The sequence below is a fragment of the Polyangium jinanense genome (assembly GCF_028435365.1).
Map to the genome: position 1 here is coordinate 115,343 of NZ_JAGTJJ010000018.1, position 57,671 is coordinate 173,013.

General features: G+C 69.4%; 43 protein-coding genes (2 of these 43 running past the window's edge). 22 read left to right on the top strand and 21 right to left on the bottom strand.

What is annotated here, in order from left to right; genetic code table 11:
- Both hisD and KEG57_RS26810 read right to left on the bottom strand, forming a co-directional pair.
- Positions 1-3 carry the start of a histidinol dehydrogenase gene (hisD, locus tag KEG57_RS26805; protein WP_272425333.1) on the bottom strand. It extends 1,305 nt beyond the left edge of the window, so 3 of the gene's 1,308 nt are visible here — the first part of the coding sequence; it begins with the start codon at positions 1-3; its stop codon lies off the left edge, out of view.
- Positions 4-184: 181 nt separating this feature from the next.
- Positions 185-772 carry an SMI1/KNR4 family protein gene (locus KEG57_RS26810; RefSeq protein WP_272425332.1) on the bottom strand — a complete coding sequence of 196 codons (588 nt, stop codon included), beginning with the start codon at positions 770-772 and terminating at the stop codon, positions 185-187.
- Between the two features lie 145 nt (positions 773-917).
- Between KEG57_RS26810 and KEG57_RS26815 the strand changes: the two genes are divergently transcribed.
- The gene (locus KEG57_RS26815; RefSeq protein WP_276074243.1) at positions 918-1,733 is read left to right on the top strand and encodes a uracil phosphoribosyltransferase; all 816 of its coding nucleotides are present in this window, start codon (positions 918-920) and stop codon (positions 1,731-1,733) included.
- A gap of 18 nt (positions 1,734-1,751) precedes the next feature.
- On the opposite strand, the gene KEG57_RS26820 is transcribed toward KEG57_RS26815, so the two are convergent.
- Both KEG57_RS26820 and KEG57_RS26825 read right to left on the bottom strand, forming a co-directional pair.
- Positions 1,752-2,825, bottom strand: coding sequence for an HAD family hydrolase (locus KEG57_RS26820; RefSeq protein ID WP_272425331.1), 1,074 nt, complete (start codon positions 2,823-2,825; stop codon positions 1,752-1,754).
- Positions 2,822-5,539, bottom strand: a complete 2,718-nt coding sequence (locus tag KEG57_RS26825) for a protein kinase domain-containing protein (RefSeq protein ID WP_272425330.1) — start codon at positions 5,537-5,539, stop codon at positions 2,822-2,824. The genes KEG57_RS26820 and KEG57_RS26825 overlap by 4 nt, the downstream gene beginning before the upstream one ends.
- A 109-nt stretch (positions 5,540-5,648) precedes the next feature.
- Between KEG57_RS26825 and KEG57_RS26830 the strand changes: the two genes are divergently transcribed.
- Positions 5,649-7,046, top strand: coding sequence for a cyclic di-GMP-binding domain-containing protein, MshE-related (locus KEG57_RS26830; protein ID WP_272458888.1), 1,398 nt, complete (start codon positions 5,649-5,651; stop codon positions 7,044-7,046).
- A 124-nt stretch (positions 7,047-7,170) separates the two neighbouring features.
- Here KEG57_RS26830 and KEG57_RS26835 read toward each other — a convergent pair whose 3' ends face one another.
- The 4 genes from KEG57_RS26835 to KEG57_RS26850 form a co-directional block, all read right to left on the bottom strand.
- Complete coding sequence (locus KEG57_RS26835; protein ID WP_272425328.1) at positions 7,171-8,343, bottom strand: CaiB/BaiF CoA transferase family protein; 1,173 nt, start codon at positions 8,341-8,343, stop codon at positions 7,171-7,173.
- Positions 8,344-8,450: 107 nt separating this feature from the next.
- Positions 8,451-8,786, bottom strand: coding sequence for an SCP2 sterol-binding domain-containing protein (locus KEG57_RS26840; RefSeq protein WP_272425327.1), 336 nt, complete (start codon positions 8,784-8,786; stop codon positions 8,451-8,453).
- Between the two features lie 128 nt (positions 8,787-8,914).
- Positions 8,915-9,976, bottom strand: a complete 1,062-nt coding sequence (locus KEG57_RS26845; protein ID WP_272425326.1) for an IMP dehydrogenase — start codon at positions 9,974-9,976, stop codon at positions 8,915-8,917.
- A 228-nt stretch (positions 9,977-10,204) separates the two neighbouring features.
- Positions 10,205-12,709: a heavy metal translocating P-type ATPase gene (locus KEG57_RS26850; RefSeq protein WP_272425325.1), complete on the bottom strand. Its 2,505-nt coding sequence runs from the start codon at positions 12,707-12,709 to the stop codon at positions 10,205-10,207.
- 226 nt (positions 12,710-12,935) lie between these two features.
- Between KEG57_RS26850 and rplC the strand changes: the two genes are divergently transcribed.
- The 3 genes from rplC to KEG57_RS26865 are packed head-to-tail and all read left to right on the top strand — an operon-like array spanning position 12,936 to position 14,795.
- Positions 12,936-13,601 carry a 50S ribosomal protein L3 gene (gene rplC / locus KEG57_RS26855; RefSeq protein WP_272425324.1) on the top strand — a complete coding sequence of 222 codons (666 nt, stop codon included), beginning with the start codon at positions 12,936-12,938 and terminating at the stop codon, positions 13,599-13,601.
- Between the two features lie 13 nt (positions 13,602-13,614).
- Entirely contained in the window at positions 13,615-14,226 is a 612-nt protein-coding gene (locus tag KEG57_RS26860; RefSeq protein WP_272425323.1) for an SAM-dependent methyltransferase, read from the top strand.
- The gene (locus KEG57_RS26865) at positions 14,223-14,795 is read left to right on the top strand and encodes a gamma-glutamylcyclotransferase (protein ID WP_272425322.1); all 573 of its coding nucleotides are present in this window, start codon (positions 14,223-14,225) and stop codon (positions 14,793-14,795) included. Before KEG57_RS26860 ends, KEG57_RS26865 begins: the two co-directional genes overlap by 4 nt.
- Here KEG57_RS26865 and KEG57_RS26870 read toward each other — a convergent pair.
- Positions 14,777-15,709 carry a DUF4388 domain-containing protein gene (locus tag KEG57_RS26870; protein ID WP_272425321.1) on the bottom strand — a complete coding sequence of 311 codons (933 nt, stop codon included), beginning with the start codon at positions 15,707-15,709 and terminating at the stop codon, positions 14,777-14,779. The genes KEG57_RS26865 and KEG57_RS26870 overlap by 19 nt on opposite strands.
- A 146-nt stretch (positions 15,710-15,855) precedes the next feature.
- On the opposite strand from KEG57_RS26870, the gene kdd reads away from it, so the two are divergent.
- Complete coding sequence (kdd, locus tag KEG57_RS26875; RefSeq protein WP_272425320.1) at positions 15,856-16,899, top strand: L-erythro-3,5-diaminohexanoate dehydrogenase; 1,044 nt, start codon at positions 15,856-15,858, stop codon at positions 16,897-16,899.
- Positions 16,900-16,928: 29 nt separating this feature from the next.
- A complete protein-coding gene (locus tag KEG57_RS26880) occupies positions 16,929-18,623 on the top strand; it encodes a formate--tetrahydrofolate ligase (RefSeq protein WP_272425319.1) in 1,695 nt (564 codons plus the stop codon).
- On the opposite strand, the gene KEG57_RS55730 is transcribed toward KEG57_RS26880, so the two are convergent.
- From KEG57_RS55730 to KEG57_RS26910, 6 genes are all read right to left on the bottom strand, one after another.
- On the bottom strand, positions 18,607-20,745 hold the full coding sequence (locus KEG57_RS55730) for an ATP-binding protein (RefSeq protein ID WP_272425318.1): 2,139 nt from the start codon (positions 20,743-20,745) through the stop codon (positions 18,607-18,609). The genes KEG57_RS26880 and KEG57_RS55730 overlap by 17 nt on opposite strands.
- Before the next feature lie 223 nt (positions 20,746-20,968).
- Positions 20,969-21,322, bottom strand: coding sequence for a hypothetical protein (locus KEG57_RS26890; RefSeq protein WP_272425317.1), 354 nt, complete (start codon positions 21,320-21,322; stop codon positions 20,969-20,971).
- A complete protein-coding gene (locus tag KEG57_RS55735; RefSeq protein WP_272425316.1) occupies positions 21,319-24,888 on the bottom strand; it encodes a sigma 54-interacting transcriptional regulator in 3,570 nt (1,189 codons plus the stop codon). The genes KEG57_RS26890 and KEG57_RS55735 overlap by 4 nt, the downstream gene beginning before the upstream one ends.
- A gap of 180 nt (positions 24,889-25,068) precedes the next feature.
- A complete protein-coding gene (locus KEG57_RS26900; RefSeq protein WP_272425315.1) occupies positions 25,069-25,908 on the bottom strand; it encodes a DUF2520 domain-containing protein in 840 nt (279 codons plus the stop codon).
- Positions 25,908-26,510, bottom strand: coding sequence for a nicotinate (nicotinamide) nucleotide adenylyltransferase (gene nadD, locus KEG57_RS26905; protein ID WP_272425314.1), 603 nt, complete (start codon positions 26,508-26,510; stop codon positions 25,908-25,910). Before nadD ends, KEG57_RS26900 begins: the two co-directional genes overlap by 1 nt.
- Positions 26,491-27,129: a hypothetical protein gene (locus KEG57_RS26910; protein WP_272425313.1), complete on the bottom strand. Its 639-nt coding sequence runs from the start codon at positions 27,127-27,129 to the stop codon at positions 26,491-26,493. The genes nadD and KEG57_RS26910 overlap by 20 nt, the downstream gene beginning before the upstream one ends.
- A 91-nt stretch (positions 27,130-27,220) precedes the next feature.
- Between KEG57_RS26910 and KEG57_RS26915 the strand changes: the two genes are divergently transcribed.
- Positions 27,221-28,462 carry a 2Fe-2S iron-sulfur cluster-binding protein gene (locus KEG57_RS26915; protein ID WP_272425312.1) on the top strand — a complete coding sequence of 414 codons (1,242 nt, stop codon included), beginning with the start codon at positions 27,221-27,223 and terminating at the stop codon, positions 28,460-28,462.
- Here the strand turns inward: KEG57_RS26915 and KEG57_RS26920 are convergent.
- Entirely contained in the window at positions 28,449-29,129 is a 681-nt protein-coding gene (locus KEG57_RS26920; protein ID WP_272425311.1) for a heme exporter protein CcmB, read from the bottom strand. The two genes, KEG57_RS26915 and KEG57_RS26920, sit on opposite strands and share 14 nt — an antisense overlap.
- Positions 29,130-29,224: 95 nt before the next feature.
- On the opposite strand from KEG57_RS26920, the gene gltX reads away from it, so the two are divergent.
- From gltX to KEG57_RS26940, 4 genes are all read left to right on the top strand, one after another.
- The gene (gene gltX, locus KEG57_RS26925; protein WP_272425310.1) at positions 29,225-30,685 is read left to right on the top strand and encodes a glutamate--tRNA ligase; all 1,461 of its coding nucleotides are present in this window, start codon (positions 29,225-29,227) and stop codon (positions 30,683-30,685) included.
- Positions 30,686-30,691: 6 nt separating this feature from the next.
- Positions 30,692-31,648, top strand: coding sequence for a CPBP family glutamic-type intramembrane protease (locus tag KEG57_RS26930; RefSeq protein ID WP_272425309.1), 957 nt, complete (start codon positions 30,692-30,694; stop codon positions 31,646-31,648).
- Positions 31,649-31,741: 93 nt separating this feature from the next.
- On the top strand, positions 31,742-32,428 hold the full coding sequence (locus KEG57_RS26935; RefSeq protein WP_272425308.1) for a lytic transglycosylase domain-containing protein: 687 nt from the start codon (positions 31,742-31,744) through the stop codon (positions 32,426-32,428).
- A 226-nt stretch (positions 32,429-32,654) separates the two neighbouring features.
- A complete protein-coding gene (locus KEG57_RS26940; RefSeq protein ID WP_272425307.1) occupies positions 32,655-34,037 on the top strand; it encodes a KamA family radical SAM protein in 1,383 nt (460 codons plus the stop codon).
- A 325-nt stretch (positions 34,038-34,362) separates the two neighbouring features.
- Here KEG57_RS26940 and KEG57_RS26945 read toward each other — a convergent pair whose 3' ends face one another.
- Positions 34,363-35,577, bottom strand: a complete 1,215-nt coding sequence (locus KEG57_RS26945; RefSeq protein ID WP_272425306.1) for a helix-turn-helix transcriptional regulator — start codon at positions 35,575-35,577, stop codon at positions 34,363-34,365.
- Between the two features lie 345 nt (positions 35,578-35,922).
- Between KEG57_RS26945 and KEG57_RS26950 the strand changes: the two genes are divergently transcribed.
- From KEG57_RS26950 to KEG57_RS26960, 3 genes are all read left to right on the top strand, one after another.
- On the top strand, positions 35,923-39,858 hold the full coding sequence (locus KEG57_RS26950) for a MopE-related protein (RefSeq protein ID WP_272458889.1): 3,936 nt from the start codon (positions 35,923-35,925) through the stop codon (positions 39,856-39,858).
- Positions 39,859-40,386: 528 nt separating this feature from the next.
- Positions 40,387-44,382, top strand: a complete 3,996-nt coding sequence (locus KEG57_RS26955; protein ID WP_272425304.1) for a MopE-related protein — start codon at positions 40,387-40,389, stop codon at positions 44,380-44,382.
- On the top strand, positions 44,382-47,168 hold the full coding sequence (locus tag KEG57_RS26960) for a MopE-related protein (RefSeq protein WP_272425303.1): 2,787 nt from the start codon (positions 44,382-44,384) through the stop codon (positions 47,166-47,168). The genes KEG57_RS26955 and KEG57_RS26960 overlap by 1 nt, the downstream gene beginning before the upstream one ends.
- Before the next feature lie 93 nt (positions 47,169-47,261).
- On the opposite strand, the gene KEG57_RS26965 is transcribed toward KEG57_RS26960, so the two are convergent.
- Positions 47,262-47,864: a hypothetical protein gene (locus KEG57_RS26965; RefSeq protein WP_272425302.1), complete on the bottom strand. Its 603-nt coding sequence runs from the start codon at positions 47,862-47,864 to the stop codon at positions 47,262-47,264.
- A 353-nt stretch (positions 47,865-48,217) separates the two neighbouring features.
- Between KEG57_RS26965 and KEG57_RS26970 the strand changes: the two genes are divergently transcribed.
- On the top strand, positions 48,218-49,855 hold the full coding sequence (locus KEG57_RS26970) for a hypothetical protein (protein WP_272425301.1): 1,638 nt from the start codon (positions 48,218-48,220) through the stop codon (positions 49,853-49,855).
- Here the strand turns inward: KEG57_RS26970 and KEG57_RS26975 are convergent.
- Positions 49,823-51,130 carry a thymidine phosphorylase gene (locus KEG57_RS26975; RefSeq protein ID WP_272425300.1) on the bottom strand — a complete coding sequence of 436 codons (1,308 nt, stop codon included), beginning with the start codon at positions 51,128-51,130 and terminating at the stop codon, positions 49,823-49,825. The two genes, KEG57_RS26970 and KEG57_RS26975, sit on opposite strands and share 33 nt — an antisense overlap.
- 91 nt (positions 51,131-51,221) lie before the next feature.
- Here KEG57_RS26975 and KEG57_RS26980 point away from each other — a divergent pair, with 91 nt between their 5' ends.
- Both KEG57_RS26980 and KEG57_RS26985 read left to right on the top strand, forming a co-directional pair.
- Positions 51,222-52,181 carry a sensor histidine kinase gene (locus KEG57_RS26980; protein WP_272425299.1) on the top strand — a complete coding sequence of 320 codons (960 nt, stop codon included), beginning with the start codon at positions 51,222-51,224 and terminating at the stop codon, positions 52,179-52,181.
- A 47-nt stretch (positions 52,182-52,228) separates the two neighbouring features.
- Positions 52,229-52,939, top strand: coding sequence for a response regulator transcription factor (locus KEG57_RS26985; RefSeq protein ID WP_272425298.1), 711 nt, complete (start codon positions 52,229-52,231; stop codon positions 52,937-52,939).
- A gap of 51 nt (positions 52,940-52,990) precedes the next feature.
- On the opposite strand, the gene KEG57_RS26990 is transcribed toward KEG57_RS26985, so the two are convergent.
- Both KEG57_RS26990 and KEG57_RS26995 read right to left on the bottom strand, forming a co-directional pair.
- Positions 52,991-53,431, bottom strand: coding sequence for a hypothetical protein (locus tag KEG57_RS26990; protein WP_272425297.1), 441 nt, complete (start codon positions 53,429-53,431; stop codon positions 52,991-52,993).
- 71 nt (positions 53,432-53,502) lie between these two features.
- Positions 53,503-53,973: a DUF3293 domain-containing protein gene (locus KEG57_RS26995; RefSeq protein ID WP_272425296.1), complete on the bottom strand. Its 471-nt coding sequence runs from the start codon at positions 53,971-53,973 to the stop codon at positions 53,503-53,505.
- 139 nt (positions 53,974-54,112) lie between these two features.
- Here KEG57_RS26995 and KEG57_RS27000 point away from each other — a divergent pair, with 139 nt between their 5' ends.
- The 4 genes in view from KEG57_RS27000 to KEG57_RS27015 are tightly spaced (each overlapping or abutting the next) and all read left to right on the top strand, a layout consistent with a single transcriptional unit that may run on beyond the window.
- On the top strand, positions 54,113-55,084 hold the full coding sequence (locus KEG57_RS27000) for an ABC transporter ATP-binding protein (RefSeq protein ID WP_272425295.1): 972 nt from the start codon (positions 54,113-54,115) through the stop codon (positions 55,082-55,084).
- Positions 55,081-55,830: an ABC transporter permease gene (locus KEG57_RS27005; protein WP_272425294.1), complete on the top strand. Its 750-nt coding sequence runs from the start codon at positions 55,081-55,083 to the stop codon at positions 55,828-55,830. Before KEG57_RS27000 ends, KEG57_RS27005 begins: the two co-directional genes overlap by 4 nt.
- On the top strand, positions 55,827-57,500 hold the full coding sequence (locus tag KEG57_RS27010; RefSeq protein WP_272425293.1) for a GldG family protein: 1,674 nt from the start codon (positions 55,827-55,829) through the stop codon (positions 57,498-57,500). The genes KEG57_RS27005 and KEG57_RS27010 overlap by 4 nt, the downstream gene beginning before the upstream one ends.
- Positions 57,497-57,671: the start of a DUF4340 domain-containing protein gene (locus KEG57_RS27015; RefSeq protein WP_272425292.1), read on the top strand. It continues 2,093 nt past the right edge of the window; the window shows 175 of its 2,268 coding nt (coding positions 1-175); the start codon lies at positions 57,497-57,499; its stop codon lies beyond the right edge, outside the window. Before KEG57_RS27010 ends, KEG57_RS27015 begins: the two co-directional genes overlap by 4 nt.

Below are 57,671 nucleotides of genomic sequence, written 5' to 3' on the forward strand. Positions count from 1 at the left end.
CATGCGGCAGCGAGCGCGCTGCGAATCAAGGGGATCGCAGCCGAAGCTCGTGCCGTACCACGTTCTTTTTTCGGCACATAGGCCCGATCGGGGCCTACGCCCGCGGCTTTTTCACCGGACGGAAGGGTCGTTCCCGGAAGAACGACCCCTCGCAGGCACCCAGGACATCGTTCGGAACGATGTTCTAGGTCCAGTGACCCGCGCGCAGCGCAGCCGAGTCGAGCGTCTTGATCTTCGGCGCGAGCGCCTCGCGGAAGATCGCCTCGTCCTCGTCGTCGAGCACTCCGCTCCCGAAGCCGGTCGCGACTTCCATGCTCGTCGCGAGGATCCGCAGGAACTGCTGAAAGCTCGACGCGCAGAGCACGGGCTTGATCGTGTCGGTCCCGAGCATGCACGTGAAGATGGGGCAGTCCCCCTCGGCGTCGAGCTTGCTCGTGTCCAGGAAGTACGGATCACCGAGCAGCGCGCTGCGGCCGATGATCACCCAGTTCTTGCGCCAGTTCGGGATCTCTGCCGCGGGTTTGCCCCCGAGCGTCTGCTCGTCGGCGAGCTTGTGCGACGGGAAGAGCCGCACACGCTCGACGGGGGTCACGCTCTCGACGTCCGTCGGATCGGCGGCCGCGAGGAAGGCGCGATACCGCGCAGGGATCCTGAAGGTCTTGCGTAGCTCATCGATCGCCGCCGGCTCCGCCTTGCCGAAGCTGACCGGGATACCCCGCTTGGCGAAGATTTCCTTGAGCGCCGCAACCGATTCGGCCAGGTCGCTGTCCACCGAACCCATCCTCCGTCTCGCGGGTCTCGTACACGTCCGAACGCCTGGGAAGACCAGAGCTACGTCCGCCGTGCCGAACCCATACGCCGGAACCACCGGCGCGCGTAGGAATACCCCGCACGGGGCCAGGTAGTGTAACAGAAAAATGATGGTCGACACCGCCTACGCCGAGAGCCGGTACCGGGCCGCCGAGATTCCCCACCGCTACGGGCCGGGAGTCCATCTGATCGACGACCCGTTCGCCTGGACCCTTTTGACCCGAGCTTGCTCGCCGGACACCGGACAGCCGGACATGGGACGCCTGGTCCGCATGCTCTATGAAGGGCTCGCCCGCATCGTCCTGGCCACGGAGTTCCCCCGCGCCCGCGTGGACGTCCCCACCCGCATGGCCGTCTCGCACCCGCAGGCCGTCTACCGAGGCACCGCCCTCGCCAGGACCACCAAAGCCGTGACGGTGGGCATCGCGCGGGCCGGGACGATGCCGTCGCAGGTGGTTTTCGACCTGATGAACGAGGTGCTCGACCCGAACCTCGTGCGGCAAGACCACCTGTTCATGAGCCGGCAGACGGACGCCCAGGGCAAGGTCATCGGCGCGACGTGGCACGACGCGAAGATCGGGCGTGACGTGGGCGATCGTTACGTGCTGTTCCCCGATCCGATGGGCGCGACGGGCTCGTCGATGGTCAGCGCGGTCTCGTTTTACAAGAACTCGCTGGAAGGGAAGCCGGCGAAGCTCATCGCGATGCACCTGATCGTGACGCCCGAGTACATCCGGCGCGTGCACGCGGAGCATCCGGATCTCGCGGTGTACGCGTACCGGCTCGATCGCGGGCTCTCGCCGCCGGCCGTGCTGCGCACGGAGCCCGGCACGAGCGAGGAAGAGCGCGGGCTCAACGAGGTGCAGTACATCGTCCCCGGCGCAGGCGGCGTGGGCGAGATCCTGAACAACGCCTGGGTTTGAAGCAGGAGCGCGCCTCGACTACCGCCGCGTCCTCGGGTTGTGGACGGCGACCATCGCGCGGTAGTCGAGCGCCTTCTCCGAACGCGAGACGGGCGGGCGCAGGTCGGGGAGCATGTGCTCGAGGCTCTGCACCATCGCGCCGAGCTCGCTCGCCGACGCAGCGCGGCCCTGCGTGAGCTCGCGGTAGGCCTCGGCGATCGCGGGGATGCCGCGGCCGGAGACGTGGCCGCGGCGCGAGAGGTCGAGGTAGCTCCGGCCGAGCGCAGCGCCGTCGAAGTTGTGAGACGCGACGAGGTCCTGCGCGACACGCAGCACGGCGCGATCCGGGATGCGGCCGTCCTCGTGCAGGACGAAGGCAGCCTGCAGGTAGTTGTAGAACGGGACGACGCGCGCGCCGTAGAGGCGGAAGTCCGACGGCGACGACTGCCGATCGAGGTGAATCAGGATGCGCTCGACGACAGGGCCCTTCTCGACGTAGCCGGCGAAGCGGACCGCATCGAGGATCGTGTCCTCGTACGCGCCGCCCGCGCGCATGATGTCGACGAGCTCGTCGGGCTTGACGTGGCCCTCGCACACGTCGGCATAGAGCGAGTAGACGAACGCGTCGGCCTCGGCGTCGTCGCCGAGCAGGACCTCGCGCACGAGATCACCGTCGTCGTCGCGCACGGAGCCGAGCTCGCAACGGCGACGGAGGAGCGCCGGCAGCTTGTAGCCGAGCTGGCCACGCAGCGCGCGGAAGCGCAGGCGCAGGATGTTCTGGAGGTTCGGCTTGAGCGTGAGCGAGGCCCAGCGCGCGCCGTCGAGGCGGAGCTTCTGCTCGATGCGCGTGCGGAGCTGCTCGGGGCTGCCGGAGAGGATGTGGATCTCCACGCCCGCGCGGCCGAGCTCGCGGAGGAGCGCCGCCGCGCCGGGGACCGTGCGCTTCTGATCGGGGCGCTCGATCGCGGTGCGGACGAGGTCGCGCACCGTGTCGAAGTCGGTACGTAGATAGGTCTTGTCGAGGTCCCAGCGCGCGACGAAGGGACGAGACGCGCCGCGCGGGGCGGAGGTTCCGGGCGCGGGGCCCTCGGGGACCACGCGTCGCTCGTTCACCCCGCGTTCCATTCGGCACGCATGCGCTCGAGGGAGCCCATGAGATCACTCGACCCGAGCGTTCGCGCGAGGTCGAGCGACTGATTCAGAAAAGCGAGCGATTCCTTCGCGCGCCCGCGCTCGTGCGCGACGAAGGCGAGCGCCGCGAGCAGGCGCGCGCGCTCGATGCCACCCGCGGCAAGATCGAGCGCTTCGCGCAAGACGCCGTCGGCGTCGGTCAGCGCGGAGGCGCGGGCGAGTGCCTCGCCGAGCTTGCGGCTGAAGATGATCACGGCCTTCTCGGGCTCGTCGAGCTCGCCGCGGAAGAGCTCGCGGCGCGCGAGGTCGAGGCCGCGGCGGAGCGCGAGGATGGCCCCCGCGCGGTCCCCACGCTCGCCCGCGCGATCGGCAACCTGCTCGAGGAGCATGAGCGCCTCGAAGGTGTCCTGCGCGTGGGAGGCGTGGAGCGCGCGGACCTCGAGCGGCAAGGGCAGCGGCTCGCCGTCGCGGCCCACGAGCGCGCGCGCGTGGAGGTCCCGGCGGACGGCGACGGGCGTCGTGGCGAGCGCGATCTCGCGGAGGAGCGGGTGCGCCGCGCGGAAGCCACCGAGCTCCTGCTCGATCATGCCCGACGCACGGAGGACGGCGAGCAGCGTGCCCGTGTTGCGATCCGAGGGCAAAAGCCGCTCGATGTCCTCCATCTGCGCGTCGTCGCCGAGCACGGAGACGGACTGGAGCACGCGGCGCGCTTCCGGCGGGAGGCGCTCGATGCGCTGGGCCACGAGATCGCCGAGGCGCGCGGGCGGGTTCGTGCCGCCCTCGGAGGAGAAGCGGAGAAACTGATCGAGGTAGAGCGGCGAGATCGAGCGCCCGCCGCCCTGGCCGAGGGTCGCCGCCATGGGCGGACTCACCATCTGCGAGACGAGGTCGAGCGGGAGACCTTCGAGCACACGCGTGGCGCCTGCCCAGCCAGGATCGAAACCGGGCAGGTGCGTCGAGACGACGAGCAGCGGGTGGATCGGCGGCTCGGCGACGACGTCGGCGAAGGCGTTGCGGCTGGCGCCGTCGACGGCGTGTAGATCGTCGATCGCGAGCAGGACGAGGCGCCCTTCGTTGCTCTCGTGCGCGCGCATGATCGCCCAGCGCAGGGCCTCGGCCGCGGTGAAGCGGCGATCGTCCGGCTGCACGATGCCCGCGGGGGGCTTCGACCACATGTTCACGCTCGGCTGCGGCGCGCTGCGGTCCTTCTTGCCGAAGATGGCCATGAGGCCGGCGCGCGCCTCGGGCGTCGCGCCGCGCCACTCGTGCGGCTCTCCACCGCCGGGCGGCAGCGACGCGAGCGCCACGATCGACTCGCGCAGCACGTGGTAGCCGACGTCGGCGCCCCATGGATCGGGGCGCGTGAGCACGACGAAATCGCCCGCCACGGAGGCGAGGTGGATGAACTCCTGGAGCAGGCGCGTCTTGCCCGAGCCGCCCTCGCCGACGATACGCGCGGTCGCGAGCGTGCGATCGACGTCGAAGCGGAAGCTGTCGAGCCACTCGAGATCACGCTCGCGGCCAACGAACGGCAGCGGCAGCTCGGGCAAGCTCGACATGCGCACGCGCGGCGGCGGGCCCGCGGAGACGGGCGGCGCGATGCGTCGGGGCTGGCTCATGGGCGGCTGAAGCGAGATCCGCGCGCCGCACTCGCCGCAGAACTTCTGGTTGCGCGGCGCGATCGTGCCGCACGACCCGCAGGCAACGCCGGGCTCGTCGGCCGAGGGCGGCGCTCCACGATCGAGCATCGTCGCGGCGGCGCGCAGCGCGATCGTGAACTCGTCGGCCGTCTGGTAGCGGCGACAGACTTCTTTCTCCATCGCGCGAAGGGTCACGTCGACGAGCGAAAGCGGGATGTTGCGCGCCGGCGCGACGTCGAGCGGGTTCGGCGGGGGCACCGTGAGGTGCATCAGCACGACCTGCGTGGGCGACTCGGACTCGAACGGCAGTCGCCCCGTGAGGAGCTGAAAGAGCAGCACGCCGCACGTGTAGAGATCGCTGCGCCCGTCGATCGGATCGCCGCGCCCCTGCTCGGGCGACATGTAGTCGGGGGTGCCGCAGACGATGCCGGGGCTCGTGATGTGCGTGCTCGGCACCTCGCGCATCTTCGCGAGGCCGAAATCGACGACCTTCACGAAGTCGCCGCCCGTGCGCATCGGCTCGAGCACCACGTTCTCGGGCTTCAGATCGCGGTGGATGATCCCGAGGTGGTGCGCTTCCGCGAGGCCCGCGAGGACCTGGCACATGACGTCGACGATGCGGCGGAACGGGAGCGGCCCCTCTTCGTAATCGACCCGCGCGAGATCCCGGCCGCGCAGGAACTCCATCACGAGGTAGAGCTGGTTTCCGCTCTTTCCGAAGTCGAAGACGCTGACGATGTTCGGATGGTTCAGCCGACTCGCTGCGCGCGCCTCGGTGATGAAACGGACCGAAGCGCTCTCGTCGCCGAGCAGGTGCGGGTGGATGATCTTGACGGCCACCGTGCGGCCGAGCGCCTTCTGCTCGGCGCGATAGACGCGCCCCATGCCGCCCACGCCGATGAGCTCGAGGATGACGTAGCCGCCGGGCAGCGTCGTGCCGAGCAGCGGATCGTCGGCGCGTGTTTGCAGCTCCGAGATCGGAAAACCGCACACATGACAAAACCGGTGTGCCGGATCGCACGCAGTGGCGCACTGGGGGCAGAGGACATCCGACACGCGCCGCAAGGTACCACGGTCGGGGCCGAGATTGGGCCGGTTCTGTCAAGCGGACGCCGCCCCCCAACAACTGGTAGGTCCGCTCTGCGATCGGCTAACCTGCGGGCCGATGCCAACGCCGCGCCTCCGTCTCGGTCAGCTCCTCGTCGATGCAGGGCTGCTCTCGCAGCAAGACCTCGACGAGGTTCTCGCGCTCCAGAAAACCGACGGGCGACGCCTCGGCACATTGCTGGTGGAGCGAGGGTTCATCAACGAGACCCAGCTCACACAGATCCTCTCGCATCAACTGAGCGTCCCTTGGGTCTCGCTGCTGCACATCGAGTTCTCGCGGCAGCTCTTGAACCTCGTGCCGCACCACGTGGCCGAGCGCTTCTGCGTGGTGCCGATCTACGTGCGCCACGTGCGCGGGCAGGGGCAGACGCTCTACGTCGCGATGGACGATCCCTCGAACGAGGAGGGCCTGCGCGCGTGTGGCGAGCACTCGGGGCTGCCGGTGAAGGCGATGATCGCGCCGCCGAGCGACATCCGGAACGCGATCCGCGTCTACTACGACGTGCAGCCCAGCGCGCCGCCCGCGCCGCTCGCGCAGCTATCGCCCGCCGAGGGCGCGCCCATCGTGGAGCGCGACACGACCCCCGACGGCACGAGGCCCGAAGCCGCGGCCGAGTCGAGCCTCGCCATCGTGGAGACGCCGGCCGTGCCGTTCGCGGCGCCAGCGCCAGCGGAAGGGCCATCGGTCGAGGTCGCGGAAGTCACCGTGAGCTCGTTGGAGGTCCCAGGTTCGGATCCCGATCGCTCGCCGGCAAAGCCGCAGCCGAGCGCAGCGCGCAGCGCGCCGAGGACGCCGCCTCCGCCGACCACGCAGGACGCCGTCACGCTCGCCGAGGCGGCCGCGCTCCCGCCGGCGCGCGGCAAGATGCCCTCGGCGCCCGATGTGCCGCCGCCGCCGACGCTGCCGGATCCGGGCGCGCAGTCGCCGCAGCTCGAAGAGGTCGCCGCGAAGACACGCGTGTCGATCGTGGAGGCGCGGCCCCTGCCGCCGCCGTCGGAGCGGCTGCGGCGGGTGCTCGAACTCACGGATGATTCGCAGCCTCCGACGCTCGACGAGGGCTCCCTGCCGCCGAGCTCGCAGCCGGTGGACACGATCCCCGAGCCGCGAGGCCGCGCACCGCGCATGATCGCGCTGACCTTGCTCGACGGCACGACGATCTCGCTGCCCGCGCCGCGCAAGCAGAAGCAACGCGTGCCGACGCTCGCGCAGCCGTCCGGAGGGCCGTCGGAGGAGGAGCTGCCGCCGTCGACGCTGGGGGCCGAGGACGAGCGCGCCGGGCTCACGGCGCGAGATCTCGTGGCGGCGCTGCGCGCGGTTTGTCACGGCGCGGACGCGAACCAGATCCTGGGGCCGAACCTGCGCTGGGAGGCCATCGCGGCCGCGCTCCTGTCGGTGCTGCTGCGCAAGGGGCTCGTCGCCGACTGGGAGTTCGTCGACGAGCTCAAGAAGATCTGAGGGGGTATTTTGCAGCGTTGCGCCGGGGTTTCACCCCGGGCCCGACCAGGGGCTGTTCGCCCCTGGACCCGAACCAGGGCGCAGCCCTGGACTTTTTATCGACCGCGGTGCGGTCGATGCAAGGTTAGCTGCTCTCGCCTTCGCGGAGGACGCCGGCGCGGGCGAGTTCGTCGATCTCCGCGTCGGAGAAGCCGGCCTCGCGGAAGACCACGCGCGTGTGCTCGCCGGAGCGCGGTGGCGGGGCGAAGGCGACGTCACGCGGCGTGACCGGGAGCCGGATCTGCGGGATGTCTCCACGCGAGCTCGGGATGTCGAAGAAGAGCTCGCGCGCCTTCATGAGCGGATCGTCACGGAGCTCGTTCGGACGCACCACCGGCTCGAGGCAGCAATCATGGCTCGCCGCGATCGCGATCCACTCGTCGCGGGTCTTCTGGGCGAAGGCATTGCGCACCGTGGCCTTGATCTCGGCCTGGTGCGGCCCCGGCAGAAGCGCCTCCATGCGCGGCTCGATCCCAGCCGCGGCGCAGAACGACATCCAGAACTTCGGCTCCAGCGCGCCGAGCGCAAAGGGGTGGCCGTCCTTCGAGACGTACGTGCCATAGGGCGCGATGCCGCCGACGAGCGCGTCGGTGCCGCGGGGCAGCGTCTCGCCCGCAAGCGCGGCGCCGATCGTGGCCGTGGCGAAGCCGAGGATGCCGTCGGTCATCGAGATGTCGAGCACACGCCCCTCACCCGTGCGATCCCGCTCGGCGAGCGCGGCGAGGATCGCGATGACGGACCACATGCCCCCGCTCACGTCGGCGAGCTGGAAGCCGGGCGGCTGCGGCGGGCCATCCTCGGGGCCTTGGGCGCCGAGCAGGCCGCCGCGCGCGAGGTAGTCGATGTCGTGCCCGGCGCGGTGCTTGAGCGGCCCGTCCTGGCCGTAGCCCGTGAGCGCGCAGATGACGAGCTTGGGGAACTTCGCACGGAGCACGTCGTGCCCGAGGCCGAGGCGATCGAGGACGCCGGGGCGGAACTGCTCGAAGAGCACGTCGTACGAGCCGACGAGCCGCTCGAACGCCGCGCGTCCTTCGGGCCGCTTGAGGTCGAGCAACGCGCTGCGTTTGCCGCGGTTCAAGAGCTGGAAGGCCGCGGACTCGCCGGCGACTGCGGGCGGCATGTGCCGGAGGTAATCGCCGCCGGCAAGGTCCTCGATCTTGTCCACGGTGGCGCCGAGATCGGCGAGCACGAGCGTCGCGAAGGGGCCGGGCAAGAGCCGCGAGAGATCCAGGATCCGTTTGCCGACGAGAGGGCGCATGCGTTTTCCTTATGAGGTCAAAAGAAATGAACGGCAGATGAAAAGAAGGCCGGCGGCCCTCGGATGGATCCGAGCACGCGCCGGCCTCTTCCCGGGCTCGGGATCGATCAGAGCTCGAAGAGCTTGTTCAGCTTCATCCCGAGCGCCGGGTTGCCGACCATCTTGAGCTTGCCGGCGAAGTAGAGCTGCATGCCGTTCGCCTGCGGGTTCTCGTAGAGCTTCTGGAAGTCGCTCGACGCGATGGTGACGACCAAGTCGGCGCCGCCGGGGTTGCCCGCCTGGGAGCTCGGGCCCGTGGCCGTCAGGTCGAGGAACCACTCGCCGCCGCCCTCGCCCGTGACGACGAACTGGTACTTGCCGCCGATCGCCTTCGCCCCGTCGGGGTTCTTGGCGATCTTCGCGGGGACTTCTTCGTTGAAGAGCTTCTGAATGTCGACGGCCATGGGTGCCTCCGGGCAGCGATGCGCCGATGTCGCCGGCGCGTTCTAGCGTTGGCCGGGTGTAGCCGCGAGCGACGTGCCGCGTCAAGCGGCGGCGAAGACAATGGTTTGGCGGCAAAATTGCGCTTCGACTACGCGCGCGCCCGAGACGGCTGCTGCGAAGCGCGCGGGGCCCTGTCGAGGGCCGATCGCACGGGCAAGACGAAGAGCCGATCGATCGCGACCCGCGCATCGCGAGGCGGCGGCTCCTCGGGCGGCGCCTGCATCAGGCGCAGATCACGCAGGAGGGTGCGATCGAGGTCGCTCTCCTCGCCGAACTCGTAAGGCAGGATGGAGGGCAAGAGCGCGACGAGCACAGCCTCGCTCCCGCCCTGCCGGATCGACGTTCCTTGGTACACGGCGACGGCCTGACCAAAGGCCTCCTGGAAAACGAAGGGTCGCCACTCGAGGGGCGCGGTGAGGTCGAAGCGGCGCTCGCCCACCACGAGCTCGCGGCCATCGAGCGTGAGCGGCGCGCCCCGCGCATCCGAGAGGACGAGGCGCTCGACGCACGAGGGATCGAGCTCCTCGACGGCGAACACGAGCGCCGCGAAGTCGGAGGGCAAGAGCTCGAGCGGCGCGCCGTCGGGGCCGAGAGCCTCGAGCGCGGCGTCGTCGCCGACCGCGGTGAACGCGCGATCGAAGAGCGCCCCGAGTCCGCGGCGTGCCGTGCCTTCGAACGTCGATCCCACGTAGAAGAGGCCTTCCGGCGAGCTCCACACGGCGACCATCCGATCCCGCTTCGCGCTGGTCACGAGCGTCATGCCGAAGGGTTCGCCGAGGGGCACGACGTTCTGCGGCGGCCCGCTCTCCGGCTGGAAGAAGAGCCCGTGGCCGTCGACGCAGATGCCACGCGACGCGGCCTTGTCGCTCGAACGCCTGCGTGATCCGCGCACGTAAAGCGCGATCGCCGCCGCCACGAGCACGAGCGGCACGGCCACGCGGAGCACGATGTTCTGCGCGACCGCGAGCACGACGAGCGCGACGAGCACGAGCGGCAAGGCTCCGTCCCGGGAGGCGGCCTTCGTCTCGCCTTCGCCCGGGGTGATCGCCGAGAACGAACGCGCGCTTTTTCCAGGTCCGCCCCACCTTCCGTCGGCGTGGTGCGACAAGGGCATCCCGCGCGTGCGCGGCGCACCCTCCCGCGGGGACACGCGCGTCCTCGTCGTATCCCTCGGGCTCGCGGCTCCGTTGCGATTGCGCTCGCTTGCCATCGAACCTCCCGGCGGCAGGCGCGTCGCCCCTCGCAGAGCGTAGCACTCCGATTGCCGTACGGGAGGGGGTTGGCGCAGCCCAAGCGGCGATGCAAGCGCACGCTCTTTCCAGGACGGCCTGGGCTTTCCCGGCTCGGGGCCTGGGAAGCGAGCGACCGACGCTTTGCGTCAGAGGCGCGTGGAGCGCAGACGGAGCGCGTTCGTGATGACCGAAACGCTGCTCAGGCTCATGGCGGCGCTCGCGATCATAGGGCTCAGGAGGAGGCCGAAGAAGGGGTAGAGGACCCCGGCCGCGAGCGGCACGCCGAGGCCGTTGTAGACGAAAGCGAAAAAGAGGTTCTGGCGGATGTTCTTCATCGTCGCCCGCGAGAGGCGCCGCGCCCGCACGATGCCGCGCAGATCGCCGCGCACGAGCGTGACGCCCGCGCTCTCCATCGCGACGTCGGTGCCCGTGCCCATCGCGATCCCGACGGCGGCCCGCGCGAGGGCCGGCGCGTCGTTCACGCCGTCGCCGGCCATGGCCACGACCTTGCCGTTCTTCGTGAGGCGCTCGACGACAGCGCTCTTCTGATCGGGAAGGACCTCGGCTTCGACTTCCGTGATGCCGAGCTCGCGCGCGACGGCCTCGGCCGTCGTGCGGCTGTCGCCCGTGAGCATGACGATCGTGAGGCCCTCTTCGCGCAGCGCGGCGAGCGCCTCTTTCGCCGAGCTCTTGATCGGATCGGCCACGCCCACGAGCCCGAGGACGCGCCCACCGCGCGCCACGAACACCACGGTTTGTCCACGCACGCGCAGTGCCTCGGCGCGCGCGAGAGCCGCGGCGCTCTCGATCGAGAGCTCCTCGAGCAGGCGCGCGTTTCCGAGCGCGGCCGGCTCGCCCTCGACGATGCCCGTCACACCGCGGCCCGTGAGCGATCGGAAGCTCGTGACGGCCGCGAGATCGAGGCCTCGTTCCTTTGCAGCCCCAAGGATCGCCGAGGCAAGCGGGTGCTCGCTGCCGCGCTCGAGGCTCGCCGCGACGCGGAGCACGGTCGCTTCGTCGGCGCCGTCGAGCGGCACGATCGAGGCCACGGCGGGTTTGCCCTCGGTGAGCGTGCCCGTCTTGTCCACGACGAGCGTGTCCACGCGCTCCAGCGCTTCGAGCGCCTCCGCGTTCTTGACGAGCACGCCCGCCGACGCGCCGCGCCCCGTGCCCACCATGATCGACATCGGCGTCGCGAGGCCGAGCGCACAGGGGCAAGCGATGATGAGCACCGCGACCGCGTTGAGCAGCGCGTACGCGAGGCGCGGCTCCGGGCCGACGAGCGCCCACACCACGAACGTGACGGCAGCCGTGAGCACGACGGCCGGAACGAACCACGCGCTCACGACGTCGGCGAGGCGCTGGATCGGCGCGCGCGTCCGCTGCGCCTCGCCCACCATCCGCACGATCTGCGCGAGCAAGGTCCCCTGCCCCACGCGCTCGGCGCGCATCACGAAGCCGCCCGCGCCGTTTACCGTCCCGCCCGTCACGCGATCGCCGACGTCTTTTTCCACCGGGATCGGCTCACCCGTGACCATCGACTCGTCGACGGAGCTCTTGCCTTCGAGCACGACGCCATCGACGGGGACACGTTCGCCCGGTCGCACGCGCAGCCGATCGCCCACGGCGACGACCTCGATCGGCACGTCCTCCTCGACGCCGTCGCCGACCCGCCGCGCGTTTCGCGGGGCGAGGCCGAGCAGCGCGCGGATCGCGCCCGAGGTGCGGCTGCGCGCGCGAAGCTCGAGGACCTGCCCGACCAGAACGAGCGTGACGATCACCGCCGCGGCCTCGAAGTAGACGGGCACCTCGCCGCCGTGCCCGCGGAACGACGCGGGGAACATCGAAGGCGCGATCGTGGCCGCGACGCTGTAGACGTAGGCCGTCCCCGTGCCGATCGCGATCAGCGTGAACATGTTGAAGCGGCGGGTCACGAGCGACGTCCACCCGCGCTCGAAGAACGGCCATCCGCCCCAGAGGACCACGGGCGTCGCGAGCACGAGCTCGATCCAGCGCTGATGCGGCAGCACGTGCGACCAGCGCCACCCGGGCATCAGCATCGGCGCCATCGCGAGGACGAGCAGCGGCAGCGAGAGCGCGGCCGAGATCCAGAGCCGCCGCGTCATGCTCTCGAGCTCGGGGTTCGGCGGCTCCTCTGCGGTCAGGATCGCCATCGGCTCGAGCGCCATGCCGCAGATCGGGCAGGATCCTGGTTTGTCCTGCCGGACCTCGGGATCCATCGGGCAGGTGTAGATCGTGCCCACGGGGAGCACGGCGGCCGGCGCCGGGACCCTTTCCACGACCTTCGGCGCGAGGAACTTCTCCGGATCTGCCGCGAATTTCTCCCGGCAACGCGGGTTGCAGAACCAGTACGTCGTGCCGGTGTGCTCGTGGTGACCGCCCTTGGCCGCCCCGGGCGTCACCATCATCCCGCACACCGGATCCTTCACCTTGGCGGGCGCAGAGGCCTGTTCTTCAACCTTCGGTGCGAGGAACTTCTCCGGATCTGCCGCGAACTTCTCCCGACAACGCGGGTTGCAGAACCAGTACGTCGTGCCGGCGTGCTCGTGCTGGCCGCCCTTGGCCGCCCCGGGCGTCACCATCATCCCGCACACCGGATCCTTCACCTTGGCCGGTGCTTCGTCGTTCACCCCACCCTCCATGTTCTCCCCGGCGGGGTTTGCCAACAAAAAACCTTTCCCTTTGGATCTTCCTGGGTAGACTCCCCGCCCCCCGACTCGCCTGGTGCTCGTTCACCCCGGTTTCTGCGCTTCGAACCGGCCTTCGCCAAGCAGGCGAAAGATGCGACGAGGGACTCGCGACTCTCGCGAACACAGCCGGACAAACCCCAGAAGAAGCGCGGATGGTGGCATCGAGATGAACACGAACCTTGGCATCCTCGGCAAGAAGATCGGGATGACTCAGATCTTCGACGAGAAGGGCGAGGTCCTTCGCTGCAGCGTGGTGCAGGCGGGCGGCGTCGTGATCGGCAAGCGGACGGTGGAGAAGGACGGCTACAGCGCCCTCATCGTCGGCCTCGGCGAGCGCAAGGAGAAGCACACGAAGAAGCCCTTGCTCGGCGCGTACCGCAAGAGCCAGCAGACGCCGAAGCGCATCGTGCGCGAGCTCCGCGTGACGGCCGAGGACGCCGCGAAGTTCGAGATCGGTCAGAAGATCGGCGTCGATCAGGTCTTCCAGGTCGGCCAGATCGTCGACGCGCAGGGCACGTCCCGCGGCCGCGGCTTCACCGGCGTCGTGCGCCGCTGGAACTTCGCCGGCGCCGTGCAGACGCACGGTACGCACGAGTATCGCCGTCACGGCGGCTCGATCGGTACGAACATGACCCCCGGCCGCACGCTGCCCGGCCTCAAGATGCCCGGCCACTACGGCGCGGAGACCGTGAGCGCGCTCAACCTGAAGATCGCGAAGCTCATCCCCGAGGAGGACCTCGTCCTCATCGAGGGCGCGGTCCCGGGCGCGCGGAACGGCATCGTCCTCGTCCGCGGCGCCGTGAAGAAGAAGAACGGCGGCAAGAAGGCCTGATCGCCATCTCCTCGTGAGCGCGAAGGGCAAAAACCCGTACCGGAAGCCTGACACCTTCACCAAAGCGGCGAAGGCGCAAGGGTTTCCGGCGCGGAGTGTCTTCAAGCTCGAGGAGATCGATCGCCGGGTACGTCTCCTGCGACCCGGGCAGCGGGTGCTCGATTTGGGCGCCGCTCCCGGGTCGTGGTCCATGTACGCCGCGCAGAAGATCGGCTCGAAAGGGCATCTGCTCGCCGTGGATCTCTCGGAGATCCGGCAAGCCTTCGGCCCCAACGTGACCGTCGTGCAAGGCGACGCGCTCTCGCTCACGAACGATGCCCTCGCGCAGTTCGCGCCGTACGACGTGGTGCTGAGCGACATGGCGCCCGCGACCACGGGCAGCAAGGCCGCGGACCAGTGGCGGAGCTACGAGCTCTTCGATCGCGCGGTCTCGGTGGCCGAGGCGCTCGGCGCGCCCGGCAGCGCCTTCGTCGGCAAGCTGTTCATGAGCGAAGAGTTCCAGAAGGCGCGCGAAAGGCTGCGCTCGCTCTACGACGAGGTGCGCGTGATCCGGCCCGAAGGCACGCGCAGCGTGAGCTCCGAGGTCTTCCTCGTGGGGCTCGGCCGGAAAAAAGCAGCGCCGTGAGCGTGTGGATCTTCGGCTACGGCTCGCTCCTCTGGCGGCCCGGATTTCCGTACGTCGAGGCGAAGGCCGCGCGGGTCGCAGGTTTGTCGCGACGACTCGAACAAGGCTCGCCCGATCATCGCGGCACGCCCGAACGGCTCGGCCGCGTGGCGACGCTCGTCCCCGCGCCCAACGCGCACGTGGGCGGACTCGTGTACGCGCTCGCGCCCGCGGAGGCGGACGCGATCCTCGCCGCACTCGATGAACGCGAGCAGGGCGGTTACGACCGCGTCGCGGTCCGCGCGGAGCTTCACGGGGAGGCTGCGGCGAACGAGGGAATGACGACGATCGAGGCGATCACCTGGATCGCGCGCCCCGGAAACCCGTGGCACCTCGGGCCTGCACCGTTCGAGACGATGGTCGCCGACGTGCTCGAAGCGCGCGGGCCGAGCGGGACGAACGTGGAGTACGTGCTGCGCCTCGCGGAGACGCTCACGGCGCTCGGCTTCGAGGACGATCACGTCTCCTCGCTGGCCGAGGCGGTGCGCGCCGCGCTCGTGGCTCCTCCGCGTTACTCGACGCGCACGTAACCGGACGAGATCAGCTTCAGGAGCGTGCGCCCCGTGTCGAGATCACTCGCGGGGCTCTTGTCCATGACCACGTGCATCTCCGCGTGGTTCCACACGGCCTGCAGCACGTCGAGCTCCATCGGCGAGAGATCGCGGATGAGCGGCTTCAGCGGGAGCGCGACCGAGAGCTGCGCGTTTTTCCCGGGCAGCTTGTGCTTGATGGCGTTGTGCTCGTCGAGCTGACGGAGCCCTTCCATCAGGAGCTCCTGCACGGACACGTCAACCTGATCCTTCGGCAAGACCTCGTCGGGCGGCTCGAAGTCGAACGTGCCGCTTCCCCACGAGAGGATGCGGTACGCGGCCTTGAGCGGCGGCAAATCCGCGCTGTCGTCGAGCGCCGCGTGGATGATCGTGCCCTTCGAGAGGTGGATCTTGCCGACCTCGTCGTCGGTGCGGATCACGAGCAGGCCCGTCTTCTTCGACGAACCGAGGAGCTGCAGAAGATCGGGCAGCGGGATCTCGTCGATCGCGCCGGACATGCTGCGCGTCGGCGAGCGGCCCGAGGGCGGCAGCTCGCTGCGCTTGGGCAGGCGGATCCCGGGCGACGAGACCTCGGCGACGACGACCTTCAGGATGTTCGTGCCGATGAGGACACGATCCCCTTCCTTGAGTGTCGCGCGCTTGATGCGCTCGCCGTTGACGAAGGTGCCGTTCGTCGAGCCGAGGTCCTCGATCGTGATCGGGTCGCCGACCGCGATGCGCGCGTGCTTGCGCGAGACCATGTCCTCCACGAGGACCATGTCGAGATCGCTCGAGCGCCCGACGATGATCTCCTTCTTGTCCTCCAGGAGGAACTCTCCGCCCTGGTATTTGCCGGAGATGAAGCGCAGCGCGAGCCTCCGCGGCGGCGACACCTTGGGCAGTTGGCTTTCCATGCTCGGCCGAAAGATTCGCGGAGGGCGCAGGATACGCCCGCTTCGTCCTTGAAACTTTAGGGTTTGAGGCCTGCGAGGGTCAAGCGTTCCTCGCGGGATCCCCCCCGCGCCTTCCGCCCGGCGAAAGGCGTGATAAGGGAGCGCTCGTGACAACGCTTGCCGGAGACCCCCTCGGGACCCACCGCGTGCTCGCGCCGAAAGGTGCGCTCCCCCAGCCAGCCGAGCGGCTCGACAACGATCTTTCCAAGGTCTACGCGACCGAGATCGTCGTCGACGTCCAGACGCTCAACGTCGACGCCGCGAGCTTCCGGCAGATGGAAGAGGCCTCCGGCGGAAATCCCGACGGCGTCGCCGCGCTCGTCCTGGAAACCGTAAAGCGACGCGGCAAGCAGCACAATCCGGTCACCGGCTCCGGCGGCATGCTGCTCGGCGTCGTGGAGCGCGTCGGCGATCTCGCGGCAGCGCGCGGCTTCGTCCCGGGCGACCGCGTCGCCACGCTCATCTCGCTCTCGCTCACGCCCCTCTGGCTCGATCGCGTGCTCGCGGTGCGCCCCGCCTCCGCGCAACTCGACGTCGTCGGCAAGGCCGCCGTCTTCCTCACGGCGCCGATCGCGCGCATCCCGACGGATATGCCCGAGCGGCTCGTCCTCGCCTTGCTCGACGTGGCCGGCGCCGCGCCGCAGGTCGCTCGCCTCTGCGGACCTGGCGACAGCGTCGTCGTGCTCGGCGCGGGCGGCAAATCGGGCCTGCTCTGCGCGGCCGAGGCGCGCCGCCGCGTCGGCGATACGGGCAAGGTGATCGGCATCGAGTCCTTCCCCGCGTACGCCGACGATCTGCGCGCGCTCGGGATCTGCGATCACGTCGCGACGCTCGACGCGCGCGATCCGCTCGCCGTACGAGACGCGGTCGCGCCTCTGACCGAAGGCCGCGGCGCGGACCTCGTGCTCTCGTGCGTGAACGTCCCTGGCGTCGAGCTCGCCGCGATCCTCGCGGCCCGCGATCGCGGCAAGGTCTACTACTTCGCGATGAGCACGAGCTTCACGGCCGCCGCCCTCGGCGCCGAGGGGATCGGCCGCGACGTGGACCTCTTCATCGGCAACGGCTACGCCCACGATCACGCCGAGCACACGCTCTCCCTCGTGCGCGGGAGCCGCCCGCTCCACGACCTCATGCAACGCCGTTACACCTGACGCCTGCGCTGCAGGCACCGAGGAGGCCCGTGACCCTTACGCAGAGCGCTTTGCCCATCGGACCCCAGGGGATCCTCGACGTCGCGCGCGAGCTCGGCGTGTCCGAGGATCACGTCGAGCCGTACGGCCGCAACAAGGCGAAGATCGATCTCGCCGCCCTCACGCGCCCCGCTGCGGGCGCAGGCCGCCTCGTGCTCGTCTCCGCCATCAACCCGACGCCCGCGGGCGAAGGCAAGACGACGACGTCGATCGGACTCGCGATGGGCATGCGGCGCCTCGCGAAACGCGCCGTGCTTTGCCTGCGCGAGCCCTCGCTCGGCCCGGTCTTCGGCGTGAAGGGTGGTGGGACGGGCGGCGGACGCGCGACGCTCGTGCCCGCCGACGACATCAACCTGCACTTCACGGGCGACATCCACGCGATCTCCACCGCGCACAACCTCCTGTCCGCGATGGTCGACAACGCGTGTCACTTCAACACGTCCTTCGGTGAAAAAGGCGCGATCGATCCGCGCCAGGTGACGTGGGGCCGCGCGCTCGACATGAACGACCGCGCGCTGCGCAACGTGATCGTCGGCCTCGGCCGCAAGGCCGATGGCGTGCCGCGGCAGGATCGCTTCGACATCACGGCCGCGAGCGAGGTCATGGCGATCGTGGCGCTCGCCGACGGGCCCGAAGATCTCGAGCGGCGTCTCGGTCGCATCGTCATCGGCCAGAGCACGAGCGGCGCGCCGATCACGGCGGACGACGTGGGCGCCGCCGCGGCGATGACCGCGCTCCTGCGCGACGCGATCAAGCCGAACCTCGTGCAAACCGACGAGGGCGGCCCAGCTCTCGTGCACGCCGGCCCCTTCGCGAACATCGCGCACGGATGTTCCTCGGTCCTCGCGACGCGCCTCGGCCTTCTCTCGGGCGACTACGTGATCACGGAGGCGGGCTTCGGCTTCGACCTCGGCGGCGAGAAGTTCCTCGACATCAAATGCCGGACGATGGGCGTCTTCCCGCGCGTGCTCGTCCTCGTGGCCACACTGCGCGCCCTCAAGATGCACGGCGGCGCGCCGGTGAAGCGCGCGGCGGAGCCCGACGCGAGGGCGCTCGAGCTCGGCCTCACGCACCTCGACAAACATCTCGACTCGGCCGCGTTCTTCGGCCTGCCCGTCGTCGTGTCGATCAACGTCTTCCCGAACGACACGCAAGAAGAGCTCGCCCTCGTCGAGGCGGCCATGCTGCGCCGCGGCGTCCGCGCGGTCCGCTGCGAAGGTTTTCTGCGAGGCGGCGAGGGCGCCCTGGAGCTTGCCGAGGCCGTCGCGAGCGCCGCCGACGCGACCGACGCCGCGCCGCCCGCGCCCCGCTTCGTCTACGACCTCGCCGAGCCCCTGCGGGACAAGATCACGAAGATCGCCCGCACGATCTACGGCGCGGACGGCGTCACCTTCACCGCGGCCGCCGAGCGCGACGCCCGCCGCATCGAAGAGCTCGGCCACGGCGGCGTGCCCGTCTGCATGGCAAAAACCCAGCTCTCGCTCTCCGACGATCCCGCGCTCGTTGGACGCCCAACGAACTTCCAGGTCACCGTACGCGAGATCCGCCTGAGCGCCGGCGCGGGCTTCGCCGTCGCGCTCACCGGCGACATGATGACCATGCCGGGCCTGCCACGTGAGCCCTCCGCCTTGCGGGTCAAACTCCTGCCCACCGGCAAGATTCGCGGCCTCATGCAGAACGACTGAGCGGCGTCGGCGTCGAGGACGGCGCCCCGAGCGCGTCCATCGCCGCCGGCAGGATCACCGCGAACGTCGACCCTTTGCCCTCATACGATCGCACCTCGATGCGCCCGCCCGCGCCCTGGGCGATACGCTGGCTGATCGCGAGCCCGAGCCCCGTGCCCTTCTCCTTCGTGGAGAAGAACGGGAGGAAGATGTTCTCCAGCACCTTCTGCGAGATGCCCGGCCCGTTGTCCGCGACCGTGAGCTCGACGAAGGGCTCGTCGGCCATCCCCGTCCCCGAACGTGTGGTCCCGCGGCCGAGCCGCACGCGCGTCGACACCGTGATCTTCCCCCGCCCCTTCATGGCCTGCGCCGCGTTCCGGTAGAGGTTCATGAGCACCTGCCGGAGCTTCTCCGGATCGATCGCGACGCGCGGCAGGCTCGAACCGAGGTTCATCTCCACCGTCAGATCTTGGTTCGCGCGTTCGGTCGAGAGCACCTGCAACGTGCGGCGCACGACGGCGTTCACGTCTGTCGGCACCACCGCGCCTTGGTTCGCGCGCGCGAGATCGAGGACCGAACCGACGACCCGATCGAGCCGCTCGACCTCTTCGAGGATGATGCCGATGAACTCACGCGACTGCGGATCCGGATCGCGGCCATCGGGCCCGGGCTCCGCGAGGAGCTGCGCCGAGCCCTTGATCGCGCCGAGCGGGTTTCGAATTTCGTGCGCGAGCCCCGCCGCCATCTGCCCGAGCACGGCGAGCCGATCCCGCTCCTTCATCTGCTGGTAGACGCGCGAGTTCTCGATGACCACGCCGACCTGCGTCGCGATCGCGTCGAGCAGCGTGATCTCCTCGGGCGAGAACGCGTCTCGCACGCGCTCGTCGACCACCACGAGCAGCCCCACGATCTCGTCGCCCTCGGCCCGGATCCGCAGGACGACCGCGCCGTCCCGCATGCTCCCGAGCACCGCCGCCGCGCTGAGCACCGCCTCCGACGCGTCCGTCCGCGCGCCCCGCGCCTTGCGCTCGCGCACCTCGCGCTTGAGCTCTTCGAGCGAGAGCGGCCCCACCTCGAGCCGGTCGAGCAGCGCGCGCGCCGTCGCCGCCTCGATCCGCGGCGGCGCGCCCTGGCCGAGCGAAGCGAGCTTGTCGAACCCCGTGCCGTCCGCGTCGCGCAGGTAAATCGCCGTCTTCGTCACGCGCCGCGACTGCTCGAGCGCCGTCATCACGATCGACCCGAGATCGTCGAGCTCGAGCACGTGCACGAGCCGCCGCCGCGCGTCGGCCACGGATTGTTCGAGGTCGAAACGATCCCGGAAGAAGAGCTTCTGGATCTGCTCGGCGACGCGCTCGCGCAGCGGATCGAAGAGGACGAGGATCACGATCGCCGCGAGCACGGCGTTCAGGTACATCGTGTTGAAGCCGCCGATGAACGTGATGAGGACGTAGAAGATCCCCGCGATCAGGAACGCGACGGCCGTGGCGACGAGCAGGCGCGCGAGCATCTCGTAGACGTCGAGCAGCCGCTCGTGGCGGAGCGCTTGCGCCAGGATGAACAGGAACACCACGCTGAGCGCCGCGCCGACGGGCGCGGGGTTCACGCCGAGAAACCACGCGAAATCGGCGACGCTCGCGAGGCCGGCGAGGGCGCCGATGACCACGAGGAAACGGACGCGCCGCTGCGTCGCGCGCGAGCCGCTCCGCGCGCCGCGTTGCCCGAGCTCCCAGAGCCCCGCCGTGAGGAACGCGAAGACGTAGAAGAACACCGCGCCGCGCACGAGCCAAAAGCCCTGCTTTGGGCTCAAGACGAGCAGCACCATGGGGATCGCGAGCACGCCCGCGAGGCGCGGGAGTCGGCTCGGCCGATCCCCCTCGTGCGGGATCATCGCCTCGAAGAGGTGGAGGGCGAACTGCGGCAGGAGCACCGCGAGGATCGCGGTGAAGCGCTCCCAGATCGTCTGCTGGAAGAAGCCGAAGAGTGACTGCGACAGGTACCAGAGGCCGATGTCGCCCGCGAACGCCGCGAAGAGCAGGTGCACGGTGCGCACGCGCCCGCGGAGCAGGATCGAAACGGCGATGACGAGCGCGAGCGCGCCGCAGACGAGCGTGGTCCGGGTCCGGAGATCGATCCCTATCGGCACGACGAGAGCGTAACGCGCCGCCCCGGGGACGTCCCTGATCGATCGTCCGCCCGTTATGCGCCTAGAACATCGATCGGTTTGACAACCGATCGATGTTCTAGGCTTCTCTCGTCCCGAGGGGGACGCCTCGCGTCCCCCTCTCGGCCAGGCGGAGCCCGGCCGATTCACCCCCCGAGGCGAAAACCGCTTCGCGATCTCGCAGAGCGCCGAACCGTTCGGCGCTCTAGTCTTGCTTCGTCCCGGTGCCCGGCGAGCTCTGCGTGCCGGCGCCGGGGACCCACGGCAGCGGATCCGGGCCGCTGCGCGTCTCGGGATCACACCCGCCGGGCTTCACCGTGACGATCTCGTTCCACGGCAGCGGATCCGGCATGTCGTCGGTCTGCGGAGGCGGCTCGTCGGGCACGCTGGGGGTGCCGCGATCCGACTGATCTTCCGCGTCGGAAGAGCTCGCCGCGAGCTCCTCGGTGGCCTCGTCGATCGCGGCGCTCTCGTCAGGCGCAACCAGGCACCCCGTGAGCACCGTCGCGACGAGTGCGAAGAGACCTCCGAGCCCGAGCGATTGTCTCCCAACGTTCATGATCCGTCCTCCGACGCACTGCCCAGTCCGTACTGCTTCACGAGCTGCGAGAGCCGTGGCCGCTTCATCCCCAGAAGCACCGCGGCGCGGGTGATGTTCCCGCCGCTCTCCTCGAGCGCGCGCGCGATGCACTCACGCTCGATCTTCCGCTTCATGTCGCTCAGGCTGACGCCCGAGCGGACGTGCGCGTACGTCACCTCGACCGGCGTCGCGTCGCCCTCCCCCTGCGACCTTCGCTCGGCGAGCTGAGAGCCCCCACGCGTGTCCTGCGGCTCCGCGGACGAGGGCGGCGACGAGCCCCTCGTGATCTCGGCAGCCACGCCGCGCATGTACTCGACGTTCGTCGTGAAATCCTCGAGCTCGATGACGTCGCCCTCCGCGAAGAGCGACGCCGCGCGCAGCGCGTTTTCGAGCTCGCGCACGTTGCCGTGCCACGCGTGGCGCATGAGCGCTTCGATCGCTCGATCGGAGAGCCGCTTTTGCGGCTCGCCGCGCTCTTGCGCGATGCGCGCGAGCAAGGCCGACGTGATGAGCGGCATGTCCGCGATGCGCTGGCGCAGCGCGGGCACCTCGAGCACGACCTGCCGTAGCCGGTAGTAGAGGTCCTCGCGGAACTCACCGCGCGCCACCATCGCGCGGAGATCGCGGTGCGTGGCGCAGAGGATTCTCACGTTCGCGCGGATCGGCTGGGCGCCGCCGACGCGTTCGAAGCTCTTGTCCTCGAGCACGCGGAGGAGCGCGACCTGCGTGCGCTGCGAGATGTCGCCGATCTCGTCGAGGAAGATCGTGCCGCCCTCGGCGAGCTCGAAGCGGCCGCGGCGCCGCGCCTGCGCGCCGGTGAACGCGCCCTTCTCGTGGCCGAAGAGCTCGGAGAGCAGGAGCGTCTCGACGAGCGCCGAGCAGTTCACCTTGACGAGCGGGCCCGCGCGGCGCGGGCTCATCTCGTGGATCGCATCGGCGACGAGCTCCTTGCCGGAGCCGCTCTCGCCGTGGATCAGCACCGTCGTGTCGGCCTTCGCGACCTTCTTGATGGCCGTGAGCAGCGCGAGCATGCTCGCGTCGCGCCCGACGATCCGCTCGATCGCCGTCACCGACGAGCGCGACGGCGACGAAGCGCGCAAGGACGGCGGAGGAGCGTTCAACGACGGCGAGGAGCAGCCGGGGCACGACGCCTCGCCGCATCGCTCGCAAGGCCTGAGCCCCGACTCGCTCGCACGCGGCGCGCGCGCTTCGAGCGCCGCGAGCCCACGAAGCTCGGGACGCGCGAGGAAACGCTCGCGGATCCCCTCGGGCAGAGACGACGCCATGCGATCACGCGAGGCGAGGGCCGCTTGCAGGTGCACCTCGGCCTCACGCGCATCGCCCCGCGCAAGCTCCGCGTGGCAGAGCAGCACGCGGGCCTCGCGTTCGAGCTCCGGCGCGTCCGCTTCCCGCGCGAGATCGAGCGCCTCCTCGGCGGCGCCGTCCCACGGATCACCGGCGGCGCGCGCCCGCGTCGCTTCGAGGAGCGCGACTTCCGCGCGCGCCAGCGTCGAGCTCGCGTGCGCCCGCGCGCGCTCGATCGCCTGCGCGGCGCGCGTCACGTTGCCATCGTCGAGCGCGATACGCGCCGCGAGGCAGTGGCACTCGCAGAGCTTCGCGCCGTTGCTCGAGCCGCTCGCACCTGCGATGGCCGATGCGAGCTCGGCCCGCGCTTCGAGCGTCCTGCCACGCGCGAGGTGGATCCGCGCCGCGACGAGCGCGAAGTGCGGCGCGCGTGTCCCCGGGATCGCCGGCCCGCACGCCTGCCGTCCGAACGCGAGCGTCTGCTCCGCCTCGGCCACGAGCCCGAGATCGAGCCGGAGCTCCGCGAGGTTCGGGATCACGGTGGCGAGGAAGAGCCGCTCGCGGATGCGGCGGAAGACCTCGATCGCGCGCTCCGAGAGGTGGAAGGCCTCCGGATAATCGCGCTTCAGGATGGCGATCGTCGCGAGGTTCGTCAGGGCGAACCCGACGGCACGATGCTCGCCGCGCGCCGTACCGTCGTCGAGCACGGAGGCGAGCATCGGCCGCGCCTCGTCGAGCCTGCCGGCCGAGAGCACGGCGATCGCGCGGTTGAGCCGCGCGCGAAGCTCCGTGATCCCCTCGCCGCCGCACGCAGCTTCCCACGCGTCGGCCGCGAAATGCGCCTCCGCCTCGCTCCACGACGCCGCCGCGAGCAGGAGCTTGCCGAGCACGTTGCGCGCCCCGAGCCGCGTCGCGAGATCCGCCGCGCTGCCCTGCGCTTCCTGGGCAAACCTTCGCGCCGCTTCGAGATCACCGGCCGTGTACCGGACCTCGGCGAGCTCCACGGCCGCACGCGCGCGCGCGCCGGAGGCATCCGCGCGGCTCATCGCGCGTTCGAGCACGATCGTCGCCGTCGTGAGATCTCCCTCGGCGCTGAGCGCTTTGCCGAGCGTGATCATCACCTCGGGGGCGTTTCCATCCCGCGCCGCCGCGGCCCGCGCGAACCCCGTCGCTCGCTCCGCATCACCGACACGAAGCGCGAGCTCTGCCGAACGCAGGAGCGCCTTCGTCGTCGACGCATCCGAGAAGAGCGCGAGAGCCGCCTCCCAGCGCCGCCAGAAATCCACCCGCGCCGACGGCTCTGCCACGCCGGCGAGCGCGCGTGTCGCGAGCATCTCCGCCCGTTCCGCGTCGCCCGCGCGCGCCCAGAGCTCGGCCGCGCGGAGCATCGCCCAGGGATCGAGCGGGAAGACCGCTTCGAGCGCGCTCGCCACCGCGACTGCATCGTCGCGATCGGCTTCGAGCTCGATCGGCGCAGCCCCCGTGAGCTTCATCGATCCCGCCGCGTCGATCGTCGCCGCGCCCCGCGCGACGAGCGCCTCCACGTCCGCGCTCGCGCCGAGCCGACTGACCTCCGCGGCAGGCAAGCTCCGCTGCGCCAGCGCGAGCCGCGCGCAGAGACGCCTCTGCGCCGGTTCGAGCGCGATCGGCTCAGTGCGCCCGTCGAGCGGTGCGCGTCGCGCCGCCGACCACCAGCGCTCCAGCGCTTCGAGCCTTCCCTCTTCCGCGCCGAGGCGAAGCTCGGCCGCCTGCGCGATCGCCTCCCAGAAGCGACGTAGATCCTCCGGCGATGCGATCGGATCGATCTGCACGAGGCGCGCGCCCGCCGGCGCCGAGGCCACCTCGCGCAGCACGAGCACGAGCGGCGCTCCTCCTGCGCGGGGAGGGGTGCTCACGAGGCGCGCCATCTCCTCCACGACCGCCTGTCCCCAGTGCGTCGGCGTGCCTTCGGACACGACGATCATCGCGCCGTTCGCCGCAGAGGCGATCCGCGCCGCCACGAGGCGTGGCTCCACCACGTCGACGATCCCCATCTGCGCGGCGATCTCGCGCCAGGGTTCGTCCCACGCGACCTCGGCGACCCGCAGGCACGCGCGCCCGATCACCTGCGCTCGCCGCGCCGCGTGCGCGCCCACGGCCTCCAGCGTCGCGCGCGGCCCGTGCAGCACCACGAGCCCGCTCGCGCCCTTCGCGCAGAGCAGATCGTCGACCGCCGCGAGCCCGCGAAGCGTCACGCGCACCGAAGGCGCTGCTATCACCGCCCCGGAAGGCAGCCCGCCCGCCTCCCCGGAGAAGACACCTTCGGTGCGAACACCCGAAGCTTCTTGAGGTGAAGACCGATCGAGCGGAGAAGTGCGAGGTTCGGCGTCCGCCACGGCTTCACCAGCGTACGGTCGGCGGCTCGCCTACCGCAACGTTTTTCAGGTGCCGCTCGGCGCCTTTTCCAGCACCGTGACGATGGCGTCGAAGCTTTCCGCCGACGCATCACCCAGGGCGCGCGCGAGCGGCACCTGCAGCTTGGAAGCCGCCACGTAGAGCGGCACGAGGTGCGGCGCCGCGCGCGAGAGCATCTCGAGATGCCGGCCCACGCCCGCCGCGTCCCCGCGCCGCACCGGCCCCGTGAGCGCCGCCGGCAAACCCATCGTTTCCACGTTGTCCGCGACGCTTCGAAGGAGCGGGCCCAGCATCGCCGCCGCCGTGTCCGCCGGCACGCCTGCGCGTCCGAGCAGATCCACCCCGCCCGCGGCGAGCGCCGCGGCCCCGTTTGCCACGAGCCCGGCCGCCGCGTGGTAGAGCACGCGATCGAGCCCGGGGATGGTCCGCGGCGTCATCCCGAGCTTCCGCCCGATCGCCGATGCGGCCCGCACGGCGCGCGCGTCTCCGTCCACGTGGAGCTGCCCGCGCGTGAGCGACGGCGTCACCTCCGGCGACGCGAACGAGATCATCGGGTGCATCTGCGCGACCGCGACGTTCTCGCTCCGAAGCGGCGCGAGCGGCTCCGGGCCGAGCGCGCCCGCGCAGTGCACCACCACCGTCTTTTTGTGCCCCAACAATCCCGCGTCCCGGATCCTCTCCGCGAGCGGCTGGAGCTCCCGATCCCGCACCGCGAGGATCACGAACGGCGCGTCGATGCGCCGCGAAGGCAGCCCTCTCCGTTGCGGGCGCAGCGTCACCACGTAGCCCGCGCTGCGCAGCGCCCGCGCGAGGCCCGCGCCGACCTTGCCCGCGCCCAGGATGAACACGTGGTTCTTCTCGGCCATCAGCTCCTCCGGTAGAGCCCGCGCTCGGCCGCGTACGCGAGCACCTCGCGCGGCACGAGTGTCTCCACGCGCTCGATCTCGCCGCAGCCGATCGCGTCGCGCACCTCGGTGCTCGAGATCTTCGGCAGCATCGGCTCCGGCGCGCCTTCCGTCGTCACGCCCGCGCGGCCCACGAAGAGCGGCGGCGCGATCTCCGCGATCCGATCGAAGCGGTGCCACTTCGTGAGGTCCGCGATCACGTCGGCGCCGAGCAAGAGGCGCATCGACCAGTCCGGGTGCTCTGCCGCGAGATGCTCGAGCGTCCGCAACGTGAGGCTCTCGCCGCCGAGCTCGCGCTCCACGGTGGAGACGCGGACGCGCGGGATCCAGGCGAACGCGAGCTCGCACATCGCGAGGCGATCCTCGAACGGCGCGAGCTCCTTGGCGAACGGGTGCCTGTAGACGGGCACCACGAGCACCTCGTCCACGGGCTCCGTCGACAGCACGTACACCGCTGCGAGCACGTGCGCGACGTGCGGCGGGTTGAAGCTCCCTCCGAACACGGCGACCCGATGCCGCGGCGCGGCCGCGGGCGCCTCCGGCTCATCCGCTGCTCTTGCCATCCTGCACCCGCATCTTGATGCCGGGCAGGCTTGGCCCTCCGCCCAGCATGTCCTCTGCGGTGACCGCCCCGCTCGCGTTCCGGATCTCCACGCGCACCCCGCCCGACTCCGCCTCTTCGAGCAGGGCCATGCCTCCGCCCGGCGTCCCGATCGGCCCCGGCGAGAGGAACATTCGCGAGCCGATCCGCTTCATCGTCGGCTCCTGGCTCCGCCCGAACACGAGCAAGCTCGCGGCCGCGATGTCGTCCTGATCGAGGATCGCCTTGTCGTAGACGAACACCGCCACGCGCCCGTCGATGAGCTCGATCGATCGGAGCTGGCGGTTCGGGATGCTCGTCAGCACGCGGAGGCGCGACCGCGCGCGCTCGGCCGCGACGTAGGCGTCGATCGCCTCCGGCGTCGCGCGCGCGCATCGCACGGCGGCGCGGGCGAAGAGGACGTCCTCGCTCGGGTTCGCGTCGACGAGCCGGTACGCCCAGGCCTTCGCCACGAGATCGAGCGCGCCGTCGTCAGACAGGTAGATGATCTTGTCGACCTGGACCTCGTCCAGCAGGAGCTGCGCCGCCCGTGCAAGCGCGGGCAGATCTCTGTTGGCCGGTCCGAGGATGCCTAGGCGCATCGGTTCGAGAGGGTAGATCAGGCGCGCGTTCTCGTGGACGTTTGTTTGCGGGGGCCGCCCCCGAGTTTGCCGTGCTATAGGGCCCTGGCCCATGTTCCGGCGTACGCGGGCCTTCCGAGATCCGATCACGATCCACCTCGACGGCTCGCCGGTGCGGGCCGAGCGGGGCGAGCCGCTCGCTGCCTCGCTCCTCGCCGAGGACAAGTTCATCCTGGCGCGGAGCCCCAAGCTCCACCGCCCGCGCAGCGCGAGCTGCTTCCGGGGCGGGTGCGACGGCTGCCTCATGCGCGTCGACGGCACGCCGAACGTGATGACGTGCCTTCACGCGACTCGGGGAGAAGAAGAGGTCGAGGCCCAGAACGTCATCGGCTCACGCCAGGCCGACCTTCTGCGCGTGACGGACTGGTTCTTCCCGAAGGGCATCGACCATCACCACTTCATGGCCGGCGTCCCTGCGCTCGGAACCATCATGCAGACGATGGCCCGCAAGATCGCGGGCCTCGGACGGATGCCCTCGGAGATCGAGGCGCCGCGTCCCGCGCGCGTGCTCGAAGCCGACGTCGTGGTCGTCGGCGCGGGCCTCGCGGGCCTCGTCGTCGCGCAAAAGCTCGGCGCCGCGGGCGCGCGGGTCGTGGTCGTCGACGATGGCCTCTCGCTCGGCGGCTCGCTCCTCGCCCTCCCTGATCACGCGCCGCTGCTCGAATCGATCCGCGCGACCGGCGAGCTCGTCTTTTCGCGGGCCACGGCGGCCGGCGTCTACCTTGGGGATCTCCTCGTCGCTGCGGAAGAAGGCGCCGTCGTGGTGCGCGCGCCTGCCAAGGTCTTCGCGACGGGCGTGCACGACGGCGTATCGGCGTTCCCGGGCAACGATCTTCCGGGGGTCTTCTCGGCGCGCGCGCTCTGCCTCCTTCATGCGTACGGCATCGAGCCCGACGGCCCCGTCGTCGTCGCGGGCGAAGGATTCTGGGCAGACGAGCTCGCGCGGCGGCTCGGCGATCGTGCGGTGCGCGCGGCGGCTTCGGCGATCGCGGGGGTCGAGGGCACGGGGCAGGTGAAGCGTGTTCTCTTGCGTGAGCGCGCCGAAGAGGAGCGCCGCATCGATGCGGAAATCCTCGCCCTTGCGCTGCCTGGCGCACCTGCGTTCGAGCTCGCGGCGCAGGCGGGAGCCGAGGTTCGTTTCGATCCGGCGCGCGGCTACGCGGTCGCGTGTGAGGAAGACGGCACGGCGGGCGAAGGCATCTGGGCCGTCGGCGAGTGCACTGGCATCGACTTCGATCCCGACGTGATCACGGCTGCCGCCGAGCGCTGCGCCGCCGCGATCACCCGTCGATGATCGTATCGAACAGCCCCACGCCGCCGGCGGTGAACACCGTTCCGAACACGCCCATCAGCGCCAAGTAATCGAAGAGCTCGCTCGTCTCCGCGCCGCCGAAGAGCTCACGTGTGCCGGCCACGGCGGCGAGCAACGTCGGCGCGAGCAACGGAAAAAACACGCTCGCGAGCACGAGATCCCTCGCCCGCGTGCGCACCGTCATCGCGCCGAACAGCGTCCCCACCGCGGCGATCCCCGGCGTCGCGAACAGCGCGATCAAGACGAGCCCCGGCGCCATCCGGATCAGATCGACGGAGAAGAGCAGCGCGCTCACGGGGACCACGATCGCCTCCACGAGCCCCACGAAGATCGCCACGCTCACGGCCTTCCCCGCGAAGATCGCGCCACGCGACACGGGCAACACGAGCAAACCCGCGAGCGCGTTCTCCTCGCGCTCGCGTTGCCACGTCCGCCCGACGGCGAGCACCGACGCGAACGCGACGGAGACCCAGATCACCCCGGGTGCCACGCCTTCCGTTGCTTCCTGTCCTGCGAAGAACGCGAGGGACGCGATGACGGCGACGAGCACGGCGAAGAACCCGCTCGTGGTCACGATCTCGCCCGTGGACAGCTCGATGGCGAGGTCCTTGCCGGCGATGAGCGCTGCTTGCTTCAGGAATCGTTTCACGTGCGAGCTCAGAGGCCGACGGTATACACGCGCTCGCCGAGCGTGAGCACGCCGAGGCCGACAATCGAACCGAAAAATGCTACAGCGCGGGCGCCATGGCACAAGGCAAGCCTCGCGTTCGATTCGCTCCCTCTCCGACGGGCTACCTCCACATCGGCGGGGTCCGGACCGCGCTCTTCAACTGGCTCTGGGCGCGCAAGACCGGCGGCACGTTCGTCCTGCGCATCGAGGACACCGACCAGGAGCGGAGCACACCGGAGAACGAAGCGATCATCCTGCGCGAGCTGCGCTGGCTCGGCCTCGGCTGGGACGAGGGCCCCGAAGTAGGCGGCGAGCACGGCCCGTACCGGCAGATGGAGCGGCTCCCGATCTACCAGGAGTTCGTGGAGAAGCTCATCAAGGCGGGCGCGGCCTATCGTTGTTATTGCACGAAGGAAGAGCTCGACGCCCAGCGCGAGGCGCTTCGAGCCCGCGATCCGAAGGCCCAGTTCCGCTACCCCGGCACCTGCCGCGACCGCACGGGCCCGGCACCCGATCGCCCGTTCGTCATTCGATTCCGCGCGCCGAGCTCGGGCTCCGTCACCTACCGAGATCTCGTCTTCGGCGAGGTCGTCACGCCGAACAACACGCAGCAAGACGCCGTGCTCATGCGTTCGGACGGCGTCCCGCTCTACAACCTCGGCGCGGTCGTCGACGACATCACCATGGGCATCACGCTCGTGGCGCGCGGCCGTGATCACATGATCAATACGCCGCCGCAGATCTTGCTCTATCAGGCGTTCGGCGCGGAGACACCGCAGTTCGCGCACCTGCCGATGATGCTCGCGCCCGACGGCCAGAAGCTCTCGAAGCGGCACGGCGCGGTCTCCGTCGGCGAGTACCGCGAGCGCGGCATCCCCGCGGTCGGCCTGCTCAACTACCTCGTCCGTTTCGGCTGGTCCTTCGGCGACGAGGAGATCTTCACGATGCAGGACCTCGCCCAGAAGTTCAGCTGGGAGAACTGCAGCAAGGCCGACGGCAAGTTCGACGCGAAGAAGCTCGCGGCGATCGCGTTCGAGCACCTCAAGTCCCCCACGCTCACGCCCGACGACGCGTACCTCGACGCCACGCTTCCGTTCCTCGAAAAACGCGGTCTTTCGGGCTTTGATCGCGAAGCCGTCCGCGCGGTCCTCCCGCTCATCCGCGAGCGCGCGCAGACGTACGCCGACGCGGCCGACGCGCTCGACTACTTCTTCCGCGATCTGCCCGTCTACGACGAGAAGGCCGTGAAGAAATTCCTCGTCGCGGACAAGGCGCCGCACCTTCGGGCCGTGCGGGATCTCTTCACGTCGATCGACGATTTCTCCGCGAAGAACCTGGAGGCGCGGTTCGGCGAGCTCCTCGCCGAGAAGAAGCTCGAGATCAAGGACGTGGCGCAGCCCGTTCGTGTCGCGGTCAGCGGCCGGACGGCGACGCCGGGGCTCTTCGACGTCCTCGCGCTCATCGGCAAGCCGCGCGTCCTCGCGCGCCTCGATCACGCGCTCTCCTTGATCGCTGCATCGTCCGGGGCGAGCTGAGCCGCGATGTTCGATCTCGCCTCGACGCTCCTCGCCGCGGCGGCGGGCCCGACGGGCGCGCGCGCCGCGCCGACGCTCTTCGAGACGGCGACCAAGGCCCTCTTCCCCGTCGCCGCGTACCTCGCGCTCGCGCCCGTCCTCTGGTTCTTCTTCCGCGGCACCTGGCGCGAGCTCGACGTCGCGGCGCACGAGCACCAGCGAAAAACCCTCGCTTCGGGCTCGTACGATTATCGCCCCGCGGTGCTCTTCGTGACCACCGCGCTCGTGCTCACGCTCCAGGAATACTATGGCGGCCGTGATTTCTATGAAAATCACCTGAAGCCATTCCTGCGCGAGCTCGAAAAGCAGGGCGGATTCGGCGTCGATCTCCGCAAGTGGAACGAGCTCTACGGCTACGGCTGGTGGGCTTTTACTCGCGTGTTTGGTTACGTCGCGGTCCCGATGATCATCTGGAAGATCTGCTTCCGGAAGGACAGCCTGCTCGACATGGGCTTACGGGTCCGCGGCTTCTTGAAGCACGCGTGGATCTACGGGCTTTGCCTTGCGGTCGTGGTCCCGGCGGTCGTGATCGTCTCGCGGGCCCCCGATTTCGGCACGTATTACCCGTTCTACAAGCAATGCTCCCGCTCGTGGTTCGACCTCGCGATGTGGGAGATGATGTATTTCGCGCAGTTCTTCGCGCTCGAGGTCTTCTTCCGGGGCTTCTGGCTCTCGGGCCTGCGCACGACGCTCGGCTCCGGGGCGATCTTCGCGATGTGCGTGCCATATTGCATGATCCATTATGGCAAGCCTTACCTCGAAGCGGCCGGCGCCGTGGTCGCGGGCATTGCGCTCGGCTCGCTGGCGATGCGCACGAAGAGCATCTACTCGGGCTTCCTCGTGCACGTGACGGTGGCGCTGCTCATGGATTTGCTGGCGCTCTCCCACCGAAACGCGCTGCCCACGTCGCTCTGGGGGCCCTGAGCCCCGGCCCGCACGGTTCGCGGGAAGCTTCTGCCCACCTCGTCGGTTCGGCCCCTGATGCCGCCGCCCGATCGTGTGCTATCCTGGCCTCGCTTGGCCGCTTCTTCGTTCACCTCCGCCCGCTCTGTCCTCGGCCTCCTCGGCCTCGGGGCGGCGCTGCTCGTCGTTCCGGGCCACGCGCGCGCCGATATTTACACCTACACCGACGCGCAAGGAAACGTGCACGTCACGAGTCAGCCCGTCCAAGCTGGAAAATCGGGCGGAAAGATGGATCGGATCTCGAGCGGGGACGGCACGAAATCGCGCAAGAAGGCCGCCCAGCTTTTCACGGTGTCGATGCCGAGCGACCGGTCGCCGGAGCGTTTTGGACGGTACGACTCGTGGATCCGTGAAGGCGCGCGTCTTTATCGCCTCCCCGAGGAGCTGATTCGCGCGGTCATCAAGTGCGAGAGCGACTTCGATCCGCGCGCGGTCTCGCCCACGGGCGCGCAGGGCCTGATGCAGCTCATGCCGGCGACGGCGCTGCGAATGCAGGTGCGTGACGCCTTCGATCCTCGCGAAAACATCCTCGGCGGCTCGCGTTATCTGCGCGTGCTCGCGAACATGTTCAACGGCGATCTCGAGCTTACGGTGGCGGGATACAATGCGGGCGAAAATGCCGTGATGAAGTACCAGGGCATCCCGCCGTACGAAGAGACGCAAGGGTACGTCGGGTGCGTGGTCGGCCATTACCGCAGCTTCAAGGCCCTCAACGGTGAGGGGCTCCGGTCGGCCCGCTAGGCGGGCCTTCCTCTGCCCCCCACACCCCCCGCCTGTTCAAGCGGGGAGCGGATGCAACGCAGCGCAGCAATCGGGAGGCATCACCCGTCCCTGGAGACCCCGGGGCCGCCCCTGTGCTAAGATCGGCCCTTCCTGCGGGTTGCACGGACGCCCGATTGTTCTATATGGCGCTCGTCAGCCGGGCGAGCCCGAGGGCCGCCGTCAATCACCCGCTTGGGGGCGAACCATGACTGCCCAAAGCCTCGTCGAGCTCAGCAAACGCACCTACGAAATCGTCCCGCTCAAGCCCCCCGTCGATCCGGCGAGGCTCGAGTACAAGAACTTCAAGGAAGCGCCGGACTGGCGGAGGATTCCCGCCTATGCCGACGTCACCGAGGAGCAATTCCTCGATCACCGCTGGCAGTCGAAGAAATCGATCACCCGGCCCGACAAGCTGCTCGAAGCCCTGCGTGATCTCGTCTCCGAGGACTTCATCAAGGACGCGACCGAGGGCTTTGCCCGCGCGCCGATGAGCGTGCGCGTCTCGCCGTACCTGCTTTCACTCATCGACTGGAACGACCCCTATCGGGATCCGCTGCGCACCCAGTTCATCCCGCTGAAATCGCGCTTTTTGCCGGATCACCCGAAGCTCGGGCTCGACTCGCTGCACGAGCGCGCGGACGCGCCGGTCCCAGGGCTCACGCACCGCTACGCCGACAAGGCCCTCTTCCTCCCGCTCGATACCTGCCCGGTCTACTGCCGCTTCTGCACGCGCAGTTATGCGGTCGGCATCGACACCGAGGAGGTCGAGAAGACCCACTTCAAGGTCGACGAGGATCGCTGGCGGGCCGCGTACACGTACATCTCCTCGCGGCCCGAGCTCGAAGACATCGTGGTCTCGGGCGGCGACGCGTACAACCTGCGCCCCGAGCAGATTCGCTCGATTGGCGAGACGCTGCTCGGCATGTCGAACATCCGGCGCATCCGTCTCGCCACGAAGGGCCCAGCCGTGATGCCGCAGAAGATCCTGACGGACAACGAGTGGATCGACGCGGTCACGTACATCGCCGACCTCGGCCGGAAGCTGCACAAGGAGGTCGCGGTCCACACGCACTTCAACAACCCGAACGAGATCACGGGCATCACGCGCGACGCGATGCAGAAGCTCTTCGAGCGTGGGATCCGTGTGCGCAACCAGAGCGTGCTCATCCGCGGCGTGAACGACGATCCGGAGACGATGAAGCTCCTCGTCAAGCGCCTCGGCCACCTCAACGTGCAGCCCTATTACGTGTACGTGCACGACCTCGTGAAGGGCGCCGAGGACCTGCGCACGACCGTGGCCACAGGCGAGCTCATCGAGAAGCACGTGCGTGGATCGACCGCAGGCTTCAACACGCCGACCGTCGTCGTCGACGCCCCCGGCGGCGGCGGCAAGCGGGACGTGCACTCGTACGAGTTCTACGATCGCACCACAGGCATCAGCATCTTCGAGGCCCCGAGCGTCAAGCCCGGCCAGAAGTACCTCTACTTCGATCCGATCGATCGCCTCCCGGACGAGGGCCGCGCCCGCTGGGCCGACCCTCGCGAGCATCAGGCGATGATCGACGAGGCGATGCGCGCGATTTCCTGAAGCCGCGTCGCTGGGGCTTCGCCCCAGGCCCGACCAGGGGCTGTCCGCCCCTGGACCCGGACCAGCCAGGGGCTGGACCCAGGGTCGATGAACTGCGCGATGCGCAGTTCATCGAACAGGTCGAGGCAAGACCAGCGACGACCCTGAAAGCCAAGACAGCCGCGCTGCCATTTCGACTGGCAACGCTGTTCCTGATCTTGCCACCGGCTCGTGGAAGAACCGCGCATCGCGCGGTTCTTCCAACTCGAGTCCAGGGCTTGCCCTGGTTCGGGTCGAGGGGCGAACAGCCCCCGCGGGGCCCGGGGCAGCGCCCCGGCTCCACGCTTCACGACGAGCGGCTCTTCTTCACCTTTGGTCGATCCTCGGGATCGGCCTCGTAGTTCGCCACTGCTTGCTCGAGCTCTCGCTTCACGCGCGTCACGAGATCGGCTGGCTCGAGCACGCGTGCTGTCTCGCCGAAGCCGAGGACCCACGACGTCAGCTCCGTCATGTCGCCGATGTCGAGCGAGAGCCGCACGCCCCCGCCTTGCAGCTCCTCGATCACCTGCGACGGGTGCACCTTTCGGGTCCGTACGAAGTCGGCGACCTTTGCGCTGAAGTCGATCACCACGTGCGTCGACGCGCCGCCCGACCAGATGCCGAACGTGCCCTGGAAGTAGTCTTCGACCCGGAAATCTGCGGGCAAATCGAAGCGCTCCGTCGTCGCGCACTCGGTGTCGCGCATGCGGTCGAGCAAGAACGTGCGGATCTCGCCGCGCCCGGCGTGCAGACCGACGCAGTAGATCGCGTCCTTGTAGAGCACCATCGCGTACGGGTGGATGACGACCTTGTCTTCGCGCCCGTCCTTCGCGCGGCGATACCGGCACGAGAGCGGCCGCAGATCGGCGACTGCCTGGAAGAGATCGTCGAGCGCCTCCGTGTGTGCTGCGTAGTCCTTCGGCGCGAACGGCAGGTAGAGGAAGCGCTCTTCGAGACGCGCGTCGGCCACGCCTGCGTTTGGACCGCGGCCGGGGCGGCGCGCGACGCCGAGGAGCTGCTGCGCTGCGAGGTCGATCTCTTCGTAGAGCGTCGAGCCGCGCATCGGCTCGAACAGGCGCCGCGCGGCGAGCAGCGCGTAGGCCTGCGTCCGGCGGACCTCGACGCGCCGGGGCGCTTCGCCGGGGGCGAGACGCCAGAGACGCGTCCCGCCGGGCTTGCTCGTGGTCGAGACGAGGTCGAGATCGCGCCGCACCTCCGCGAGGTAGCGGCGCATCGATCGCGGCGTCACGTCGAGCTCGCGGGCGAGCTCGTAGATCGTCAGGCCCTTTGGGTGCCGCTGCAAAAGCGCGCGCAGCGTGTCGAGGCGCCGGTGCTGCGTGAAGGGCCCCTTGGGCCGGCCGCGCGGGCGCGTGGATGACGCGGACGATGCGCCTTGCGGGCTCGCTTGCGGCGCTCTTGCTTCGGACGCTGCGGCGCGGCCTGCGCTGGCGAGCGAGGCGGGCGCGGCGCGGCGCGCGGAGGAGAGGGCATCGCGTCCAGTGCTCGAAGTGCTGGATCCCACGGTATGAATCTTCGTGTATCGCAACGCGCGCCTGCGGGAAAGCGCGTTCGTGGCCGCGCCTGACGGGCTTCGCCTGCTCGGGCGTCTTTGGGCGCTCCTCCGGGTTCGTCCTGGTGCGCGGCTCGGGGATCGGGCCCGGGGGCGCGCGTGTCCACGTCGAATGCTTGACTGCCTGCGCGACCGTGCGCGGCGGCCTTCTTCTGAAATTGGGAACATCGCGCCTTGCTGGATCGCGCGCATGCGTGCGACCATGGAGCGTTGGCGCGCGTGCGTGCTCTGCAGCTCCTCCGCGACCCCGGGGGAGATGCGGGACCCGCCTGACCGGGCCAGCGGGGACAGGACACGATGTTCACCAGGGTTCGTACACTTCTTGGGCAGCGCTCGGTACAGGGGAAGGTCGGGGCGATCGTCGGCCTCGCCGCCACGCTCGCCGCCGTGCGCCCGGCGCTCGCGGAGCCGGCGGCGTGTTTGTCCTTCGATCCTGCGGCGTGGCCGGCGCCGTCGAAGCCCTACTTCATGGTGATGTTCGACACCTCGGGTTCGATGACGGACCCGGTCGGGTCGAACAATTCGTGCGGCTACGTGAATGATCGCCTCGGTCATGGTCGCTGCGCGATAAAAAATACCTTCCAGGCGTTCGCGGGGCAGGCGAATTTCGGGCTCGCGACCTTCGCCAAGGTCCAAAAGGGCTGCGACGCCGCGTGTACGCCTGCGCTCTGCCTTCACAGCGACTTCCCCGGCAACGCGGACAAAGCGGGCTGCGGCCCGGAGCCCGGGACGTGCGGCAGCCCGCCCGTGGCCCAGCCGAACTCCGGCTGCCGCGACGGCGCGAACATCGTCGTCCCGCTGCTCATCGACAACTATTACAGCCCGCCGCCGAACCCCTCGAACATCGGCGAGCTCCTCAAGTGGGTCGACAACGACTGCTCGGATCAGAAGGAGCTCTTTGCGCAGGGCAACACGCCGCTGAACGGCATGCTGCGCAGCGCCTACCGGTACTTCTCCGAGGGCTGGGCGAGCCCCGTGGTCGCGGGCCTCGTGCACCCCTCGCCGCTCGGGACTCTCGCGCAGGGTGAGCGGCCCTGTCGCTCGGTCAACGTCATCCTCGTGACCGACGGCGGCGAGAACTGCGACACCGTCGACGACGCGAAGGACGCCGCGGCGGATCTGCTCACAGGCTTCACGAAGAGCGGCATTACCTGGAGCATCAAGACGCACGTCATCGACTTCGGCCAGGTCGGCTCGCAAGCCGACCAGATCGCGGCCTCCGGCGGCACGGGCGCGGCGCAGGACGCGGCGAACGAGGCCTCGCTCAGCCTGGCCTTCGCGAACATCATCGCCGGCGCGATCAAGCCCGAGAGCTGCAACAACGCCGACGACAACTGCAACGGCTGCACCGACGAGGGCTTCGTCCACTACTGCAACAAGGGACAGACGTGCTGCGCCTGGTCCACGCCGGCCCAGCGCGCGACCTGCCTCACGAACTACAAGGCCACGATCTCCACGGCCGATCCCGACGGCGATCTCACGCTGCTCCCCTGTACGACGGCGGCCCAGCAGCAGGATCCGGCGAACTGGCTCTGCTTCAACCCGAAGGAGACCTGCGACAACGTCGACAACAACTGCGATCCCGAGACTACGATCGACGGCGACCCGCAGAACACGGTCGACGAAGGCGTCTTCAAGTGCGGCAACCCCTTGCACTGCCCCACCACCGAGACGTGCAACGGCCAGGACGACGACTGCGACGGCCTCACCGACGAGGGCCTCGGCGCCTCCTGCACGTGCAAGCCCTCGCCCGAGGTCTGCGACGGCTGCGACAACGACTGTGACGGCGTCGCGGACAACGGCATCCCCGCGATCCCCTGCGGCCTCACGACCCCCCTGAACTGCGCGGGCACGCTCTCGTGCAAGCCGCCGCAGAACGTGCCCATCGGGACGTGCGCCCCGAGCGGCGGGTACAACACCTGCCAGAACAACCCGATGACCGAGACGTGCGACGGCGTCGACAACGACTGCGACGGCACGATCGACGACGGCGTCGCGGCGACCGAGTGCGTGCCCGTGGGCACACCGTCGAACCTGAACTACGGCCCGAACAGCCAGTGCAAGAAGGGCACGCAGCCCTGTGGATCGAGCGTCTGCGCGGGCTTCGTGGGGCCGAGCGCCGAGCTCTGCGACGGCATCGACAACGACTGCGACGGAACCGTCGACGAGAGCCCCTTCGGCGTCGGCACGCCGTGCGGCGTGAATCAGCCGCCGTGCACGACGGGCCTGACGGCCTGCGTCAACGGCGCGCTCGTCTGCCAGGGCGGAACGCAGCCCCAGGCCGAGGTCTGCGACGGCGCGGACAACGATTGCGACGGCACGATCGACGAGACGCCGCTCGCGGACGCGCCGGCCGCCGGCATGAACGGATGCTGGACGAACCCCGGCAACTGCTGCACGTTCGGGAACCTGCAATGGTGCCCGCCGCCGGGCGGTTCCTGCAATGGCACGGGCATGCTCACGGCGCCCTGCAACACCGGCAAGCTCGTCTGCCAGGGCCTGCAGAAGTGGGTGTGCGCGACGCCGAAGGCCCCCGAGCCCGAGGCGTGCGACGGCCTCGACAACGATTGCAATGGCGTGGTCGACGACGGGAACATCGCCCAGGTTGGCGAGCCCTGCGGGAGCGACACGGGCGAATGCCAGATCGGCGCGCTCGCGTGCAGCGCCGGCGTGCTCGATTGCATGGGTGACATCGGCCCCACGAAGGAGCTCTGCGACGGCAAGGACAACGACTGCGACGGCACGATCGACAACGGTATCGTGGCCGGCGAAGTGTGCACCGTCATGTACGACAAGACGCTTTACCCCGGCGATCGCAGCGCGGCGCCGTGCCAGCCGGGCGTCTTGCAATGCGACGGGCAGGGCGGCGGGAGCTGCGCGGGCGGCATCGGCCCCTCGCCCGAGGTCTGCGACGGCCTCGACAACGATTGCGACGGCAAGGTCGACGAGAGCGGCCCCGCGCCGGATGGCATCGACGGCTCGGCGAACCCCGCCCCGCCGCCGGCCGTGAACATCGGCGATCCTTGCGGCCTCAACGTCGGCGTCTGCGCCGAGGGCACGTATGGCTGCGTCAATGGCCAGCTCACGTGCATCGGCGGCATGGAGGCCACGAACGAGGCCTGCGATTGCCTCGACAACGACTGCGACGGCACGACCGACGAGCAGGATCCGGGCAAGCCGAAGGTCTGCAGCACGGGCAAGGAGTGCGTGAAGAGCGGCAATTCGTGCGCGTGCGCCTCGCCTTGCAAGGGCGGCGAGTTCCCCTGCCCGCCCGGCCAGAAGTGCGAGAACGTCACAAAGAGCGAGACCGGCGAGTCGCTCGATTTCTATTGCGTCCCCGACAACTGCGGCGATTGCTCGGTGAAGACGGTCAAGGACGCGGCCGGCAACGTGATCTGCGCGCCTGCCGACACGCCGGCCGACGCGAATTGCAACAAGCCGCCCGTGTGCGTCTGCAAAGGCCAGGCGGGCTGCAAGGATCCTTGCGATGGCGTGAGCTGCCCGAGTGGCCAGGTCTGCGCGAATTTCGGGGCGAACCTCGGCAAGTGCGTGGTGGACACCTGCTACAACGTGCCTTGCCTCGGCTGCAACAAGGCGTGCAACCTCGGCTCCTGCGTGGACAACCCCTGCGTGCCCGGCGCTTGCCAGCCCGACGAGGTTTGCAAGCCGAGCGCCGATTTCACCTCGTTCTCGTGCGTCCCGACCTGCGCGGACGTCGATTGCGCGGCGGGCACGACCTGCAAAGACGGCGCGTGCGTCCCGACCTGCGATCCGGCGTGCGACGGGGGCGAGACCTGCGACATGGGCCAAACCCCGCCGGTCTGCGTGCAAAACAAGTGCGCCGGGGCCTGCTCGAACGGCGGCTGCTGCGACCCGCTCACGGGCGCGTGCGGCAACTGCCCGTGCGAGGGCGTCCTTTGCCCGAGCGGGCAGGTTTGTCACGGCGGCGAGTGCGTCGATCCCATGGGCGGCACGGGCTCGGGCTCGGGCTCGGGCGCGGGCGGCGCGGGCGGCGGGGGCGGCGCGGGCGGCATGGCTGGCGCGGGTCCCGGCGCGGGCGGCTCTGCGGGTGCGCCCGACAAGGGCGTCTGGGGCCTCGCGACGGGCGGCGGCGGATGCGCTTGCTCCGCGGCCGGCGATACGCGCTCCTCGACTGGCTGGCTCGCGCTCCTCGGCTTGCCCCTGGCCTTCCTTCGCCGGCGTCGTTCGGGACGCGACGCGAAGGCTGCGTAATTCCCCAATCGAATCACTCACGGCCGCGGCGGGGCTCGGTCTCGCCGCGGATCGCCATTGTGTCAGCCCGCGGGCGTAGACGAGCCGAGGGGCCGTAGCTCACGGCGCCGACGAAGACCCCACGCCGGTTCGGCGCAGAGAACGAGCTTACTTCCTGCATCGTCGAGCCGAACCGCCAGCCCTTCGACACCCGCTTCCCCCGGGGCTGCGCCTCCGCCCCACACGGAGCCCGCCTCGGGGCATCACGCGGCCTATCCTGCCGAAATCACGACGGAAAACGCCCTCTATTCCGTCCCGATCAAGAGAGTTTACGCCTCGCACGAACTCTTGTAGGGTGAACGAGCATCATCTTCCCGGCTCTCGGGATCAGACGGAGCATCGTCCGATCGCCCGGTGCCGGGCGTGATGGAAACCCGTACGTCGAGGCAAACTCCTTTTGCAAAATTCGCGTTCGTCCCGTTCCTACTTTCCTTCGGCTGACACGCGTCGCTGCATGACGTGGTCGGGCCGGGGCTGGATCACGAGAACATGAACAGGACCCTCTTCTCCCGTGGCATTGGCCGTCGCAAGCTTGGTATCGCGCCGGTCCTCACTGGTGCGGCCCTCGTGGCCGCCGCGTCGCTCACGGCGCCGCTCGCCTCCGCAGAGGAGCCTGCGTGCCTGAGCGCGGATCCGAAGGACTGGCCTTCGTCCGCGAAGCCGTACTTCATGATCCTCTTCGACACCTCCGGGTCGATGACGGGAGGCGCTCCGAGCAGCGCGAATCCGTTGCCCGACTCGTGCGGCTTCGGGTCGACCCGCATCAGCCACGCGAAGTGCGCCCTGCGGAAGATGTTTTTCGCGTTCGGCGGGCAGGTGAACTTCGGGCTCGCCGGGTTCTCGCGCGGCTTTGTCACCAGCGGTTGCACCGCAGCTTGCGGGGCGACCGGCACCGGCGGGTGCATCTGGCAGAGTTACACCGGCGGAGGCAACCCCTCCGGCGGCTGCGGCCTCGAGCCGACCTCGCAGGCGAACTCCGAGGATCGACGCGGCGCCGAGATCCTCGTCCCGATGCAGCGCGACAACTTCTACGCGCCGCCGCTCGAGCCTTCGAATGTCCCGGAGCTGCTCAAGTGGGTCGACAACGACTGTTCGCTGCACCCGACGTGGCCGATCAGCTACGAGCTCTGGCCGTCAGGTGAGACGCCGCTGAACGGCATCCTGCGCGACGCCTACCGGTACCTCTCGACTTCCTGGGCCAGGCCCATCAGCGGCGACCCGAGTTTCGACTCACCGATCGCCCAGTCCGGCGAGCGCGGCTGCCGCACGATCAACACGATCCTCATCACGGACGGCCTCGAGACGTGTGACAACCCGGCCGACGCGGTCGACGCGGCTGGCGATCTGCTCGCGGGCTTCGATCGTGGCGGGATCCACTGGTCGGTCAAGACACACGTCATCGACTTCGGTACCTCGTCTGCGGCAAACGCCGCGCTCGCGGCGGCCGGCGGCACGGGGACGTCGACGCCAGCGACGAACGAGACGCAGCTCTCGCAGGCGCTCTCGAACATCATCGCCGCTGCCGTCAAGCCCGAGACCTGCGACAACGCCGATAACAACTGCAACGGCTGCACGGACGAGGGCTTCGCCCATTACTGCAACCAGGGGCAGACGTGCTGCTCGTGGTCGACGGCCGCCCAGCGCGCGACGTGCATGTCGACGTACCAGAGCACGATCACCCCGGCGAACCCGGGCGGCGACCTGACGAAGCTACCCTGCACGACGCCCACGCAGGCGACCCAGCCGACCACCTGGCTCTGCTACAACCCCAAGGAGAGCTGCGACAACGTCGACAACAACTGCGATCCCGGGCCCGCGTTCGACGGCGATGCGGCGAACACCATCGACGAGAACGTGACGAAGTGCGGCAACCCGGCGCATTGCCCGAAGCCGGAGACCTGCAACAGCCAGGACGACGACTGCGACGGGCAAACCGACGAGGGCGGCATCTGCGTCGTGCCGTGTGTTCCCTCGCCGGAGATCTGCGACGGCTGCGACAACGACTGCGACGGCATCGCGGACAACGGCGCGCCGAACGCCTCGTGTGGCCTCCCGAGCCCGAATAACTGCGTCGGCACGCTGACGTGCAAGGCGGCGCAGAACGTGCCACAGCCGGGCGCTTGCGTGGCGAACGGCGGGTTCAACGCCTGCACGAACAACCCGCAGATCGAGACCTGCGACGGCCAGGACAACGATTGCGACGGCACGGTCGACGACGGCGTGCCGCCCGCGCAGTGCGTGCCCGTCGGCACGCCGTCGAACCTGAACTACGGCGCGAACAGCCAATGCAAGCGGGGCACGCAGCCCTGCAATGGCACGTGCCAGGGCTTCATCGGGCCGAGCGCGGAGATCTGCGACGGCATCGACAACGATTGCGACGGCGTGGTCGACGAGAGCCCGTTCGGCGTCGGCACGCCTTGCGGCGCCAACCAGCCGCCGTGCACGACCGGCCTCACGGCCTGCGTCAACGGCGCGCTCGTCTGCCAGGGCGGCGTGCAGCCCGGACCCGAGGTCTGCGACGGCACGGACAACGATTGCGACGGCTCGATCGACGAGACGCCGCTCGCGGACGCGCCGACCGGCGCCAACAATGGCTGCTGGACCGAGCCGGGCCAGTGCTGCACGTTCGGCAACCTGAAATGGTGCCCGCCGGCCGGCGCGACCTGCACGGGAACGGGCACGCTCACGGCGCCGTGCAACACCGGCAAGCTCGTCTGTCAGGGCGCGCAGAAGTGGGTCTGCTCGAATCCGAAGGCCCCGAGCCCGGAGGTCTGCGACGGCCTCGACAACAACTGCAATGGCATGCTCGACGACGGCAACCTGCCGCAGGTCGGCACGACGTGCGGCACCGATCAGGGCGAATGCGCGACGGGTACGCTCGCCTGCAATGCCGGCGTGCTCGATTGCGCGAACGACGTCGGCCCGGTGTCCGAGATCTGCGACGGCAAGGACAACGATTGCGACGGCGTGAACGACAACGGCATCCCCTCGGGCGGCCCGTGCGTTCCGACGTACGACACGGCGCTTTATCCGGGCGATCGCAGCGCCTCGCCGTGCACCCCGGGTGAGTTCCTCTGCAATGGCGCGGCCGGCGTGGAGTGCCTCGGCGGCGTCTCGCCACAGCCCGAGCTCTGCGACGGCATCGACAACGACTGCGACGGCACGGTGGACGAGAGCGGCCCCGGGCCGGACGGCGTCGACGGCTCGATGAACCCGCAGCCCACGCCGGTCGGCAGCATCGGCCAGGCGTGCGGCGTGGAGACGGGCGAGTGCAAGCAGGGCACGTTCGCCTGCGTGAACGGCGGGTTCGTCTGCACGGGCGAGATCACGCCGGTCCTCGAGGTCTGCGATTGCAACGACAACGACTGCGACGGACAGAGCGACAACCCCAACAACGGCATCCCGCTGTGCAGCACCGGCAAGGAGTGCGTGAAGGGGAGCGCGGGCGTGTGCCAGTGCGCGAGCGCGTGCAACCCCGGCAAAGAGTATCCGTGCCCGCCCGGCCAGCAATGCCAGCAGGTGACGGAGAGCTCGACGGGCGAGAATCTCGGCTTCTTCTGCGTGTCGGAGCCCTGCGTCGATTGCGAGCTGAAGACGGTCAAGGACGCGAACGGTAACGTGCTCTGCGCGCCCGCCGATACGCCGGCCGACGCGAATTGCGCCAAGCCGCCCGTGTGCGTCTGCAAGGGCCAGGCGGGCTGCAAGGATCCGTGCGACGGCGTGAGCTGCGGCGCGGGTGAGGTCTGCACGGCGTACGGGCCGAAGGCTGGCCAGTGCGTGGTGGACAACTGCTACAACGTGCCTTGCAACGGCTGCAACAAGGTCTGCAACCTCGGCTCGTGCATCGACAACCCGTGCCAGCCGGAGAGCTGCCCGGCCGATCAGATCTGCAAGCCGAGCGCCGATTACACCACGTTCACGTGCGTCTCGACCTGCGCGAACGTGGATTGCCCGTCGGGCCAGGTCTGCCAGGGCGGCACGTGCGTGGCCGCCTGCAGCCCGAATTGCGGACCCGATCAATACTGCGACATCACGCAGACCCCGCCCGCCTGCGTCCAGAACCAGTGCGCCGGCCCCTGCGCGAGCGGCGGCTGCTGCAATCCGGTGACGGGCGCCTGCGGCAATTGCCCCTGCGAGGGCGTCGTTTGCCCCGAAGGGCAGGTTTGTCAGAACGATTGCCCGCCGGGCGTCGCTTGCAGCCGCGGTGAATGCGTCGAGCCCATGGGCGGCCCGGGTTCCACCTCGAGCTCGAGCGGCTCGGGCGGCGCGGGTGGTGACGGCGGCGCGGCCGGCGCTGGCCCCGGCACGGGCGGTTCGGCCGGCGCTGGCGACAGTGGCGTGTGGGGCCTCGCGACGGGCGGCGGCGGTTGCGCTTGCTCCGCGGCCGGCGACACGCGCTCTTCGGCCGGGTGGCTCGCGCTCCTCGGTTTGCCCTTGGCCTTCCTCCGCCGGCGTCGGTCGGCGCGCAACGTGGAGGTTGCGTGATGAGCTTCTCTTCCAAACTCGGATGGCTCGCGGCCGCGGCGGGGCTCGCCCTCGCCGCGGGCTCCGCGGGATGCACCACGCAGGCATTCTGCTTCGACGATTGCGATAGCGGCTCGTCCACCGGCACCTCCAGTTCCTCCGGCACCGGCGGTACGGGCGGTGAAGGTGGATGCCTCTTCGGCTGCGGCGGCACGGGCGGCACGGCCGGCGAGGGCGGCGCGGGCGGCAGCGGCGGCTGCGTGCCGTCCGACAGCGGCGTCGAGGAGTGCAACGGCAAGGACGACGACTGCAATGGCAAGGTCGACGACCTTCCGGACTGGAGCACGCCCGAGGCCTGCGGCACCTGCGCCAACAATTGCTATCAGGTCCTGCTCAACACGGACCCCGACACGATCGCCTGCACCCCGAGCGCGGATCCGGGCAATACCGACGGTACCTGCACCGGCAATTGCGCGGTCGATTACTACGATCTCGATCCGAGCGCGCCGGGCTGCGAGTATTACTGCGTCTCCGGCGGCGCCGACGACTCGCTCTGCAACAACAAGGACGACGACTGCGACGGCATCAAGGACGAGGACGTCGACCTCTGCACCAGCACCACCGATTGCGGCAAGTGCGGGCGCACCTGCGTCGTCCTCCACGGCACGCCGGCCTGCACCAGCAGCGCCGAGCCCGGGCAGGCTTGCAACGACGGCAACACGCAATGCGTGATCCAGTCGTGTGAGCCTGGGTTCTATGATCTCGACGGCTCGTATGCCACGGGCTGCGAGTACCAGTGCAACATCACGAACGGCGGCGTCGAGATCTGCGGAGACAGCCTCGACAACGATTGCGACGGCAAGATCGACGACGCCGACGATCTCTCGGGTGACATGCAGCTCGGCCAGGATTGCTATGGCGATCCCAACGGCGAATGCGCGACGCCCGCGCACCTCGGCAAGACCATCTGCCAGGGCCACAAGGTCGTCTGCGCCGGGCCCAACGTCCTCGTCGAGAACCAGAACCCCGAGCTCTGCAACAGCCTCGACGACGATTGCGACGGCATCGTCGACGACAGCCCCACCGACGCCGGCAAGGCCTGCGGCGTCAGCAACATCTTCCCCTGCGCCTTCGGCACCCAGCAATGCCAGAACGGCGCGCTCGTCTGCGTCGGCAACATCGATCCCAAGCCGGAGATGTGCGACGGCGAGGACAACGATTGCGACGGCACGATCGACAAGACCAACGGCAGCCCGCCCCCGGACGCCGTCGGCGCTTGTGACGTCCCGCCGAACCCGCCCGCGGGCGCGACCACGCCTTGCAAGGCCGGCACGAAGGCCTGCGTCGGCGGCGCCATCGTGTGCCAGAACTCCGTCAAGCCGGCCGCAGGCGTGCAGGACGGCTGCAACATCGACGCGAACTGCGACGGCGCGCTGACGAACCAGCCCGACAAGCAGACCGACGTCAACAACTGCGGCATGTGTGGCAAGAGCTGCTACACGGGCGCGGTCCACTCCACGTGGTCCTGCGCCGCCGGCGCTTGCCAGTTCAAGGGCTGCGAGCCGGGGTATTACGATCTCAACAACGATCAGAAGTGCGAGTACGACTGCGACTTCATCTCGGCGCAGGAGACTTGCAACGGCCTCGACGACGATTGCGACGGCCAGATCGACGAGAACGTCATCGCCCCCTTGCCCACCCAGGTCTGCGGCGTCAGCCCCTCCGCCACCAAGGCCGAGTGCACCACCGGAGTCAACGTCGCCTGCGTGATGGGCGCCTGGAAGTGCACCTTCCCCGCCACCGTCTGCACCGGGGCCGCCCCGAACTACTGCACCGGCACCCCCGAGCTCTGCGACAACTACGACAACGATTGCGACGGCGTCCAGAACGAGAACGTCGCCAACTGGAACAAGCCCTGCAACTCCGACGACGCTCTGCCCCCGCCCGGACACGGCGCCTGCCGCACGCAGGGGAAGTACGAGTGCGACGGCACCACGGCCGTCAAATGCAGCGCCACGCCGGCGAACTGCGCCAGTTTGCCCGGCGGTTGCGAAGAGAAGTGCGACGGCCTCGACAACGATTGCGACGGCGCTGCCGACGAGCCCTACAGCAAGAAGGGCAGCAATGCCGCGTATTACGTCAAGCCGGCGGTCACGAAGCTCGGAGCGCAGAACAAGTGGATCATGACGTTCGAGGCCAGCCGCCCGAACGCCACCGCCGTCGTCCCCGGCACCGGCAATGGCTTCTGGACCAGCGCTCCCACGGGATCCACGCTCGACAAGACCCCGGCTTGCTCGGTCCAGGGGAAGATCCCCTGGTTCAACGTCACCCCGCGTGAGGTCGAGGACGTCTGCGCCGCGGCCGGCGGCACCGTCTGCAGCACGGCCGATTGGCAGGCCGCCGCGCGTACCCCCGCGCCGGATGCTTGCCTCTGGGGCTACGCGCCGCTCTCCGCGTGCAAGACCGGGTTCGTGGCGAACGTGAAGTACTGCAACCTCGGCTTCTCGTACGACTTCTCCCCGGATGTCGGCACGCAAAACGGTCTGCTCGTCACCGGCGACACGGTCAACCTGAAGAACTGCTGGGTCGATTGGACCGGACAAACCAATCCCCAGGTCTACGACATGACCGGTAACCTCCGCGAGATCACGAAGTCCGCGACGAACACGTATCCGCTGCTCGGCGGCGCCTTCAACACCCAGGCCGAGTCCGGCGCCCAGTCGGACTTCACCTTCTACACCGTCGATCAGAACTTCCAGTTCTTCGACACCGGCTTCCGCTGCTGCTTCGCTGCGAACCCGGGCTGAAGGACCCTCCAACGAAAAAGCCCACGCTCCCGAAACCCGGGACGCGTGGGCTTTTTCATTCGAGGCCACGACGACGTGGCCCCCGCGCGGCGATCACCAGGGGCGATCGCGCATCGTCTGCTTGTACTTTTCCTTGTAAAGATCGTGGCACTTCTTGCAGGAAGCCTTTGCGCCGTCGAGGTCGCCGGCCTTCGCCTTGGCCACACCCTCATTCGAGATGGCGACCCAGCTCCCCATGCCGGGCGGCGGCTTGCCCGCGGTGTAGGCCAGGGCATTGGCGATCTTCGTCAGATCACCACTCGACGTCGCCGAGGCCATGACCGTCTTCATCCAGCCCTGCATCGGGCAGGGCTTCTGCCCCTTGGCGCCGCAATCGAACGTCTTCGGGCCGGCCGCCGCGCTGGCCGCGGGCGCCGCAGAGCCGGCGGCGGGGGCCGCGGACGCCGCAGCCACGGCGGCGGATCCCGCGGGCTCCACGGGGGCGGAAGCAGCGCTGTTCTCGGGCTTCGGGGCCTCGGCGCTCGGCGCGGGGGCCGCTGACGCGACCGGGGCCGCGGAGGCCGCAGGCTGCGTGTCCGCCGCGGCTGCGCTGGGCTTCGCTTCGGGCGAGGCGCCTTCGTTTTTCGCCTCACCGCCGCCGCAGCCGACGGCACCCGCGAGCGCCACGATCGCCGCGAACCGCACTCCCTGTCTCATCCTGCTCTCCTTACATGGTGGCGAAGATCGACCTTTCTCGGCGATCCTCGCATTCCTACTCGCCCGGCTCATGATCCGGCCGCGCGGGGCAAGTTGCCCCGGCATTCGACTTTGATCCGTATCCACGGCCTGATGGCAAGACAAAAAAAGTGCCGATGTCTGCTCCCTCGCCGGTCCGTCCCTCCCCCCTCCGCCCTGCGTCCGCTCCTCCCGACGCTCCCAAGCTGCTTTTCACGCGCGGAGGCCGATATCCGCAGGCGATCGCGTGGTTCGGGGCGCGATCGTTCTGGGGGCATCTCTGGCACCTCGTGGCGAGCGTCATCGCGACGGAAGACATCGACAGTCGCGCATGGATGCGACCGAGCACAGCCGACACACTGACGCGCAAGGCCGCGGCCGTGCTGGGCGGCAGCGAAGGCAAAGAGACGCTCACCGAGGCGCTCGGTCGCGACGTCTGGATCGATTTCCTCGCCGACACGGGCGATTGCGTGTCCGTGAGCCAGGAGGTCGCGCGTCTCGTGTTCGAGACGTACGAGGTCGAAGTTCCGGACAAACCCGGCGAGACGCTCGTGCTCCCGCGCGGGGACATCCTCCTGTTCGGCGGGGACACGGCGTATCCGGTGGCGACGGAGCTCGAGATCCACAACCGGGTGATCGTGCCGTTCTCGCGGGTGCTGGAGGAGGTCCGAGACGGCAAACCCCGGGTGCTCCTGGGAGTCCCGGGAAATCACGATTGGTACGCGGGGCTCGACGGCTTCGGGCGCATGTTCCGGGAGCGGCGCGGGACCGTGGATCTCGTGGGGAGATCGACGCCGAACGAGGTCGTGCGGTTCGCGCAGATCGGACACTTCATCCAGTGGGTGGAGGCGTTTCGCATCGGACGTTATGTGAGCAAACGATCGACGTTGCCGCTCGACGGATACGTGCCGGTGCAGGACGCGAGTTACTTCGCGCTCAGGCTCGCGCCGGGGCTCGATCTGTGGGGCGCGGATCGGCAGCTCCGCGCGGTGGACTTCGAGCAACGCGCGTTCTTCGCGTCGCTCCGGACCGAGAACCGCGGGCTGCTCTTGACCCTGGCGGATCCGGCGTACGCGTTCCTGGAGCCGAACCCTGCGGGGCAACACATCGTCGACGCGCTGGATCTACGGCTCGAAGACGACGCCGTGCTCGTGCTGACGGGCGATACACATCACTACTGCCGCGAGCAGATCGGCAAGACGTGCCACGTGATCGCCGGCGGAGGCGGGGCGTTCTTGCATCCGGCGCGGATCATGCGGAAGGGCCTGCCCGAGCCGGCCGCGGAGTTCCCGGGGCCGAAGGCGTCGCTCGCGCTGGCGCTGCAAATCCCGTGGCAGATCGTGCACGGACGGAGCGGCTTTCTGGTGCACCTCGCGGCCGCGCTGCTCTACCTGCCGGCGTTTTCCGCGGTGCGATGGGGCGGCGCGCCGCCGATGGTGGGATCGCTCGTGACGGCGGCGATCGCGGGCTTCGTGTGCCGGCTGCTCGGCGGATTCCGGAACCGATCGATCGCGGTGTACCTGCTCGCGACGATCGCGGGGCTCACCGTGGGGTTCGTGCCGATGCTCGCGCGGATGACGTTCGCGGCGGCGGGCGGCCTCTTCGACGCGGCGGATCTCTACGGCGCGAGGCCGTGGCTCGTGTTCCTGGTCTCGGTCTACGTCGCGACGCTGGTCTTCGGCGCGTACCTGATGGCGCTGACGATCTTCGGGATCGAGCAACACCAGGCGTTCGCGGCGCTGGCGCACCCCGGATACAAGCACTTCGTGCGGGTGCGCGTGCGCCGCGACGGGAGCGGCGCCGACGCGTGGGTGCTCGGGAAGGTGGATCCTCTGTCCGCCTCGGATCCGGTCGTCCTGGTGGACCAGTTTTCCTGGACGAACGACGGCCTCTCGGCCGGCGCGCGCTCGGCGTTGCCGGCGTCCCTGATCACGCCGCCATCAAGCGATGCGGCCCAGCAGAAGAGGCGGTGAGGCCTCGGGCGCGGAACTGACGCGGAAGGCGCTCTGGACACGATCCGCGACGGCCTCGGCCGCGGCCGCCGAGCGCACGTGGAGGCACGCGAGGGGCTCGCCGCGACGCACGCCGGCGCCACGCGGCGCGAGGATCTCGATGCCGACGGCGTGATCGACCTTCTGATCGGCGCGCGTGCGGCCCGCGCCCATGGCGACGGCGGCGAGGCCGATCTCGAGGGGATCGATCGCCGCGACGAAGCCGTCGGCGTCGGAGGGAACGAGGACGGTTTCAGGGGCACGCGGCAGGCAACGCGGATCTTCGACGACCGCGGGATCGCCGCCCTGGGCCTCGATCATGCGCTCGAACACGCGCGCGCCGCGCCCGCTCGAGATCGCGTCGCGGAGTTTTTCGCGCGCCTCTTCCACGGAGGAAGCGGCGTCGCCGAGCACGAGCATCTCGGCGCCGAGGGCGAGTGTGCACTCGACGAGATCGTCCGGTCCGCCGCCGTGGAGGACCTCGATCGCTTCGCGCGTCTCGATGGCGTTGCCGACGGTGCGGCCGAGGACGGTGCTCATGTCGGTCAGGAGCGCGACCACACGCTTGCCGGCGGCCTTGCCGACACGCACGAGGGCCTCGGCGAGGGCGCGCGCGTCGCGCTCGGTCTTCATGAACGCGCCGCGGCCGACCTTCACGTCGAGCACGAGCGCGTCGATGCCCTCGGCGAGTTTTTTCGAGAGGATGCTCGCGACGATGAGGGGGATCGACTCGACCGTGGCCGTGACGTCGCGCAGCGCGTAGATACGTTTGTCCGCGGGGGCGATGCGTCCGGTCTGTCCGATCATGCAAGCGCCGATGTCGCGGACGATGCGCGCGAAGGCATCCGTGTCGAGCGAGACGTTGAAGCCGGGGATGGCTTCGAGCTTGTCGAGGGTGCCGCCCGTATGGCCGAGGCCGCGGCCGCTGACCATGGGCACGGGCACGCCGCAGGCCGCGACGAGGGGCGCGAGGCACAAGGAGACCTTGTCGCCGACGCCTCCGGTCGAGTGTTTGTCGACCTTGATTCCGGGGACGGAGGAGAGGTCGAGGACGTCGCCGGAGTGGAGCATCGCGCGGGTGAGGGCCACGGTCTCCGCGTCGTCCATGCCGCGGAAGAAGATGGCCATGCAGAGCGCGCTCATCTGGTAATCGGCGAGCTCGCCCGTTCCGAGGGCGCGGATGAGGCGCGCGATCTGGTCGTCCGAAAGGCGGCCGCCGTCGCGCTTCTTGGCGATGAGCTCAACCAGGGTCTCCACGGTGCGGAGCATACATCAAAGCGGCCTCGCGGCGCGGGCCGCGTGCGTGGCGTCTCCCCAGGGCGAGCGGCGCGCGCTACCTTTCGGCCGCATGAGCAGGGCACGTGACTTCACGACGCTCGGCTACCGGCGCATCGTCAAGCTGCTGGTCTCGCTCGTCATCGTCCCGTCGGTGCTGCTGTCGGCGGTCGGCGCGTCGCTCGTGGTGATGGGCGAGGCGCGGTACAACATCCTCATCGGGATCCTCGTGCTCACGTTCTCGAGCACGCTCGTGACAGGGGTGATCCTGGTGTGGGTGTTCTTGCGGCGGGAGCGAGATCTCTCGGAGCTGCAAGCCGACTTCGTGTCGAAGGTCTCGCACGAGCTCCGGACGCCGCTGACGTCGATCCGGATGTTCACCGAGACGCTGGTGCTGCGGCGCGGGGACAAAGAGAGCGAGGATCGATGCATCCTGGCGCTCAACAAGGAGAGCGCGCGGCTGCAACAGCTCATCGATCGGCTGCTCGACTGGGGGCGGATGGAGAGCGGGCGGCGGGTCTACGAGCTCGCCGAGCAGGACGTGGTGAAGGTCGTGGAGGAGGCGATCGCCGCGTTCGAGCCGACGCGCGAGCAGCGGCACGTGGAGCTCTCGGTGCAGTTCGAGCCGGACCTGCCGCGCGTGTGGTGCGACCACGGGGCGATCGTGATCTCGCTCGTGAACCTGCTCTCGAACGCCTACAAGTACGGGGGGCAGCCGCGGAAGATCGAGCTCGCGGTCGCGCGGAAGCTCGGCGAGGTGCTGATCACGGTGCGCGACAACGGCAAGGGGATCGCGCGGCGCGAGCACAAGCGCATCTTCGAGAAATTTTACCGGGTCGATGATCTCCTTGCACGACAGCAAGAGGGGTCGGGGCTCGGGCTTGCGATCGTGCAACATGTGATGCGCGCGCATCGAGGTCGCGTGACCGTGGACAGCGAGCCGGGTCGAGGGAGCGCGTTCACGCTGGTGCTTCCGATCCAGGCGAAGGTGCGGGTGTCGGAGCCGATGTCGAGCACGGGAGGGACGGCGTAAGGGTGGGAGCGGCAAGCGGCGCGGAACGTGATAGAGAGCCTGGATCGATGAACCGGGTCGGACAGGGCGGCGCGCGGCGCACGGTCCTCGTCGTGGAAGACGACGACAGCATCGCGATGGGCCTCGAGATGAACCTGTCGGCGGAGGGGTATCGCGTGCTCCTCGCGACCGACGGGGAGAGTGGTCTCGCGCTCGCGCGCGGAGGCGGGATCGACCTCTTGATCCTGGACGTGATGCTGCCGAAGCTGAACGGCTTCGAGCTTCTGCGGATGCTGCGCGCCGAGCGGTACACGATGCCGGTGATCATGCTGAGCGCGCGCGGCGCGGAGATGGACAAGGTGATGGGGCTCGAGCTCGGCGCCGAGGACTACATCACGAAGCCGTTCGGGCTGGCGGAGCTTTTGGCGCGGGTGAAGGCGGTGCTCCGGCGCGACGCGATCGCGCGCGGGGACGACGCGAGCGCGATCCGAGCGGCGGACCTCGAGATCCATCCGTCGACGCGGGAGGTGCGGCGCGACGGGAAGCTCGTGGAGCTCACGGCGACGGAGTTCGACATCCTGTTTTGCCTGGTCAGCGCGGGCGGCCGCGTGCTGTCGCGGGAGCAGCTCCAGGCGAAGGTGTGGGGGCCGAGCCATCACGGCACGCCGCGCACCGTGGACAACTTCATCCTGCAGCTACGAACGAAGCTCGAGGACAATCCGGCGAACCCCAGGCACCTCGTGACGGTGCGAGGCGTGGGGTATCGGTTCGTGGTTTGACGAGACGAACGAGACACCCCCGCTCCCATCCGGAAGCGGGGGCCGCCGAACTCAAGGCGCCTGACAGAATTTGTTGATGCTGTCGACGAGCGGGTCTTCCTGCTTGACCGCCTTGTCGAGCGCGGCCTGGGCCGAGTTGATCTTCGCGAGATCCTTCGCCTCGGCGGCGGCAGCCATGTCGCGGGCGGCCTTGGCGACGTCCTTCGCCATCGTCTGGTACTCGGTCGAGTACTTCTTCAGGTCGGGGATCGTGAGCTCCACCTTGGCGGCGTCGGCGGCGACCTTGTCCATCGCGTCGGCCATGCTCTTGAGCTCGTTCGCTCCCGTCGGGTCGGCGCCGCCCTTCGGCGTCTTGTTCAGGCTCTCGACGCCCTTGTTGATCACCTCGATGAGCTGGTTGCACTCGGTGATCTTTTTCTGGCCGCAGGCCGTGGCTCCCACGAGCAGAGCGGCGCCCACGATCGCGGCCGAGAACAGGGATTGATGACGCATCTTCGACTGTCTCCTGTGGAGGGATTGGCGTTCGGTGGCCGCTTTCTTCGAAGAGGCCAGAAACTTCGCAGTCACGAGCGTACCCGCCAGTTGCCGTGGAAGGTACGTCCCACGTCGTCGGCCGTCGGGTCGGTCACGATGATCTCGGGGCGACCGTTCTCCGCGTAGACGATGGTATTTTGTCGGAAGACGCGGCCGAACGCGATGGCCTCGTCGCGCTCCATGCCGTAGACGAGCCACGCGGGCTCGCGCCAGACACCTTCAGGCTCCGCCTCGGAGCCGACGCAGGGCTCGACGCGGTAGCAGCCGAGGATGAGCAGGTCGCGGAGCACGTGGTGGCGCTGCTCGTTCACCTTGCGGGGCAGGAGCATCGAACGCGGGTTGTAGGCCGTGAGCACGGCGAAACGCCGGTTCAGGAGCTCGGGCAACGCCGAGTGATCCTGGACGATCTCGCCGTCGAGCGAGGCGCGTAGCGGCGCGCCGTGCGGGCCGGGGAACTCGTAGATCGTCGCGAGGTACGAACGGAGGAGCGCTTGGTCCATCGATAGGTCTGACCGCTCCTACCAGAGTGGCGGCCCGCACGCTACCAGGCCCTTCGCGTTGCGAGGGCGCCCGGCCTTCCCGTGAGCCCGCCCGCGCGTCTTTCCCTTCCTGGATGCTTGCGCTAAGCCCTGCCCCGGGATGATCGAAGTGGAGCGCCTCTCCAAGTCGTACGGCGCCTTTCGCGCCGTGTCGGATGTGTCGTTTCACGTCGAGCGCGGCGAGGTCGTGGGATTCCTCGGGCCGAACGGCGCGGGGAAGAGCACGACGCTCCGCATGCTGGCCGGCTTCCTCGGGCCAAGCGCCGGGCGGATCCGCATCGGCGGGCACGACATCGCCGAGGAGCCGCTGCTCGCGCGGGAAAAGCTCGGGTACATGCCCGAGACCTCGCCGCTGTATCCGGAGATGCGGGTGCGTGAGTACCTCACCTTTCGCGCCGAGGTGAAGCGCGTGCCCCGGAGCGCGCGGGCCAAGGCGGTCGAGCGGGCCGCCGAGGAGGCGCGGGTCGACGACGTCGCGGATGTGCTCGTGCAGCATCTGTCGAAGGGGTACCGGCAGCGCGTCGGGCTCGCGGATGCGCTGCTCGGGGATCCGCCGGTGCTGATCCTCGACGAGCCCACGGCGGGGCTCGATCCGAACCAGATCCGCGAGGTGCGCGAGCTCGTGAAGCGGCGCGGCAAGGACCACGCGATCCTGATCTCGACGCACATCCTCTCGGAGGTCGAGGCGACGTGCTCGCGCGCGCTCGTGGTCGCGCGGGGCAAGCTCGTGGCGTCGGGGACCATCGAGGAGCTGCGCGAGATGCGAAGGGCTTCGGGGCTCCGCATCGTCGTGCGCGGGGATGCGACGCGGGCGCTCGGGATCGTTCGTGCGCTTCCGGAGGTCGCGGGGGCTGATATCGACGCGGGGCAGGCGCCGGCGGCGGATGCGGCGGCGTTGCTCGTCACGTACCGGCGCGCCGAAGGCGGGGCCGAGGCGGCCGAGCGGGTCGTCGCGGCGCTCGTCGGCGCGGGGCTCGGCGTGCGGGAGGTCGTGCCGCGGGCCGCGACGCTCGAGCAGGTCTTCTCCGAGCTCACGCGGGGGGACGAGACCGCGGCCGAGGTGCAGGCGTGAGGGGATTCTGGCCGATCTTCAAGCGGGAGCTCTTCTCGCTCTTCGTCACGCCGCTCGCCTGGGTGGTGATCACGTCGTTCCTGCTCCTCCAGGGCCTGCACTTCTTCTTGATCGTCGTGAACTTCGCGGCGGCGCCGGCGGAATCGCTCGGCGACAGTGGGCCGGTCCAGGCCTTCTTCGGCCAGACGATGCTGCTCTACGTGCCGCTCTTGCTCGTCTGCCCGCTGCTCACGATGCGGCTCTTCGCCGAGGAGCGGCGCAGCGGCACGATCGAGACGTTGCTCACGGCGCCCGTGGGCACCGTGGGCGTGGTGCTCGCGAAGTACGCGGCCGCGGTGGCGACGTACGTCGTGATGTGGGCGCCGACGGCGCTCTACATCGTGATCCTCGCGCGGACGGGGGACGTCGACTGGCGGGTCGTGGGGACGAGTTACCTTTCGGTCTTCGCGATCGGCGCGGGCTACCTCGCGCTCGGCGTCATGACGAGCGCGCTCACGCAGAGCCAGCTCACGGCCGCGGTGCTCTCGGCGCTGGCGATCTCGGGCCTCTTCTTCTTCGGCTTCGCGGAGTTCATCGTGCCCGATGGGCCGGCGCACGATCTCGCGACACATGTCTCCGTTTGGACTCAAATGAATGACGCGTCGCGGGGGCTGCTCGATTCGCGGCGGCTCGTCTTCGACGCGACCGTCGTACTCCTGCCGCTCTTCGTCACGGTGCGCGCCGTCGAGGCGTGGAGGTGGGGATGAGCGAGGAGCGCAAGCCGAAGAAAGGCAAGAAGGCGCCTCGGCCCGAAGGTACGAAGCCGAAGGACGTGAAGCCCGCGGCCACGAAGGCGCCCGCGCCTCCGCGTGATCCCGCGCCCGAAGCGCCGGCCGGGACGAGCGCGGGGACGAAGCTCGGCGCGCTCGTCGGGCTCGTGGCGGCGATGGTGCTCGCGGTGCTCGTGAACGTGGTCGCGGCGCGGCACTACAAGCGCTTCGATTTCACGAAGGGCGGGCTCTATACGCTGAGCCCCGCGACGGTGCAGACGCTCCACGCGCTCGGCGAGCCGATCCGCGTCGACGTGCTCTTGCCCGCGGGTGATCCGCTCGCGCTATCGATCCAGCACCTGCTCGAGGCCTACCGCAGCGAGACGTCGCGCCTCGAAGTGCACTTCACCGATCCTGATCGCCACGCGGCCGAGTTCGTCGCGATCCAACGCAAGTACGACGAACGCGTCGTCGACGGTCGGGTGGTGACGGACGCGGCGATCGTCGTCGCGCGAGGCGACCGCGTGCAGTTCATCACGCCGCGGGATCTCGTCGAGGTCGAGGACGAGAACGACGTACGCGCGCGGCCTCGACTGGAGCAGGCCCTCACCGCGGCGATCCGCGCGGTCGTGTCCACGGATCGGCCGAAGATCTGCTTCACGACGGGGCACGACGAGAAGTCGATCGAGACGGGCGGAAGTGGCCTCGCGCCGCTGCGCGAGCGGCTCGAGAAAAACGGACACGAGGTCGTGACCGTCGACCCTCGCGAGAAGGCCGACGACAAGGACAAGGCGCGCGCGCCGTTTGCCGGTTGCCGTGTCGTCGTGGTCGCGGGGCCGTCGCTGCGTTTTTCCGAGGCCGAAACGAAAAAGCTCGAAGGGTTCGTCGAGCAGGGCGGCAACGTCCTCGTCGCGGCCTCACCCGTGCCGGACGAGGGGGACCAGAAGTACCTCGATCTCGGCCTCGATCCGCTGCTCGATCGCTTCGGCATCGCGCTCGCGCGCGACTTCGTGTTCGAGACCGATACGCGCCTGCGCGCCGTGCGCGGGTACGGCGAGACGTTCCTCCCGATCGCCAAGCCGCATCCCATCACCGAGGGCCTGATCCGCGCCGAGCAGTCGGGCCTCGGCGCGGTCATGACCGTGGCGAGCTCGCTCCAGAAGACGGGCAAAGGCGCGGCGGCGGTGTCGCCCTTGCTGGAGACGAGCGAGGACGCCTTCGGCATGATCGACTTCTTCACATGGGCGAAAAACCCCTCGGATCCCGCGCCGAACGACGCGGATCACAAGGGACCGCTCACGGTCTCCTTCGCCGCCGAGATGCCCAAGCGTCCGGGTGCCGAGCGTGGCGCGCGACTCGTGGCCATCGGATCCGCGAGCCCGATGATGGGCGAGAACTGGCAAAGCGACGAGCTGCGCGGCACGGCGATCTTCGTCGAGAGCGCGATCGCCTGGCTCGCCTCTGCGCCCGTGCCGCTCGACATCCCGAACAAGCCCGCCTTCACCGCGGGCCTGCGCATGAGCGAGGACTCGCTCGCCTCGATCTTCCGCTACGTCGTGGTGTTCATCCCGCTCGCGTCCGTGCTCACCGGGCTCGCCGTGCACCTGCGAAGGCGCGCGACCGAGCGGCGCGGGACCCGCAAGGAGAAGGAGCAAGCGCCCGAATGAGCTTCGCGAAGTTCGCGAAGAAGCACGCGACGACGCTCGTCCTCTGCGTTCTTTCGATCAGCGCGGGCGCCTACGTGTTCGTCGTGGATCGCGGCTCGGTGACGACCGAGGAAGCCGAGCAACGAAAGAAAAACGTGGTCCTCGCGTGGAGGCCCGACGAGATCACCGAGC

Coding starts and splice junctions, on each gene's coding strand:
- KEG57_RS26815 (WP_276074243.1), top strand. CDS start 918: ATGATGGTCGACACCGCCTACGCCGAGAGCCGGTACCGGGCCGCCGAG.
- KEG57_RS26830 (WP_272458888.1), top strand. CDS start 5,649: ATGCCAACGCCGCGCCTCCGTCTCGGTCAGCTCCTCGTCGATGCAGGG.
- KEG57_RS26835 (WP_272425328.1), bottom strand. CDS start 8,343: ATGCGCCCTCTCGTCGGCAAACGGATCCTGGATCTCTCGCGGCTCTTG.
- KEG57_RS26840 (WP_272425327.1), bottom strand. CDS start 8,786: ATGGCCGTCGACATTCAGAAGCTCTTCAACGAAGAAGTCCCCGCGAAG.
- rplC (WP_272425324.1), top strand. CDS start 12,936: ATGAACACGAACCTTGGCATCCTCGGCAAGAAGATCGGGATGACTCAG.
- KEG57_RS26870 (WP_272425321.1), bottom strand. CDS start 15,709: ATGGAAAGCCAACTGCCCAAGGTGTCGCCGCCGCGGAGGCTCGCGCTG.
- KEG57_RS26890 (WP_272425317.1), bottom strand. CDS start 21,322: ATGAACGTTGGGAGACAATCGCTCGGGCTCGGAGGTCTCTTCGCACTC.
- KEG57_RS26900 (WP_272425315.1), bottom strand. CDS start 25,908: ATGGCCGAGAAGAACCACGTGTTCATCCTGGGCGCGGGCAAGGTCGGC.
- nadD (WP_272425314.1), bottom strand. CDS start 26,510: ATGGCAAGAGCAGCGGATGAGCCGGAGGCGCCCGCGGCCGCGCCGCGG.
- KEG57_RS26910 (WP_272425313.1), bottom strand. CDS start 27,129: ATGCGCCTAGGCATCCTCGGACCGGCCAACAGAGATCTGCCCGCGCTT.
- KEG57_RS26915 (WP_272425312.1), top strand. CDS start 27,221: ATGTTCCGGCGTACGCGGGCCTTCCGAGATCCGATCACGATCCACCTC.
- gltX (WP_272425310.1), top strand. CDS start 29,225: ATGGCACAAGGCAAGCCTCGCGTTCGATTCGCTCCCTCTCCGACGGGC.
- KEG57_RS26930 (WP_272425309.1), top strand. CDS start 30,692: ATGTTCGATCTCGCCTCGACGCTCCTCGCCGCGGCGGCGGGCCCGACG.
- KEG57_RS26940 (WP_272425307.1), top strand. CDS start 32,655: ATGACTGCCCAAAGCCTCGTCGAGCTCAGCAAACGCACCTACGAAATC.
- KEG57_RS26950 (WP_272458889.1), top strand. CDS start 35,923: ATGTTCACCAGGGTTCGTACACTTCTTGGGCAGCGCTCGGTACAGGGG.
- KEG57_RS26955 (WP_272425304.1), top strand. CDS start 40,387: ATGAACAGGACCCTCTTCTCCCGTGGCATTGGCCGTCGCAAGCTTGGT.
- KEG57_RS26960 (WP_272425303.1), top strand. CDS start 44,382: ATGAGCTTCTCTTCCAAACTCGGATGGCTCGCGGCCGCGGCGGGGCTC.
- KEG57_RS26965 (WP_272425302.1), bottom strand. CDS start 47,864: ATGAGACAGGGAGTGCGGTTCGCGGCGATCGTGGCGCTCGCGGGTGCC.
- KEG57_RS26970 (WP_272425301.1), top strand. CDS start 48,218: ATGCGACCGAGCACAGCCGACACACTGACGCGCAAGGCCGCGGCCGTG.
- KEG57_RS26980 (WP_272425299.1), top strand. CDS start 51,222: ATGAGCAGGGCACGTGACTTCACGACGCTCGGCTACCGGCGCATCGTC.
- KEG57_RS26985 (WP_272425298.1), top strand. CDS start 52,229: ATGAACCGGGTCGGACAGGGCGGCGCGCGGCGCACGGTCCTCGTCGTG.
- KEG57_RS26990 (WP_272425297.1), bottom strand. CDS start 53,431: ATGCGTCATCAATCCCTGTTCTCGGCCGCGATCGTGGGCGCCGCTCTG.
- KEG57_RS26995 (WP_272425296.1), bottom strand. CDS start 53,973: ATGGACCAAGCGCTCCTCCGTTCGTACCTCGCGACGATCTACGAGTTC.
- KEG57_RS27000 (WP_272425295.1), top strand. CDS start 54,113: ATGATCGAAGTGGAGCGCCTCTCCAAGTCGTACGGCGCCTTTCGCGCC.
- KEG57_RS27010 (WP_272425293.1), top strand. CDS start 55,827: ATGAGCGAGGAGCGCAAGCCGAAGAAAGGCAAGAAGGCGCCTCGGCCC.